Origin of the sequence: Teredinibacter waterburyi (assembly GCF_001922985.1) — a bacterium.
In the GTDB taxonomy this organism is placed as follows: domain Bacteria; phylum Pseudomonadota; class Gammaproteobacteria; order Pseudomonadales; family Cellvibrionaceae; genus Teredinibacter; species Teredinibacter waterburyi.
In genome coordinates this window covers 115344-173014 of record NZ_MRUH01000168.1, presented here as the reverse complement: position 1 = coordinate 173014, position 57671 = coordinate 115344, and the positions used below count along the sequence as shown (strand labels likewise).

The window sequence follows — 57671 nt, the reverse complement described above, 5'->3', positions numbered from 1 at the left end:
CATTCACGCACTAGACTAAATTCAAAGTTCTCAAGATAACGCAGCCCGCCGTGGATCAATTTTGAGCTTTTACTAGACGTACCTAGCGCGGCTTCTCCGTACTGTTCTAACAGCAGCGTTCTCCAACCAGCGGCCGCGCAGGCCTGGGCAACACCGGCGCCGTGAATACCGGCGCCGACAACGGCGACGTCGAAGTACGGCAGTGCATCCGGCGCAGACGATGCGACGGCACTGTGAGATTCATCGGGTGTGTTAACAGCACTCATAGATATTCCTAACGCTTAAACAAAAGCCAACGATTGGCCGTTTGGTATTAATTAATCTCGTTATCAATTTTGCGACGAAAGCTAGCATAGCGCGCTCCTAGTGCCCTTGTCGCAGCTTCAGTTAACGGCTCACCGAGGTCGCTAACATCATCGGTTGGTTGAACAGCTATTGATTGTTCCGATTTTGCAGAGCTAGCGTCATTCTCCGGCAGCGGCGCATCCAAGTCTGCCGCCGCGAGTAACGCTGCGCCAGCAAGGGTCAACTCTTCATCGTCGCTGAGCATAATTGGCAAGCCGCTTAGCGCCGACAGCAGCGGTGCAAACTTGGCGTTGCGACTGATACCACCGGAACAAACAACCTGTGCCAGAGGCGCTAAGCGGGCGGCCGTTCGTGCCGACTGCATAGCATCGAGGTTACAGACTAGTAAAAACACAATACTTTCAAATACGGCGGCCGCAAGACTATTGGCATCGACATTTGGTTCGGCTAGCGCCCGCGCTAAGCTATAGGTACGGCCGCTACTGAGGTGTAAAAAGCCTAACTCTGGGCCAGCTCGCCAAAAGGGCGAGCCCAAACCACCGATTGTATTGATAAACACCCAATCCAGCGTTTCATCCCCTGCCTGTTCGGCAACACACTGATAAAACTGTTTCTTGTTGGCTGTGTTCGACATGACTTCCTGCCAAGCGGGGAAAAACCAGTTTAACGCCGCGCCCGCGCCATTGACGGTTCCTTCAAGCAAATCCAAACGCGCGTTTGCACGACTGTATACCAAACCGCGCAACAGCGACGTTTGCGCCAAGGCTTGAGGTACCCTACTGCGACCTAGGTCCACCGGCGCTAACAGGAAGGCTCCCGTACCAGCATTTATCAATGCGGTATTGTTGAGCACAGAAGCTGCGTGCGGGATAGAACCGTGACCCTCTGTGTCTGCGTTTTCATGTGATGTCTGTTGCTGTTTCTTAAGACAGGCGTAGAAAGCAGAATTTTGATCGCCAGTCGCGGCAACAAGATCGACCTTGCCACTAAAATTCGCCGGCAACCAAGACCGGTCAAGCTGACCATAAGCGTGGATGACCGGCCGTAATTCTGGCAGTTTTTCCAGTAATCCTGCGGCAGTAAGCTTGCTGCTACCCCGTTCGTTTATAGCAGCGTCGACATCAATGGGGGAGGCATCGGCCTCTGTAAAATAGCCCGCTAGCGACGGCGACCATGCCAAGCTATCGATACCCAATAATTGTGTGCGCGCGGCATTAATATGGTCACAACAGTGTGGCTGACCTTCGAGTAGGTGAAATAACAGGTAGGAAATCAGCGGACCACAGCAAAGATCTGACGGCGGTAGGGCTCGACACGCGGGCTGCTCTAGCAACCATAGTAATTTACTCGCGCCATAGTGTGGTGATACCACCAAACCCGATTGCTGTTGGATGTCGGATTTATGTGCATCCAAGGCCCTTACTAGCGCCGCGCCGCGTGTGTCCTGCCAGCTAATTGCCGCGCCAATTGCCTTGCCAGTACTGCGCTGCCAGGCGATCACTGTCGATCTCTGGGTAGCGATCGCCGCTCGCACCGTCAAACTGCCATCGGCAGTGGCCGGCAGCTGCGCCAAACTCGCTGCCACCACTTGTCGCAGCGCGGCGAGCATGGCGTCGGGTTGCTGCTCGATCCAGACACTATCATCGTCTTGCCTATGCCGCTCGAGCGCTAACGGCTGTTGCGAAATATCGCCTACCCGCTCCATACCCCCATCTGCAAGCGGTTGAAACAACGCGGCGCGCAACGACAAGGTACCTACATCAATGCCCAATATGGGAGTCACAATAATTCTGTCCTTAAATAAGCCAATACACTATTTGGCGGTGCTGATATTGAGAGGGCGGCAGCGATTGCTTACCGCTATCAATGAAATACACCACTATTAAATACAACTATCAAACTAATCTAAAACCTTGATGAAAATTCAGGGTTACAAGTTTGACCTATTTAGCCACATGCGCATAATGAACCCCCCTCCATTAATGCTATTGGGCTTTTATGCTGCTTGTTATTTCCCCCGCCAAAAACCTCGATTACGACAGTGCCACACCTACCACTAAACACACTAAAGCCGCGCTTTTAGAGCGTGCCGAAGAACTAATGGTAGACCTAAAACAATTGGCCCCACAGGATGTGTCTAAGTTAATGAATATTAGCGACAAGCTTGGCAGCCTCAACTACGACCGGTTTCAGCAATGGCAACAGCCCTTTACCCCAGCCAATGCGCGTCAAGCGGTGCTGGCGTTTAAAGGGGATGTCTACCTAGGCCTGGACGCCTACACGTTTAACAATGACGACTTCGCTTTTGCCCAACAGCACCTGCGTATTCTCTCGGGTTTATACGGGCTACTCAAACCGCTCGATCTCATTCAGCCCTATCGCTTAGAAATGGGCACTAAATTTAGCAACGCCCGCGGCAAGGATCTATACCAATTCTGGGGCGAAACCATTACCCAAGAGTTAAATAAACAATTGAAAAAGTTGGGGAATCCCAGCTTGATCAACCTTGCCTCTGGCGAATACTTTAAGTCAGTAAAGGTAAAACAGCTAAACTCCACTGTAATTACCCCCATGTTCAAAGATTGGAAGAATGATCAATACAAGATCATTAGTTTCTTCGCGAAGAAGGCGCGCGGCCGAATGAGCGCCTATATTATTAAGAATAAACTCACCGCACCCGAACAGCTGAAAGACTACGACTGGGACGGTTACAGTTATAACGAGGCCATGTCGAGCGAAAGTGAGTGGGTATTCACTCGCAGGGAATAGCCCTAAATTCCTAGCTTGATTCGCCCAAACGGGATTTATAATGGCGCTCAAGATTTTAGTTGTCGACGATGCTGCGTTTATTCGCGACACCATCAAGCGCACCCTGCGCCAATTTTTACACCCCCTAGAGCTGCACGAGGCGGTCGATGGTCGGCGCGCCGTGGCACAGTTGCGCGGCAATAAATTCGACCTAATTCTATCCGATTGGGAAATGCCAGAGATGTCTGGCGAACAGCTACTGCGCTGGGTTCGCAGCGAAAGTAACACCCCCGAAATTCCGTTTATCATGATTAGCAGTCGCGGTGACCGCGACCATATTGTCAAAGCCATTGGCTCCGGTGTTAGCGACTACCTAAGCAAGCCCTTCACCCCCGAGGAATTGCAGCGCAAAGTCATAAAACACCTGAAAAAAATGGGTTATGTGCCCCCTGTTGGCTCGCCATCAGCGGCTCAGAATAGTGGCTTCAGCTCACTCGAGGTACTTACCGCCAGCGGACCTAGCAACACCGAAAACGGCTCGGCAAATAGCGGCACAGGGCGAAAACCCTCGGACAAATCTACGGCTACGGCCTTCAAAGGGCGCGCTCAATTGCGCTTCGCCAATCTACAAGCCGACTGTGTGGTGCGCGAGCTGAGCCTTCAATCATTAAGCGGCTTTATGGTGCGTGGCGAGGTTTTACCCACCTTGTTTGATCCAGCGGTGGTAGACTTATCGACCGAAGACGGGGAAGCGTTGGCTCGGGTTAACGGTTATGTGCACAGTTTGCAGGCCGTAGAAAACCATCCCGAAACGCTAAAAATGAAAATAACGATACGTTTTGTCGACAACGACCCCGAAAAATTTGAAACCATCTCCAAGGTAATTGCCGGTGGCTAACCCCGATTCAGGCTCGACCCCAAGTAAACCCTTCTCGCAGGCGTGCGAAAACAACAAAGCGCCGATACTCGCGGTTTTGCAGCGTGTGTTCGACCATTCCAGCCGTGTTTTAGAGCTCGGCAGTGGTACTGGCCAACACGCCTGTTACTTTGCGCCAGCACTGCCACATCTCGAGTGGCAACCGAGCGAACTCAGCGAGAACATAGCTGGGCTCTGTCAGTGGGTGGACGCATGCAACAGCCCGAACCTATTGCCGCCGCTGCTGCTGGACGTCAGTGGTATCGAATGGCCAAGCGCCAGTCACGATGCCGTATTCTCCGCCAACACTGCGCATATTCTTAGTTGGAGCGACGCCCAGCTGATGATCAAACGCGTCGCTGAAAAGCTGCCCACAGGCGGGATTTTTGCCCTCTACGGGCCCTTCAAATATGACGGTTTATATACCAGCCAAAGTAATCACGAATTCGATTGCTGGTTAAAACAACAACACCCAGAACGCGGCATTCGCGATTTTGAGCAGGTTGTTGCAGTTGCCAAAAGCCGAGGCTTAATGCTCTACGAAGACAACCCAATGCCGGCCAATAATCGCCTGCTAGTTTGGGTGAAACAACCCATGGGGCTCGCTGACGACCGCGACCAAGATAACCCGTAGATTTGTAGTAACACGGCGTTACAACAGCAACCCCTCGAACTTAGAGTTTGAGCACAGGTCAAAACCTGTGCAATTGTTAGCCGTTTAGAGGGAGTTCTTTTTATGATTAAAATCTACGATGCAACCAATGCACTAGAGGCGCATCTTATCCTCGATAAACTCGAGCACGCCGGTTTGTCGGGGCAGGTTAATGGCGAATACTTGCAGGGCGGTGTTGGCGAACTGCAAGCGATTGGCATTGTTCAGGTGATGATCGATGAGGATGATTATCAGCAGGGCCTAGACGTTATAAAAGAGTGGGAAAGCAGTGGCCACACCCATAGCGAAATCCAAAGCAGCAGCCAGTCCAGTTCGCGCTCCACACTCATCTCAATTATTTTGCTCTCGGTAGTCGCGATTACAGTAATTGCCGGCACGCTCGCCAGCTTAAATTCCTAACCCATCACCACCGTGGACTTTTGTTACTGCCAGCGCCTTTATATAAAACGAATTTGCGCGGGCTATTCCTCAATCAGGCCGCAATTTTAACGAGCAGTATTTAATAAACCTGTTATCTAAAGTATTAGTGGTGCAGAGAACAATTAAATTAAAGTGGCTATAGATGGTTCGTAATACTGAATGACAATCGCAGTAAAGAACTTACCGAGCAATGACGTAACCTGCACAACCTGTAAGGCGAACTGTTGTCGTCTGGAAGTAATGCTTATTACCGATACCGGTGTGCCCGAACAATACATTGAATTGGATATGTGGGGCGGAATGACTATGGCTCGCTTAGATGACGGCTGGTGCGCCGCATTGGATCGACACACGATGCTCTGTACGATTTATGATAAGCGCCCGCTGATCTGCCGTGAATTTGAAATGGGCGGTTATGAATGTCTTGAGGAGCGAACCTAGTCGCTATTGTTTGGCCATCTAGGTAAGCACTGCTAGCGCTCTGAATTCAATTAGGTTTATTAAATGCCCGCCAACAGCACCCAACTCCCCGAAACGCTGGAAACCCTGCCGCTGACTAAACTCAATGGCGTGGGCACGCGTATGGCGGCGACTTTAGAAAAAATTGGCCTGCACAACCTGCAAGATATTCTGTTTCACCTGCCGCTACGCTACCTCGACCGCACACGTATTACGCCAATTGGACAACTGCAATTGAACACCAGCGTGGTTATTCAGGGGCAGGTGTTACGCAGCCAAGTGATGATGGGTAAACGGCGTAGTTTAGTGGTGCAACTGGAAGACGACACTGGCAGTACCTGTTTGCGGTTTTACCATTTTAGCGGCCAGCAAAAAGACAAATTGCAACCCGGCACGCTGTTGCGCTGCTACGGCGACCCGCGTTTAGGTAGCAGCGGCCTAGAGTTTTATCACCCGGAATACGAACTGGTCGATAACCGCCAACCCAGTCCCATCGCCACCACGCTCACCCCCGTGTATGGCCTTACCGACGGCATATCCCAGCAGCGCATGCGCAAGCTGGTGACGCAAGCGGTCGAACTTTTACAGGCGCAAACGCCGGACGAGTATTTGCCCGCTGAAATCAACCGTGATTTTGGCTCAGCCTCCTTGGCTCAGGCGCTCACCTATGTGCATCAACCGCCCGCCGATGCCCCAGTGCAGCAACTCCTGAACGGCACCCACCCGCTCCAACAGCGCTTAGCATTCGAAGAGCTACTGGCGCACTTTTTAGTGCGCAGGCAGATACGTGCGGAGGCGCAGCAACACCTTGGCCCACAACTCCAATCGGGCGCAGCTCAGGTAAAGTCATTCGTTGCCAGCCTGCCGTTTACCCCCACCAAGGCGCAACAACGCGTGTTCAAAGAAATAGCCGCCGACCTACTCAAACCCGTGCCCATGTTGCGTATGGTGCAAGGTGATGTTGGTTCCGGTAAAACCTTGGTAGCAGCATTAGCCGCAATCAAGTGCGCCGCATCTGGCTATCAGGTAGCCATCGTCGCACCGACCGAAATTTTAGCGGAACAGCATTTTCGCAATTTTAGCGAGTGGTTGACGCCACTCGGGTTTGAGATTGCATGGCTAGTCGGCAAACTCGGTGCCGCTAAACGCCGCGACACCCTAGCGCATATCGCCAGTGGCACGGCGCAGGTGATTGTCGGCACTCACGCACTGTTCCAAGAAGATGTCGACTTCGCCAATTTAGGGCTCGCGGTAATCGACGAACAGCATCGTTTTGGCGTACATCAACGCTTGACCCTACGTCAAAAGAACAGCCGCAACGAAACCCCACACCAGCTGGTGATGACCGCCACGCCTATTCCCCGCACCCTCGCCATGACCGCTTTTGCAGAGCTGGATTACAGCGTAATCGACGAGTTGCCGCCAGGGCGCACGCCAATCAATACCGTATTGCTCAGCCAGAGCAAGCGCGCGCAAATAATCGAACGTATTCGCGCTGCGTGCGGCGAAGGGCGACAAGCCTATTGGGTGTGTACGCTGGTGGAGGACTCTGAAACCCTCGCCGCCGCCAACGCCGAGGAAACCGCACAACTGCTGCGAGAAAGCTTGCCGGAGCTGACCATTGGCTTGGTGCACGGCCGTCTTAAAGCCAGCGAAAAAGAAGCGGTAATGGCGGAATTTAAAGCTGCGCAATCTCAGCTGTTGGTAGCCACCACGGTGATCGAGGTCGGCGTCGATGTTCCCAATGCCAGCTTGATGATTATCGAAAACCCCGAGCGTTTAGGCTTAGCCCAACTACACCAACTGCGCGGCCGTGTGGGACGTGGCGCCATCGCCAGTCACTGTGTATTACTCTACGGCGCCAAACTCAGCCAGCAGGCGCGGACGCGGTTACAGGTGATGCGCGACACCAGCGACGGCTTTGTGATTGCCGAAGAAGACCTCGCCCTACGTGGCCCAGGCGAATTACTGGGCACGCGGCAGGCCGGTGAGATGAGCTATCGCGTCGCCGACAGCCAGCGCGATGAAGCCTTATTGCCGCGGGTAAACCAACTCGGTTTGATCCTGCTGGAACACCAACCCACCGTTGTCGCCAAACTAATCGCCCGCTGGATTGGCGCCCGCCGCAGCTACGCCCACGTTTAATCGAGACACCCCTGTTAATCACCCAGTCCTGTCGTCACCACTCAACCTCCGCTCAAATCCAACTATTTTCATCCTCAAGCCCCAACAAAACTAGAATTTGCTCTGGCGACGACTATATTCATTAGTACATGAATTGAAGATAGCACTCAGATTATGCCCTTTAGAAAACTTACAGGAGAAAAGGACGTGTCGCTACCCGCTAGCATCGTTGCAATGCTTAACACGCAGAATATCCATTTCGAGATCCCCACGACCGAAGCCACCACGACCAACATGACGCTGGTACCTAGCGGCAATCGCGTCTGTGCGGTGCGCTCGATGCTAGTCCAAGATAGCCAAGGCAAAGTTCAACTGCTGTTTCCGGCCGATGCGATGGTCGATTTGGACGCACTATTGCGCCAAACCGGTCGCAGCCTAGAAGGTTTGCCGATAGGCGATATCAATCAAATTATGGATACCGAAGGGCTAACGGCGATTCCGGCCATTCCAGGCTGGCAGGGCTTGCCAACCATAATCGACGACAGCCTAATGAAAAAAGATATTGTCTGGTTGGAATCGGGCGCGGGTCGCTACCTAGAGCTTAACCAAACCGACTTCGCCAATATTGTCGCCAAATCTGAACGCAAGCAGTTTGCGGTCAGCCTACCGAATCTCACCGACGACACCGCCAAGGACGAAGCCCAGATTCTTGACTCGGTAAAACGCTTCACCCAAAAGCGAATTCAACAACGCTTAGACGAAACGTTAGAATTGCCGCCACTGCCAGAAACGGCGCAGCGTATTATTCGCTTGCGTGCCGACCCTGAAGCGGACATTAGCGATTTGGCCAACATTGTCGAACTCGACCCCAGCCTCGCCGCACAGGTGGTCAGTTGGGCGGCCTCACCTTACTATTCGGCGCCGGGCAAAATTAAATCAGTACACGATGCCATCGTGCGCGTACTTGGCTTTGATATGGTACTGAACCTAGCCTTGGGCCTGTCGATGAGCCGCAGTATGACCAACGCTGTGCTCAGCAAAAAACAAATTGCCGACTACTGGCGCGGCGCAGCATATACCGCCGCCGTAGTAGAAGGCTTGGTCACCAGTATTCCTCGAGAACACCGCCCCAGTTTCGGCATGGCCTACCTGTCTGGCCTGCTCAACAATTTTGGCTATATGGTAATGGCGGAGGTCTTTCCCCCCTACTTCAACACCATCAATCGTATGAGTAATGCCAACCCACATGTGCCGACCTCGTTGGTCGAACATCATTTGCTCGGCGTCACAGGCAATCAAATTGGTGCCTGGTTACTAGACAACTGGAATATGCCCAGCGAGGTGGTTACCGCGCTGCGCCAACAGAACAACCCGCATTATCACGGTGAGCACTGCAAGTATTCAAAACTACTCTTTATCGCCCAAAACTTGCTCGCAAAGGCCGGGTTTGGCGACAACTTGGGAATTGACCTCCCAGAATCCATCTACGCAGACCTTCATTTAGATATGGAAACAGCGTCTATTGCGGTAGAGAATATTTTAGAGTCCGGTGAGGACTTAGACGCGTTGGCCGAAAAGATGCGCGGCTAGAAAATATACGAAAATGGCGCTTAAGCGCTGACAAATGCGTTGATTAGTTGCTAAAAACCCCGCAACAGACCATTCTGTTACGGGGTTTTTTATTGGGAAACAGACCGTAACAAGGCCGAGATACCCCAGTATTAGCAAGCTAATTGTGACGCTAGAACTATTATTTTTAAAGCTCAGGCTTATCGCCGTTTTGATCGCTGTTATTATTTGATGGGTGTTATTAATAGTCTCGACGCCATAGCAAGGTTGCCGACCCGCCCTGCGAGCCGCTGCCACCGGTGGTGGTTTCCAAGCTAATACTTGGCGTCAGCTCGATCAGTACCTTGCCGCGCCAAGGGTGGGCGGGGTCGGAACTACGTTCCAGCTCCAGATACACGTCTTCACTTAAATACTTGCCAATCCCCAAGCTCATACCGCGCTCGTCTGAATCTACTGAAACACTGTCGACGTTGAGTAACTTGCGTGTCTCAGCAAGTGGATCAAAACCACCACCGCCACGCAGTGTCTGCACCGCAAGCGCCAGCTGTACTGCTTGTATTGGCGTGATTTGCTGTACCGACTTACCAAATATCAAACGCGCCAGAATTTCATCTTCCGGCATTGCCGGTACGCTACTGAGCTTCAGATTAAACTTCTCGGCAGTACCAGAAATTTCTGCCGTGATTTTGGTATCGCCCTTCTGGTGTACGCCCGTCACCAAGAACACTGCCGATTGATTGCTAAAGCCAACCTCGCCCTGAGTTAAATCGAACTTTTTGCCAAAGACTTCAAAACGGCCGCGCAGGGTTTTAAAGACACCTTCGTACTCCAACGCCTGCAGTGTTCCACTCAGCTGAATACCACCTTGTAGCTCGGCATCCAAACCGCGGCCGCGAATAAACGCCTGCTGATCTGCCCGTATATTCAACTCGATACGCAGGTTTGGCACCCAACTAGACTCGGCTTCGGCGGCAAGCTCTTCTTCGCTTGCCGCGAACTGGTAGTCTATTTCTGCAATCGTCGGACCGGGATTTTCGGCAATAGAAATTTCTAATGGAGTAATACTCAAATCACCGCTGAGCAACAGGTCGCGAAGGCTACCCTTCAAGCGCAACTGGCCACCAATTTCACCACTCACTTCACGCCGCTCAATAAAGTTGAAACGACTTGCGTTAATACTGATGTCGACCGCATCTTCGCTCGCAGGTTGATCCCAGCGAATATCGCCACGGCCATCGAGTACCCCGCCGTTGTCGCTGGCAAGATGTAAACCGGTGATACGCCAATGGCTGCCAAAAATGCGGCTATCAAAACGAATATCAGAAAAGCCTCGGCCCAAGGTACTGTTGACATAAACGCCATCGCTGAGCTGCAAACTACCGTTTATATTGGGTTTGGGCCAGTCTCCAGCGAGTAATAATTGGGTTTGTAAACGCCCGCCAACACGCTGCTCCGGCGGTAACAAAAACTGAATAGCGTCTAGGTCGAAGTTGGCATTGAGCGATAGTTCCGGCAGCGCAATTTGGTCGCTGGCGGTGTCTTGCTCTAACAGGCTGTAAATAGAGCCGGTATTGGTCGCCAAGCGCAAGCTGCCGCGCTGCTGCCAAGGGTTCTGCTCTGTGCGGTCGAATACCTCGGCATCGATTTGCCAGCGACTAGACACTTCGCCTGTTGACGGCTGCGAATTTTCTGACAGTTTCGGCGCCACATCAGAAGTGGCGTTACCGTCGGCGGTTTCCGCACTGGTAATCCGCGCACGCCATTCAATCTCGCGCGGCGGCTTTTTCGCCACTAGCAATTGCGAGCGATAAGTCAGTTCACCGGACAGCTTCGCCGCCGCCATCCAAGACGCCGATACTTGCGCCGCAGATTCGGTGGCAAGGGTAAGATCGGCACTCATATTGCCATTGGCATCTGGCCAACCGTAGGGCGCTACAATCGCCATAGGAAAGCCCTCGGACTGCAAGTGCCAATTCATAGCTGGGATCTTCTTCGCCGCCGATTCACTTAACCTCGCCTGCCCCTGTAACTGCAAAAGGGGTTTATCAGCAGTTTGGGCGCGTACCAGCTGGAGTTTTTCGATGGTCGCAATCTGGTTTTGCCAGCTGCCCTCTAGGTTTACCTGCAACGCCTCATCACGCCAGCTGCCGCTCTGAGTTTGCAGTGGATAGTTGAGATCTCCACGGGCGTTAACCACTAACTGCGGCTTGCGTAACGCGCCCTTCAGTTGCACTTCGCCAGTAACCGCGCCTTCCAGCTTGTCTGGCAAGGCTAGATCCAAATCGCGCAACAACTTCAAATTAAAACGCTTTATTTGCAGTTGCAGCTGATTGCGCTCGCCCTGTGGATCTAACATGCCGGTTAGATCAAGGCTGGTGTCGCCACTGGCTAGGGCAAACTGCTTCACTTGTAAACGCGATACCGTGCCAGCTAGCTGGCTGCGTAGGGTCAGTTCAGTCTTAGCTGCGCTGCTGCTAGCGGCTTTTTCTTGTGTGGCAGTTTCGTTAGGATTGCCAGCGCCTGCTACTGACACCGGCTGCTTGGCTGATGACTGATACTGCGCCTTGGCTAAGAATTGCGATTGCAATTTCAACTGGCTGTAATCACCGGTAAAGGCGCCAACCACTGGGCCGCGTATCTGTATCGCAAATTCAGGTAGCGCCAACGACCAGCGCTCAGGTAGTTCGGTACCAGCCAAACCCGCTGCAAATACAATCCAGTCTTGATTGAGGTTGGCGACATTGAGCTTGGCGTCTAGTTCACCCGCTTTAAACGCGAGCTCGCCGACGCTGTCCAACGCCATCTGATAGCTACCGCTTAAGGCTATTCGAACCTCCTTACTACCAAGACCTTTCTTACTGAGACTTTTGTTGCGTGCCTTGTTATCGCTAGCCGAACTAGCCCCTACTGCAAGCGTTTCAGCCGCAGACGCCTGCGCGTCTTTCAGCAATACCACGGCTTCGGTCAAGCTTAATTTACGGTCGCCAAACTCGCCTTTAGCCTGCAGCGATATGGGCCAATTTTGCCCTTGGTATTGCATGTTCAGCTGTGCTGACTGATTAAAGCTGGCATGAACTTCTGGCCAGCGGCCTTTAACTTGCAGTTCGCCGCTGGCGAACCCGCTATTGAGCTGTGGCACCCAAAACTGAGCGATATCCAAAGGCAGCTGTTGTAGCTTGATATCAACATTTAAGCGACCTCGATCCCAAGTGGCAAATAGCTGCTGGGGTTGATCATCGATCTTAAAGCTTGAGCTCACCAAGGCGAAGTGATCGATCGCGGCGTTGTAATCCGCTTGCGCTTGCAGCACAAAGCTATGACGCCACAGGTTCACGCTAAGGTCGGCGATCTTGGTGCTGATGTGATTGCCGTCTTTACCAAACGACATTTTTACGCGTGCTTGTAACTGGTTCAGGTCCGCAAGCGGGCTTCCCGCTGGCGCTGCAAATAGCTCAGGCGGCAAGGCCAGCTGCAGATCTTTTAGGTACAGCTCATCGACTTGTATTGGCCAGTGCTCGCCGTTTGCCGGCTCGCTTTTAGCGTTTGTATCGGCGCTTGGGTGCGTTAAATCAAGGCTAAGGTACCCCGCCCGAATCGCCGGCAGGTGCAAACGCCGTTGCCATAGACTATCGAGATCGAGCAACACTTCGCCGTCTCGCGCCATCAATAGCGGGTTGCCCCGCTGCTCAACCTGCAAAGAGTGAAAGCGCCAATGCCCTAGTCGCGGCGAGCTTAAACCCTGGATGTCGATATGGAGGTCTGACAGGCGCTGATTGGCCTGTTCGAGCCCTTGTGTTACCAGCCAAACGCGACCATTGGGCTTGGCGAGCAGCGTTGCTAACACGGCGCTCAGCAGCAAGAGTAAGAGCGCTGCCGCTAGGGCCAGATATTTAATAATGCGCAAGGTGCGAGTCAGCCAGGACGACTTTTGTTCGCCCGCTGACTCACCCGCTTGGCTATTTGCTTGGCCGCTGGAGTCGCTACTGGGTTGGTTACTGCCACTCGCCATTAAAATGCCTGCCCGATACTGATATAAAGCTGAAAGTCATCGTCAATTTGATCGCGCTGCTGCAGCGGCACCGCAACGTCGAAGCGAATAGGTGCAAAGCTGGTAATAAAGCGTAAGCCAAGCCCGGCGCCCCAATAGAAGTCTTCGCCAAATTTAGGGAGTTCATCCGGGTAGGCGTAACCACCGTCGGTAAACACTACCAGCCCCCAAGACTCGCTTAATTGCAGCCGCAATTCTGCTGCAAGCTCACCGTATGATTTGCCACCCAAAGGGGTGATATCAGTGCCACCACTGGCGCTGGTGGTCGTTTGCAGTGCTCCGAGTGTTTGATAGGGATAACCGCGTACCGAACCGCCACCGCCCACGTAAAACAACTGATCTGCTGGTATGTCATCTACCCCAGCACCCGTAATAGCACCTGCTGCAGCACGCAGCGCAAGTGTAGGCTTAAACTTCATCCGACTGGCGGTTTGGTAGTGTGCGGCCGATACCGTCCACTGAAAAAAGCGGGTGTCGGTTTTAGTTAGGTCGAACATCGGCTGTACCGAGCCGCCCATGGTCCAGCCGCGTTTTGCATCAAGCGGATTAGCGCGATTGTCAAAGTTCAGCGTAACCGGCACACCCACCAAACGATAAATCTCTGACTGTCGACTAGCGACAGGCTCCGCGCCACCTACCGCGGCAGAGGTTGTGAGCGTCTCAACTTCAGTCGCGGTCAGGGTTACGCCATAGCTCGCCGTTAAGGGGGCAGCAATTTTTCGGCTAATAACTGCCGAAGCTTCCAACTGACTGGTATTAAATGCATCGGTTTTTTGACTGCGTATCTCAGAACTTAGGGTAAGGCTTTGACGAACAGCGAAGAACTCGGGTAGACCAAGGCTGCCGCTAATATATTGATTAACTTCGTCGACACCGGCTTTAAAAGCCAACTGCTCACCACCGCTAAACAGGTTGCGATTCTGCCAGCCGAGCGTAACGCCCGGACCGTAGTCGGTACTATAGCCGAGACCAACGCTCATGCTGCGTCGCGGATATTCCTCAAGGGTAAAAACCACATCCACGACCTTGTAGCCAGCGGCGCTGAGCTCACCAGCGCGGCGCTGTATTCGATAGTCGACACGGGTTAACAATTGCGTTTGAAGCAGTGCTAGCTTGGCGTCATCTAGCTTGGCTCGACGAAAACAATCGCCGGGCTTAATTAACACCTTACGCGCCAACATATCTGGCGATAGGTTTTTCGCACCGACAAACTCAACGTGGCCAACCAAAGCGGGCGTGGCTTCTTTTAAACGATAGGTAATGTCGGCGCTGGCCAGCTCGCGATTCAGGGTTACCTGGTAATCCAGTTGCGGGTCGACAAGACAACTATGCTCTGCCACCCACGTTTGCAGCCAGCGGAATTGATTCAATAGATCTTGCGCACGCAAGGCGGAACCAACTTTGAGGCTGGTGTCAGCAGGTGCTGCTGGCGCGGCCACCTGCTGAGGGAATTGAAAGTGCAATGCCGCGACCTTATAGCGCTGGCCCTGCTGAATACGATAGACAACCTGCTGGGTTTTAACATCGCCGCGATCGTCAAATTGATGATCAATACTGAAACTGTAGTAACCCTCGGCGCGCAAACTACGCGCAATAATATCCTTTTGGGTTTTGATACGGTTAAACACATCCGTATTCGCGCTGCTATCGGCCGCGGCAAAACCATCGAGATTGAGACTGATCACTTCGGATAAGCCCTTGTCACTGGGTGTTAAGGTCAAGCGATAGCTACTTTCTTGTACAAATGGCAGTACACCGGCGAAGGCCGGTATCGACATCATAATTAGCCACCCACACAACCATCCGCGCAACGAAATAGACAACATTCGTACTACTTTCACTAAACCCCCAACAAAAACGCGCCCACAACTCACGCTAACAAACGCGCCAATTGGCGCGCTGAAAGATGAACCGAATAACATAAACCAATAGCCTACTACCGTTCTGGCTATTTTTAGATGTGACATATAGTGAGTGACCTACTGTAAAACCGCTACCATAACTCAGCGCTTAAACGTTTTTTGCAATTATTTACAACTGAACACAATTTAAGACCATAGATCGCTTTAGACTGTTCACACGTAATCAATTCACATGCAATTACGTCATAGCCATTGCCGTGGTTTAGCACCCTTCAATGCATCAACTCAACCAACAATATTTAACCTCAAGGACGACCTAATGCAGTACGGCAATAATCACAAACCTTGGTCAATTACCCTATTGACCACCATAGCACTACTGACAACTAACCCCAGCGCTGGGCAGACGCCGAATACCGACCAGGCTAATGAGCCCGAAAAAGTAGAGCGCGAAATAGAAGAGACACAGGTGATCGGCCGGCGCATGGGCAACTTCACCGAAATTACCCAAGAAACCAAAACGCTGGTAGAAATTCCCGGCTCATTGGGCGACCCTCTAGCGGCGATATTCAGTTTGCCGGGCATACTACAAGATACCAATCGCGGCGGCCAACCTGCAGTGCGCGGCTCGTCTCCAGCCGACAATCAATTTCTCGTCGATTTTATGCCCGCAGGTTACGTCTTCCACGAGTTCAACACTTCCGTTTTTCACGAAGCTATCTTGCAAGACTTTCAACTCTATTCCGCCGGCTTTGGCGCTGGCTATAGCGACGTTACCGGAGCGGTATTTGATATTCGCTTACGACAACCTAAAAAAGAACCCCTAGCGGCGATTGTTGATCTTTCCATGTTGCGCTCTGGGCTTTTTTTGGAAGGCCAAGTCTCCGAGAACTCTGCCTTTTACGCTTCTGGTCGCGTCAGCCTAATACACCTTTTCATTCCGACACCGGACGAAGAAGATGGTTTGATTATTGATGAACTGCCGAGAGACAACGACTACCATCTTAAATATGCTTGGGACATTAACGACAACACCAGCCTTACCCTTGCCGCGAGCGGAGCCAGTGATAACGCCAAAGCTACCTTTACCGAACGCGCCGACTTCGTCGAAGTTAACCCAGACTTTGAAGGTAAAGCGGAAATTAACAATGGTTACCACGGCCAAAATGCCATTTTAGAACACCGCAGCAATTCTGGATTTGACTACAAGATCGGCTTGGGTCGCCTTACCAACGAATCACACTTATCTTGGGGCGACAACTATTACAATGATACGGACAAAACCAAAGATTCAATTAAAGCGCAAATAGGCATACCACTAGGTAGCGATCATAAACTCGTTTTAGGCTCAGCTCTGCACAGTACAGAAAACGTTTTTTCTTACGATCAAATTTTATTTGTCTGTACCGAATTTAATAGCAACTGCTTACTGACCCGACGTGAGCGCAGAACCGGTTCGCTGCCGCTAAAGCATCGCGAGTCTACGGCTTACATTACCGACCTTTGGCAAGCCACCGGCAAGCTTAATGTCGAACTTGGCTGGCAATGGCAACACGACAACTATACCGAGCAAACTTTTTTCAACCCGCGTTTTGCTTTGCAATACGCGCTTAACACCGCCTGGACGATAACCAGCAGTTACGGACGCTATAATCGATTCCCCGATATTGAGACTGCGGTAGAAGGTTTTGGAAACCCCGATATTCGCTCACCACGTGCCACTCACTATACGCTGGGTGTTGCGCAAGAACTCGATAACGGTTGGAGTTGGAATCTTGAAGCCTACAATAAAAAAATGAGTGATCTACCATTAGCATTAAACGAAACGGAGCCAGACGCTGACAAGCTTTATGTAAGTGAAGTAGAAGGGAAAGCCTGGGGTTTAGATTTACTGATCAATAAAGAACTTACCAGTAAATGGTATTCCTGGGTTGCACTTAGTCTCGCCAAAAGCCAACGCACCAATACTCGTACCGATACCACTATCGATTACTATCTTGATACGCCGATTATTTTTAACTGGGTTATTAACTATGCTCCGTCAACGCGCTTTAACGCCGGATTGCACTGGACTATTCGCAGTGGCAGCGCCGACACCCCAATTATAGGTCTGCAGGAAAACCCCTATTTCGAAGATAGTATTTTGCCCGTTTATGGCGAGCCTTTTTCAGATCGCTATCCAACCTTTAGCCAGTTAGATGTACGCTTTAAGTGGTCTAGAAAATTGTGGGGAATGGACGCGGAATATGTTCTCGATATTATCAATGTGTTAAATCAACAAAATATTACCGATCGTAGCTTGGATTACGATGAAATCAACTCGGTCGATGATGACGTTGTTTTAGTAGAGTCAGCTGGACGGGGAATAATTCCAGCCTTCGGTTTGCGCTTAAAATTTTAAACGCTTGATTTAGTCGCTTAATTTTACTCGCTAGTTTAATCCGGCAATAATGCTGCATGCCCAGCCGTGTCGCGCATACAGCATTATTAATTTACTAAGCGAATTAATACATTAATTGCGAGTTTATCGATTTCAAATCCGACACGAGCAATTAGGGATTAATCGTTTCTGTTGCGGGCAAATATCGCATTGCAGTTTCGTTACCAACCGATTTCTCGTTGCTTGAATCGACAACGGTTGGTTTATTCTCCGCTTCGCTAGCGCCATCGCCAACAGTAAAAGCAACGCCAAGTACACGACTGGAAATTGCTGCCGCTGTCGCAGAATCCGCCGCCAATTCTGTTTCAAACAGTTCGGCAACAAATATCAGTGCGGGGCGACCCTGGTTTTGGCCTAAAAGTGTCAACCCCAACTCTGGGGATTGCTCAGATAAATCAAACAACCACTGTTGTGTTGAACCCTTTTCAGACGCGACTACCGAAAGGTCGGCAACGGAGTTCAGGCGCAAACGTAAATAACCCTGAGTTTGCGGCACGGAAAAAACGAGGTTTACCTTGGTGGCCACGCCAGCTTGAAGATAACTCACACTTTGTTCGGTGATTTGTATTTTTGCACCTGGTTTATGCGGCGCTAACTGATACGAATAGCTGGCTATAGGTAACAAGGCCGCAAAACAAATAAGAAATTTTACTGTGAGCTTAATTCGGCTCACAAGATTAACCACTGCTCGCCCTACTGCTGTAATCGTAATATTCATCAATTTAACTCCACTAGCAAGCTCATACACACCGCACCGCCGGTTGCCTCGTCGTCATCTATATTGGCGGCTTCAAATACTTCAATGATATGTTCACCTTCAGTAAGGGGGATTACACCGACTTCACGATTAAGCTCAACTGAACTTAGGTAACGGATTATTGCGCCTTGTTTCGATATCAATAAGTCTGGATCGGAATCGGTTAGGCCACTGACTCGGCTTAAAGTAAGTTTGTATTCTGCCGCGGCAGGAATATCTATACGCAATAACCGCATCACATCCAGCCCATTGTATTCACCGAAGGTTTTATTGGTACAAACTTCACTAGCCACGTTAAGGCTTAAGGAACGATAGATTGGTAAGGCGTCACTATCGCCACCATCGTTAGATTCGCCCTCACCGTAAATGCCTTTACCATATATCTGTTGCGATTCCAGCAAGGCATCAATTTCGGCGTCGATTACCGGCCCGGTCAATTGCTTCAAACTTTCTGCAAACACATAAATGCTGGTGAATGCTGAGGAATCGTAATAAAAATCGCTGGTGATCGACTGATATAGATAATAGGTTCCTAAGCTCAGGCTATCTGTACCTTCGTTGGTGGAGTCGAACATGTCATAAACCACCTCGGTAATTGCCAGCTCGTTAAACCAACCTTTGTTGCGATTAATGTTACTTTCTAGATTTATCGAAAAGCCGCGCGTTTGGCCTGGGCCGTAAGAGTCTTGATAAACACTAGTGCCAGCAAATAGGCCAGCAAATGCATTTGCATAACCTTCACCAAATGCAACGCGCATATCGAGAGAGTCCTGTAGCGAGTGGCTGCCGCCAATATTGTCTGAGCGTGAAATGGCCGCCTCTAAGTAGTGCTGAAATTCATGCAGTATCACAGTGCGGTCGTACTCGTCGGTATCACCACCGTCACTGCCTAGAATGTAAATGCGCGCGTTCTCTGGATAGTAGGCAGAGGTGCCAATCTCACCGAGCGTTAAATCGCCATCCACTGGAATATTATTTTCGCTCCAGCCCACTTCAAGCAACGGCATAGTGACCGTGGTATCAACACCGCGAATCAATGCCAAAGCTTCTTCGATACTATCTAAAATTGCGAAGGGGGCTGCGCTTCTTGGCGCGGTATACGCTTGTTCACCTGCATCCCACCCAGAGCTCGCATGGAGATTGCGCACACTGGCGCTGCTACCGCTATTTACCAAACTGCCCGCGAGGCCGTATAGCGCATAGGCGGCCGTGTTATCGACAATACGTAATTGCCAAATTGGCCCGTCGTACTCGGCAATCTCGGCCTGTGCGACGACGCGTACTACGGTATTTTCCGGGCTTGATAATTGATAGTTACCATTCACGTCGGTCACTGATCGGTCAACAATTTCACCACCTTGGTCTTCAAGAACCACGGTTATATTACGCGCAGGTCGCGCTTCTGCAGCGTCATAGTCAAGCGCTCCACTGGTGCTATGAGGAACATAGTCGTAGGTAATAGTGCCGCTGATCACAACATCGTTTACACGCGGTATCGGCGTTGGCGGTGCGGTGGGAATAGGGGTGTTGGTCGGTACGGCAGTGGGTTCAGCCGGCGGCGTGGTGCCATCGCCTGAACTACAACCAAAGCCAGCGATAGCAAGCAGGACAAGTGCGAAGGTTCTCAAAAAAGTCTCCCTACAGTTTAGAGCGATATAGCGACAGTGCACAACAAACTGTACGAGGCGACGATATCTAGAATTCATTTTATTCGGTGCTGCGTTTTATTTCCGCAGCGCTATAAATAAGTTAAGCAGATATTATGCGTTATTGTGACTCTTCTAGGCCGACATAGTTTGCAATAACTAAAAATTCTCGGTTTCCATCACCGCCACTAATCGGTGAGGGAATATAACCACAAATATTAAAACCTAAAGTAATAAGGCAATCGATCATCTTAGCTTTTACTTGTGGATAGAGCGCCGCGTCACGCACCACCCCTCCCTTACCGATATTGTCTTTGCCCACCTCAAATTGCGGCTTTACAAGACTTATAAGGGTTGCACCGGTCTTTAATAGCGGCGGCAAATTCGGCAAGATCAAATGCTGGGAAATAAAAGAGACATCCATTACGACTAGGTCGAACTTTTCATCAGCTTGCACAGGTAGGGTATCCACACTTAAGTGGCGGGCGTTATAGCCTTCAACACAGACTACCCGCTTATCGGTAACCATCTTTTGCGCTAACTGGCCGTGACCAACCTCTACACCAATTATTTTTGCGGCTCCGTATTGCAGAAGGCAATCCGTAAATCCGCCGGTGGACTGGCCCACGTCTAAGCAAAGATAACCACTAGGGTTCAAATCGCTGTGCTTTATAGCCGCCTCAAGCTTTAAACCCGCCCTTGATACAAAGCGCTGCTCTTCAGTAATCTCAACCCGCAACTCAATATGTTCGGGCAAACGCTCGGATGGCTTTTTGATCACTAACCAATTGCCGCCAAATAACTGCTCTACCGCACCGGCAACGATTAGTTTTTGTGCTTCGGTACGGGAGCGTGCCAAATCCCTCGTTACCAGCAGTTGATCAACCCGAATATCATTTTTCATTTCATATGTTTCACAGCAGAGATTCTGGTCGAATGGCGGTTGTTCGCCACTACACGCTGGTTATTAGTACTTCTCAGCAAAAAGATATTGCCCGTTTTTTCTCTAATCTTTCAGCTTACATAAGCTTTTCCGCGCGACAATACTTATCAATAAAATCCTTTTGTAACGGCATTTCTTTCGCGGAGTTCTCTATTACGTTACGAACGCTATTCACTCGATACTCAACCTCTTCCGGCGAGAGAGTATCGACAATTGGGTGGTAACCGCGCGGTTTAATGCCTTGTCCGTGAAAAACTGCCAACCAACTTGTTTCATTAAATAGCTCTTCATCTTGACGAATTATTCGGCCGCTACTTTCGTACAACGCTATTTTTCGCTTTAAAAATTCCGGCAGCTCTAGGTTGCGACAATAATCCCAAAACGGCGTGTCGTTTCGCTCTGTTGCTGCATAGTGCAGGACAATAAAATCACGTACCCGCTCCATCTCAATATCCGACAATCGATTAAAAGTATCGATTTCGGTTTCACTAAAGTCTTTGGTAGGGAAGAAACTGAACAAACGCGCAATTGTCGATTGGATTAAATGGATAGAGGTAGACTCCAACGGCTCTATAAAACCACTTGCCAAGCCGATAGCAACTACATTTTTATTCCAGTATTTTTTTCGTTTCCCAGTGGTGAATTTAATTGTGCGAGGCTCCGCTAGCGGCTCGCCGTCAAGGTTACTAAGCAGGATATTCGTCGCTTCATCTTCACTCATAAAGCGGCTACTAAATACATGACCATTACCAATACGATGCTGTAACGGTATTCGCCATTGCCAACCGGCTGGCCGAGCAATTGATTTTGTATAGGGAATTGGATCACCAGCGTTTTCACAAGGCACCGCAATCGCACGGTCACATGGCAGTAGGTCGCTCCAGTCTTCATAGCCTGTTTTTAAGGTTTGTTCGATTAATAAGCCACGGAAGCCAGAGCAGTCTATAAATAGATCGCCCTCTATCACCGTACCATTTTCCAACACAACAGACTCTACAAATCCGCTATCGGTATTTTGTTTTACTTCAACAATTCTTCCTTCTGTTCGCTTTACCCCGCGTTGCTCGGAGAATTCACGGAGATATTTTGCGTATAAGCCCGCATCGAAATGAAAAGCGTAATGGATATCTGCAAGTGGTGAGTTTGGCATATTCACCGACCGCATAAAGCGGCCCTGCTTAGCGGCAACGGCTGCTAACGAATAGGCTTCGATGTCCGGAGCTTTGCCTTTAAGCAATTGCTTTATCCAAAAGTGCTGGAACTCAACACCTTCCATATTGATTCCAAATGAACCAAATGGATGAATATAGCTATGCCCTAATCGTGTCCAGTCTACAAATTCAATTCCTAACTTAAACGTCGCTTGGGTTTTTTTTACGAAATCATCTTCATCAAGATCTAAAACTTTGTTGAACAATTGCATTTGCGGGATAGTCGCTTCGCCCACTCCGATGGTGGCAATAGCGTCGGACTCAACCAATTCAATTTCGCAAAAATTATTCTTAAGTAGTTTCGCGCATGCTGCTGCCGTCATCCAGCCTGCAGTACCGCCGCCTACAATTGTGATCTTTCGTATTCTGTTATCTGACATTGTGTTATTGACCAAGTTTTATTTATTTCGCTAAAGAAAGAACATATTGAGTATATTCATTTAGGCTAGGGAGTTGCGTTAGCATTTGCTGCATTTTCTGATTACCCATAACAAGCTGCTGTTTGATCTTATCAAAATCCAAGCGATCCAGTAGCGGGTCGTGATTTTCGATTGTGACGCCCAAGCCAATTAGCAAGGTCGCCCATTGGGATTCGGTAAGCAGGCTATCTTCGTAAAAAGCAACGCGGCCGCGAACCCGAAATAGATGTAAACGGTGGCGAACTTCGTCTACGTCCGACAAAGTCATGGTAGGTTTGTCTTCGCCACTTGAAATTAATTTTCGTCTATTTTCATTATCAGCCCCTGAAAACTTAGATCCCGAGCTAATCGCCAACAAAGCGTTCAATCGTCTAGCAGTAATAGCCATTTTCCTGTTGTATTCCGCAGCACAAATCTCATAGTCATCACTATTTGGAAAAAGATTTAGAAATAGTGTTAGTTGGCGCTGAATTAAATTAAAACTGGATATGTATGGCGGTACGAAACCAAATGCAGCTACGCCCATAACAATGTAACAATCGCGCCACAATTGATCTGTTTTCCGTGGCGCTGCGATATACGGCTGTGTTGCTGTGGTTAAGCTCTGCTGAAATCCGTCGGCGTAGCGTGTCGTAATTTTTGTGTTACCAAATTGCAGCGACGAACTACACGCGTGTTTAGACTGAGTTATTTCGCCGTAAACTAAAGCGCTTTCACTTGGCTCAGCAATGACTTCAACACTCGTGTAACGATAATCTTCCGCCCAAGAGTCATAATCAAATCGGCTTTCCGTATCGGACTTTTTATTATTCTCTTTTACTAATGGTTGATAACTGGTATCTATTACTAAATCAAATTCGCGCGTAATGCCATTTAGCGTTAGCGTAGCAGGTCGATTTGAGTCGGTCGCGCTAAGATCCGCGCCGTTTTCAGCGGGCATTAAGTTAATATTATTGGTTGAGGTAGCGCCCACTTCCGAATATTCAACAATAATATTGTCGGGTTTAGTTATTTTTCTACTAAGCGCCGTAACAATTTTTTTTAGATTCTCAATATACGCTGTTGCTTGATAGTTAAGTCCGTAATCTAACAAAGACATTAAGCTTCCCTGCTGCTGTGGCTGGCAAAACTTATTTTCTGCCGCAAGTTTCGCACTGAAGCAGAAGTCGTGATATTCGATGTGCTTATCGCTTACTTCTTCGCTTGTTATTCGCTTCCAGATATGCTGAAACTGGACACCACGAGCAGTGAAGCCATAGTCACCAAAGCACAGCCATTTATTTTTTCCGCGCGTTGATGAATCCGTATTATTAATTGTTAAGGTATTTCCCAGTGAAAATTGCGCCGCCCCACTCGCCAGTAACGCTTTATCGTCAACGCCGAGAAACCGCTGGAAGTCATCGTCTTCGGGAAAGCCTACAAACGGCGGGTACTGTGCATTTTTTGGCGCCGTATCGACGATAGTTATCCTAACAAGGTCTCGGTCGAGACTACGGATAAGACTGCGTACAACAGCCACGGCAGCAACCCATGTTTCGGCCGAATCACCGACAATTAATAGTTCCCGTCGACTTAACTTATTTTGGCTCATATTCGCGACTGACCATAAAGATTTCGATAAGCTTGCGGTGATGCGTCATTATGATTCGGCGCGCAATTACGTAGCAGCTCTTCGTTATTACTGGCCATCTTATCTAACGCATCTATTATTTGCTGTTTTAATTCTGCAGCGCGCTCAGCTAACTTAGGAAGATCAAAGCCGGCCACTCTGGGATCAACTTTTTCTGGTACAAGATGCTGGCCTGTATAAATAGCTAACCAGCTCGGAATAAGGAACAGCGCCTGCTGCTGTTCGATAATGTAACCGCGGCGCTTATAAAGGTCTATTTTCTCTTTAAGCTCTTGAGGAATACCCATTTGCCGGCAGTAGTCCCAGAAGGGAGAATCATCCCGCTCGGTAGCGTGATAATTTAACACTATAAAATCTCGTACCGATTCGTACTCTAGAAGCATAGCGCGATTAAACTCATCACTTAAACACGACTCGATATTTTTACTCGGAAACAATTCCAAAAGTTTAGTTATACCCTGCTGAATCAACTGGATACTCGTTGACTCTAACGGTTCTAGGAAACCGGAGCTTAAACCTATAGCTACACAGTTTTTAATCCAGCTTATTTTTCGGTGGCCCGCTTTAAACCGTAAAAAGTTTGGCTCAGCCAACAGCTCTCCATCTAGGTTCCGCTTTAATGTTCCAAAAGCTTCATCATCACTAATATGCTTGGAGCTATACACATATCCATTTCCGGTTCTGTGCTGCAAGGGTATACGCCACTGCCAACCCGCGGGCTGAGCTATCGCTTTGGTATAGGATAATAACTCTCCAGTTCGACTTGTCGGCACTGCTACCGCACGGTCACAGCTCAACCATTCGCTCCAATCGCAAAACTCGCTTTTGAACGTATCTCCGATTAGCAATGCGCGAAATCCTGTGCAATCTATATATAAATCTGCAGAGATATCCTCACCCGACGCTAACTTTAGGCTTTCGATAGAGCCATCTTCAGTTTGGATAATATGTTCAACCCTACCTTCGATTCGTTTTATTCCCTGAGCTTCGGTTCGACGGCGTAAATAGCGCGCATAGGCCGTTGCGTCTAGGTGGAACGCATAGGAAAAGGTCGACAATAATGAGCTCGGATCTCGCTCGGGGTAGGTGAATTTATTCGCGTAAGCCATTTGTGCTGGTAGTGAATAATCATCCAAGCTACCCGCTAACCCTTTCTCTTTAAGCGCTAACCAAAAATGATAGAACTCAATTCCGTCGACAGGAAAACCATAGTCACCAAAGGGATGTAGATACGCATCACCTATCCGCGCCCAATTGCAAAACTCAATACCGAGCTTATAGGTCGCGTTGGTCTCTCGAATAAACTCCGCCTCATCTATCCCTAAGGTTTGATTGAACTGACGTATCAAAGGAAGAGTTCCCTCACCAACACCGACAGTGCCAATCTCGTCGGACTCGACCAACACAATTTCACAGCGTGCTTTTTTATCGCTCGCAGTACCGACAAACTTCATTAATGCCGCGGCGGTCATCCAGCCTGCGGTCCCCCCACCAACGATGGCGATTTTTTGTATAGCTTGTGTTGCCATGTATGCCAGTATCTCAGTTTTCTTGGTTACAGATTAACGTCGATTAGAACGAATAATACAGTTTCACATCTATAATTGGATCAAACTAAATCCAATTTAACTAGTTTCGCAGGTAAAAACCCGCAGATAAAAAAAATGCGCGCCGATAAGGGCGCGCATTTAATTAGAGCGAAACGCTTGACTTTAGAAGTTCAAACGTACGATCAAAGAGTAACGACGATCGTTGGTGAACCATGAACGACCCTGTGTGTAACCATCTTCAGAAATTTGCATTTCGGTTTTAACCGTAGTGTTCAACAAATTCTGACCCTGGAAGCCAACGCGTAATTCATCAGTCACGTTATAGAATACAGACGCATCTAGATAACCAGCAGCAGCACTCCAAATTGGGCGATATGGATTAATTACATCACGCGCAGTAATCAAATAGCCTGAGCGCCAGTTATACGCCAAACGCGCATCCCAGTCATTCTTCTGCCAGAAAACAACCGCGTTAGCGGTATGACGAGACTGCGACTCCAACGGCAGACCTGTGTAGGCAATACCTTCGCGATCGCTTAGGTCTGCGTCTGACAAATCAACAGTTGCGTCACCCGCCAAATCTGGGTTGGGTACACTTTTAGCATCAATATAGGTGTAGTTCAACTGAGTGCCTAAACCGTCGAACGGCTCAGGCAATGAGTCGTAAGTCTGCTGATATGCCAACTCAAAGCCGGACATGCTACCGTCACCAGAGTTAACCACACCGTTTACGTTGACGGTTTCTGTCACACCGGTGGAAGGGTTAGTGATCGCACGAGGGAATGCCCCAGACACAAAGAAGTTGCTCAAGTCCTTATAGAAAACAGAAGCGGTCAAAGAACCTACATCAGCAAAGTACCACTCTAACGATGCATCGTATTGAATCGACTCCATTGGCTTAAGGAATGGGTTACCAGCACTCGCACTCCAACCCGTTGCCCATGTCGCCAATATCTGATCTTCTCGAATGGTATCTAATTGATCTGTAATCGTATTATCGTCCAATCGCGCAACAACTTGCTCAGGACTAATAGATACATAGTTTCGCAGTTTACCGATATCTGGAAGCGCCACAGCTTTAGACACTGCAAAACGGCCCATCAACTCATCCGTAAACTCGACCTTCAAATTAAGGCTAGGTAGAACATCATCGTATTTGTTAGTAGCTGTAGTTGTAACGTAAGCATTATTCGCAAACCCAGGCTCGTTTATACCACGATACTCTTCTGGAACAGATGCTGCATTGCCTTCCAACTCGTCAAAGTAACGATTGCGATCACCAACCGAGCCGCTATCATTAACAACCAAGTCAGGGAATTGAATTGAACCGGTGGACTCCAATTCGATTTGGAAATAACGCAAACCAACGTTACCGCTAATTCGCGCACCGGCAACTTCTGTTTCGAAATCCATGCGAATATAAGCAGCGGTGTTGGTCTCGCTAATGTCACTTAATTCGGATGGAAGGAAGTAGCCTGTGGTATCCGCTTTTCCGTCACCATCAAGATCGCGATCTTGAACTGGCTCCCAACCATCACGCTCGACGGCAGGCTTAGTTACATCAGCTAACAAAGAGCCCCATTCCAAATAGCGATTAGCTAACTCACTGCTAGGGTGAAGCACACGGTTGGGATTTTCACCAGGAACAGTGAAAGAGCCGTTACCACGGTTAAAACTACTCCAATCCACAGCTTCGTAGTAACCACTTAGAGACTCAGAAATAGGCAAGTCCAACCAAGCGGCGTTATAGCCATCTACATAGGGATTATCATCGCCTGTGTATTTACTACCGTGATCGTCGCCCCAGATTTCTGCAATTTGCTTCCAGTTATACTTACTGTAAGCCACTTCTTGGTCACGTGTTGACTGACGTAAACCACCTTTAAGAGATGTCACAAAGCCATCTTCAAAAAAGCGCGTAACGTCGACCCGAGCAGCATCTTCAACACCCACTGCTCGCTCATAGTGATCCATGGCGGCCTTCCACCAATAAGCCTGTGGATTTACAAAGTAATCTGACGCAGCCAATTCTTGCGCTTCAGCACCTAAATTCCCGAGGGTATCGGGCGGGGTGTAATCCCACGGATTAACCAACGCCATCGATGGAGTGCTACCGCCAAGACTGAAATCTTGCATGGCGACAGTACCCAACATGATTTCCATATCATCATCTTTGGTAGTCGCGTCAACGTGCTGATAATCAAGGATAACTTCCCAATCGTCATTCGGCGTGTACTTTAAATTAAAAGATGAATCAGCAACGACTGTGCGTTGATTCTTAACTCGTGAAGTCGTCTGGAAGCGGTGACCAAAGGTTTCAACGAGTTCCCCACCATCTGGGCCACACCCGTCAGGACGGGCTGGCTGCCCTTCATCATCTAGCTCCATCTCATAAGCGTTCCACTGAGCAGCAGGAAGCGTACATCGATTCACAGACGGGTAGAGCGAAGGATCATCACCAAAAGTAATTTCTGCATTCGTACCACTTGGAATTCTATTAGCGTCATTTACGCCCGCACGCCAACCCTGACCATTAGCCAAAATACCGTTAGAGAAAACACCTGAGTTATCGAACTGGAAGGTCGTGCCCTGAGCAGGCATAGTATCCAAGGTAAGGAGACGATTTTGAACAACGTCTCCTTGATAAGAAATCTTGCTTTCATTCCAAGACAACTTGGAATCAGACTTCAAGTAGGTAGCGGCCGCCTGCAAGGTATCTTCTGGGTTTGCCCACTGCAACGCGTAGGAATAACCGTTACGCTCACGATCATCTTCTTTCATGCTTACGTTAGAGCCGTTTGGCACTACTACATAGGCTTCACCCAATGCATAGCTGTCATCGAAGATTGAGCGATCACGAGTTTGGAAAATTTCAGACTGAATACCATCAGAACGGCTGTTCGATTTACCCTGAGCAAAGCTTACCAATAAACCCAGCTCGCCTAGATCGTCAAATTCCCAACGGTTGCTATACAAACCAGAATAGGTTGGCGACCAAGTTTCGTTCAGGTCAAAGTAAGTATTATCCATGGAGAAGGAAACAGTCTCACCATCACGGTCAAAGGGCAAACGCGTATACAGACTTACCGTTCCACCAATACCGCCTTCAATCATGTCGGCAGACTGGTTTTTATAAAGCTTAACAGAGCTCATAAGCTCTGGCGCAACATCTTGGAAGCTTAGACCGCGACCAGAGTTTGCAGTAAAGGAGTCACGACCGTTAAATTCAGTACGCGTCGCGGTCATACCACGAACTACTGCGCCCGAACCTTCAGCACTGAAGTGATCAGGGTCATTTTTAGCAGCAAAACGCTCAATTGACACACCCGGTAGACGCTGCATCGCTTCGAGTACAGAACGATCCGGAAGTGCACCAATGTCCGATGCTGAAATTGCATCAACAAATGTATCGGCTTCGCGCTTAATATCTTGGGCATTTTGCAGGCTCTGACGAGTACCCTGAACAATCACCTCTTCAACTGCGATGCCATCATATTCTTCATCTTCAACATCTTGAGCCAGCGCGCGCTGTGCCGCTAGTGCACCGGTCAATACGACCAAGGATGACGCAAGGGTAAATCCCGCTTTTGCGCCAAATTTATTGATTCCGATAGCCATAACTTACTCTCTTATAAATTATTTTTTGTTAATACAAGCCGTTCTGTAGAACACCAGCTATTAACCCAGACAACACACACCAAAACACGGAACCTCCCCCCTCTAGAGTTCAGGCTCTTCCGAAATTTGCTGTCTGTCGCAAAAGTGACCGTAGGATACTGCATGAATACGCAATAATAGTCAAACAGCTGTTAAGCCTGATAAACGTGTTTTTACTGCAAATTAACTTTTACGCCAAAAGGTTGCTTGAGACGATACAGGGGCTATGGTTGATTTTTCGTCAACACATACCTTAGATGACCCCATAGACGTCAAAGCGATTATAGAAGGCCTCTGAGCTTTATTTTACGAAGCCGCTTAAAACCCTAACCTGCAAGGCAAGCCGGGGGAGCCGAACCAATCACTTCAGGCAAGCAACCTCTCCACAGCACCACGCATCTATTACCACCCCCTAACAAAAAAGGCGGAACATCGCTGTCCCGCCTCATCTTAGTCAATCATTCGGCTTAGCGTACGTAACGATTAACGACAATTTCGTAGAGTTCTTGCTTGCCACTTTGCTGCGCTGGTTCACCGCCGGCATTGCCGAGTGCTGCCAAAGCAGAAAGATCCATAGCGCCAGACTCAAACTCCGCTCCCTTGCCAGAATTAAAGGTGGCGTAGCGCTCGGAACGCATGGACTCAAGCGGCGACTTTTCTAGCAGATCAGCAGCGATCAGTAGCGCGCGCGCGAACACATCCATCCCACCGATATGACCATAGAATAAATCGGCCAAGTCGGTCGAGTTGCGGCGCGTCTTAGCATCAAAATTAACACCACCGCCCTGCAAACCGTTGTTGCGCAACAATACCAACATCATCTCAACTGTTTCGTTGATATTGTATGGGAATTGATCTGTATCCCACTGATTTTGGTAGTCGCCACGATTCGCATCGATACTGCCCAACATTCCAGCATTGGCGGCAACCTGAAGCTCATGATCCATGGTATGACCCGCCAAGGTCGCATGGTTAGTTTCGATATTAAGCTTGAAGTCTTTATCCAGACCGTGCTCTTTCAAGAAGCCGATAACGGTGGCGCTGTCAAAGTCATACTGGTGCTTCGACGGCTCCATAGGCTTAGGCTCAATAAAGAATGTACCCGTAAAGCCCTTCCCACGAGCGTAATCACGAGCCATAGTCAGGAAGCGTGCCATATGCTCTTGCTCGCGCTTCATATCGGTATTTAGCAGGCTCATGTAGCCTTCACGACCACCCCAAAACACATAGTTTTCACCATTTAACGCGATGGTAGCGTCTAGTGCATCCTTGAGCTGCGCTCCCGCATAAGCCACCACATTAAAATCTGGATTAGTGGAGGCGCCGTTCATATAGCGCGGGTTGGTAAATAGGTTAGCTGTACCCCAAAGTAGTTTCATGCCGGACGCAGCTTGTTTTTCTTTCGCGTAATCCACAATGGCACTTAAGCGCTTACTCGTCTCGAGGCGACTCGGACCTTCCTCAACCAAATCAATATCGTGAAAGCAATAATAAGGCGTACCGATTTTTGTGAAAAATTCAAACGCAGCATCCATCTTGAAACGTGCACGCGTAACCGCATCTGGGCCATCGCTCCATGGGCGAATTTGAGTGCCGGGACCAAAGGGGTCATGACCTAAGCCACAGAACGAATGCCAATAACAGGTGGCGAATTTAAAAAATTCTTTCATGGTACGACCGGCAACAACACGGTTTTCGTCGTAGTACTTAAACGCCAAGGGGTTATCGGATTCCGGCCCTTCGTAGGCTATTTTACCAATGCCTGGGAAATACTCTTTATCACCAATTAAAACGCTCATAGCTCTTCTACCTTTATTTCGTAAAACCAAATTTTGTAAGACTTAATGATATCGATGACCTACCCAATGCTAAGGCAGTCGCTCTATTAGCTGCACACGGCAGCTGACCTCTAAAACGGCCCCCGGATCGAGCTCAATCAATCCAGCGCCTGTATTAAATGCATTCACCCCACAGGTCATCGGCTCGATCGCAATAGACTTTCGATCGGGCGGAATGAAAACCTGAAGATAGTTGTAAGCTCGATCGCCACACACTTGCGACAACTGCAAACCGAACTGCCCCTGCGGGTTCCAGATAGTCGTAGTTACGTCGGTAATCGACCCAGCGTCACACAACACAAAGTTATCGTCAAACGACCAATCGGCGATTCTCCGCGAGTCTCGAAAATACTCAAACGGCTCAACTTCACCACTTGGGAGCATACGTTCATTCATTAGCAGTCGCTGTACCGGCGGCAACTGCAACTCCATATCGTCAGCGCTACAACCCAAGCTAAAATAAGGATGCCAACCCAAGCCCACCGGAACCACGTCGCCATGCAGGTTGGTCACCCGGTAGGTCATAGTCAAACTGGCGTCGGCTGCAAGCCGATAAGCCTGTTCAATGTCGGCAGCGAATGGATACCCAGAAAGGCTTCCATCGTATCGGTAACCCAGCACTATGTCGCTAGCCGTATCGCCCTCCGTTAAGGCGCGAACTTCCGGCGTCAATTTATACAAAAAACCATGTAGATTATTGTTGAGTTCTGCCTCGTTACACTCTAGCTGATACGACGCCCCGTGATGGTGATACGCGCCCGCATCGAGACGATTGGGGAAGGGATATAAAGGCACTCCCCGATACTGATTATTCTGCATCATCTGCGCTCGACCCGCCAAGCCGGCTACCACAGACACCACTTTCCCCGCTGCCGTAGTGAAATCCAAACGGTTAAGCAAACCGCCGAACTCTGGGACCACTTCAAGTGCGATCTGGCTATTAGTTATGCGAAGCGTTTGCTTGGAATAATCTGACACGGCAACCCTCTCTAATCTTGCGAAGAAGGCAAGGTTGCCTGCCAACTTGCGTAAGCGTCTTGATATTGCGCTTGAGATGCCGCATCTGGCTCAACCGTGCCACAGCGTGTCAATCCTGCAAAAGCTTCCGTGGCAGCACTATAGTAGCCACTCCCTAAGGCTGCTGCACGGGCTGCGCCCTCGGCACCGTCTGTGCTGTAAAACTCAACGGCGGCTCCCGTGGTGTTGGCAAATGCAGAGGTAAACACATCGCTAATAAACATATTTCCTTTCGCAACGCGAACCACATCGCAGCTACCTCCCAAGGATTTCAGCACATCAAACCCTTGATTAAGGGCAAACACGATACCCTCTTGCACCGCCCGCACGATGTGGCCGAGGCCGTGCCTATTCAATTCGATATTGCGCAAATGAGCACCCAAATTGCGGTTGCCAAAAATACGCTCAGCGCCATTCCCAAACGGGTGGAACGCCAAACCTTCGCTGCCAATAGAAACCTTAGAAGCCAGTTCGTTCAACAAGCCGTATGAGACGTCCTGACCCTGACTACCCAGCAGCTGACGCAGCCAGCTATAGGAGCGCCCGGCGCCATTTACGCAAACCAATACACCGTTGCGCTGTTGCGCCTCGGTGTCAGTCACATGTAAAAAAGTATTCACCCGCGACTGTCGATCCGCGGCCTGCTGATCTGTTACACCATAGATAACGCCCGAGGTACCCGCCGTAGCCGCCACTTCGCCCGGCTGTAAAACATTTAAGCTGAACGCGTTATTGGGCTGATCGCCACCCCGATAGGTAACCTGCACCCCCTTCGGCAAGCCGAGTTCGGCCGCAACGTCATCGGCAACAATACTCTGCGCACCTATGCTCGGAACGATATCAGGAATCAAGTCTGGTGAAATTCCCCAGTGCGCAAGCAATGTATCAGCACTAGTGCGCGCCTTAAAATCCCACAACGTGCCTTCGGACAAACCAGAAGCCGTCGTTTGAATCTGCCCTGATAATTTCATAGCGATATAGTCGCCTGGCAGCATAACCTTGTGGATCTTCGCGAAGATCTCGGGCTCATTCTCCTGCACCCAACGCAGCTTAGCCGCGGTAAAGTTTCCAGGCGAATTCAATAGATGGCCGAAGCAATAGTCGTCACCCAGTTCTTTTAGCGCTTGCTCCCCATAGGGTACGGCGCGGCTGTCACACCAAATAATGGATGGGCGCAAAACATTTTGCTCGCTATCTACCACCACCAAACCATGCATCTGATAGGAAATGCCAACAGCGCTTATTCGACTGGCATCCACCGCCGTATTCGCCAAAAGCTTCTTACAACCTTGGCGAATGCAATCCCACCAAGTCTCCGGATCTTGCTCTGCCCAACCAGCACTAGGACTAGCAATAGTGAGCTCAGTTTCTGGGTACTGAGTTGAGGCTACAGATTGCCCTGTGTCACCCGCTAACAGCGACAACTTCACAGAGGAACTACCGACATCGATTCCTAAAAATAGCATGATCAATATTCTTTGGTTGACTGATTAAATTACGTTGAGAGCACGCTTGGGAACTACACCTAAAGCAACGCACTCATCAACACCACTAGAGCATAGACAAGGAAGACATGGCTGATTAACGCCTACAAATCCGTGGAGCGGCAGTATAGCCTTATTGTCGTTTTGACCACAAGCTGATTTGGTGCTAGCATCATCAAAGTTTTACGCCTTGGCCAGTGCGCATATTCGTCTCCACGCACGATGCACACTTTAAGTCGTTACAAGGTAATTGCTAAGTAATAGATATAGGCCGGCAGCTTGTACAACAAAAAGTTATTTTATGTTGTACAAGCTTAGCGCTTTAACTTCAAAATAGTCGAGTATTGAGTAAAACTTGCCACTCCGTCTTCGCAAAAATTAGGATTGAAATCTGTGACTTCAGCTTTAATCAGCGCCGCCAAAAGTAACCGTGAACCGTTTCCGGTGCCCGAAGGGACACTGCAGGGCCTTTCTATCGACAACCTAATCTTCGGCCTGCACGGCAGCGAGCTAAAAGTGTTGCTGATCAAACACGGCGAAGGTATCCGCGAGGGCGAATGGGCACTTCCCGGCGGCTGGATAAAGCAGAATGAAGATTTACGCGAAGCCGCGAGTAGGCTGCTGCGCGATTTAACCGGCATCTCCCACCCCTATCTTGAACAACTGAAAGCATTCGGCAAAGTCGACAGATACCCAGCAGAACGCGTCGTCACCATCACCTACTACGCCTTGATTAGCGCTGACCAGTACCCGCTAGTGGCTGGTTTCAGCGCTTCGGATGCCTCTTGGGTTAGCGCCTTCGACACACCGGCTTTGGTTTTTGACCACAAAGAAATTCTGACTTACGGCATTCAGCTGCTGCAACACCAAGTGCGTCACAAGCCAATTGGCTTTAACCTGCTACCCGAGAAATTTACACTACTGCAACTTCAAGAACTGTATGAAGCCATTCTTAATATCAAATTAGATAAGCCGAATTTTCGCCGCAAGTTTATGAAGATGAACTTACTGACACCCTGCAACGAAAAGCAAAAGGGGGTTGCCCACCGCGCCGCAAATTTGTATCGCTTCGATAAAGACAATTACAGCAATCTAACCGAGCAGGGTTTTTCGTTCGAGGTTTAGACTGTCTGCGCTGAGCCTTAATCCACAACAACTATAACAATAACGTCAACTTTAGGTGCGTCTATGAATCAGCCCCAATCCCAACAGTCGGAAAATTTCGGCTTTATTCTGCTCATTAGTTGCGTAGCTACAATCGGAGGTTTTTTATTCGGTTTCGATAGCGGCGTTATTAACGGCACCGTCGACGGCTTGCGCACTGCATTTAACGCCGACTCCATGGGCACAGGCTTTAACGTTGCGTCGATGCTTTTAGGCTGTGCTGTTGGCGCTGCGGCTGCGGGCCGCTTAGCCGATATATACGGCCGTCGCACCATGCTTATTGCTGCAGCGGCGCTTTTTATTATTTCGGCATGGGGCTCAGGTGTAGCCACCAGTTCTATCGAATTTATTTTCTATCGCATCATTGGCGGCCTAGCCGTTGGTGCCGCCAGTGTCATGACCCCCGCCTACATCAGTGAAGTTGCCCCTGCCCGATACCGTGGCCGCTTGGCAACCATTCAGCAAGTGGCGATCATTTCTGGTTTGACCGGTGCATTTCTCAGCAACTATTTACTCGCAGATGTTTCCGGCTCGGCACTCAATCCGCTGTGGATGGGCTACGCCACTTGGCGCTGGATGTTCTGGATTGAATTAGTTCCGGCGACAATTTTTTTGTTAGCGCTATTTTCAATTCCAGAAAGCCCACGCTTTTTGGTTGTTAAAGGCCGTAAAGAAACAGCGCTAGCCGTTCTGTCAAAACTTTATGGTAACGTGATTGGCCCGCAAAAACTTAACGAGATTGATGCGTCACTTGCAGGCGATCACCATAAACCCAGCTTGTCTGACCTTTTAGACAGCCAAACAGGTAAGCTTCGCAAGCTCGTCTGGGTAGGGATTGGCCTGGCAACCTTCCAGCAGCTGGTCGGTATTAATGTAGTGTTTTACTACGGTTCGGTACTTTGGCAATCCGTGGGCTTTTCTGAAAACGATGCGCTATTTATTAACGTGGTCTCCGGTACCGTCAGTATTGCAGCTTGCGTAGTGGCGTTGTTACTCGTGGATAAAATCGGCCGCAAGCCCCTTTTATGGATCGGCTCTACCGGTATGGCGATCACGCTCGGCCTAGCCGCCACCGCCTTCTCAACTGCCAGCGTAGACAGCAGCGGAAGTCTCGCCCTATCAGATTCAATGGGCGTACTAGCGCTTTCAGCTGCAAATCTATATGTGATATTTTTTAATCTGTCTTGGGGCCCAATCATGTGGGTCATGTTAGGCGAAATGTTTCCCAACCAGATTCGCGGCTCAGGCCTTGCGGTGGCCGGTGCATTTCAATGGGGCTCTAATTTTGCGATTACTATGACCTTCCCCATTATGCTTTCATCTATCGGCCTCGCAGGCGCCTATGGGTTTTACACCTTGTGTGCGGCAATCTCGATTGTGTTTGTGCTCAAATATGTTCACGAGACTAAAGGCGTCGAATTGGAAGATATGCAAGGCTAGTGATGGTATAGCCCCCGTCGCTGATAAGATCTATCTTTATCAGCCACAAAAAAGCCGGATAAATATCCGGCTTTTTTTATTCTCGCTAGTTAACGTCAAGGTACATTTCAATCAGCAACCTTTGTTTGCTTATGGTTTTTTAATCTTGGTCTGCTCGGTAATACCGTCGAGAACCTGTATATAGATGCCATCAGATAGACCCGTTTTTATCTCGCGCTTTTCGAACACCTGCGGTGCGGTTTCGACCTCAACATAGATTTTATCTTTTTCAATAATTAAAACGCGTTCGTTAATAGCCAAGACGTCATCGGCCTGATCCAAGACAATATCGGCCGTTGCACTGTAACCAGCCCGCAGGAATAGGTCATCCCGCAGTTTCACAGCAGCCTTGATTTGAAATTTAATCGTACCTTGGTCATCAATGCCTTTCGGTGAAATATACTCCAACACAGCAACAAACGACTGATCATCCATTGCACCGATTTTGAGTAGCAACTCCATACCTTCGTGAATTTTTCCCACTTCAGCTTCATCGACAGTACCGTCAAAAATCATATCCTGCATATTGGCTATGTTCGCGATAGTGGTGCCCGCGTTAAAAGTATTCGTCTCGGTAACAAAGGTTCCTTCTTTAACGGGGATATCAAGAATTAACCCTTCGAGCGTCGCCTTCACATGATTGGACACTTTACCTGCTTTCTTTGAAGCACCCTCGCGAATAATCGCCAAATTACTCTCGGCCGCTTGCAGGGTTTCAGCCTGAAGCTCGAAGTCTAAACTATATTTATTAAACTCGAACTCTGGGATTAGGCGATCTTCAAATAACTTTTTTTGTCGTTCAAACTCTCGCTTTGCGTTCGCATGCTTTAGCTTCGCCGTTTCGACTTGCGACTCCGCAGCATTGAGCCGCTCCATATTCGGGATAATTTCGATCTTAGCGATCAGCTCGCCCTTCTTTACCTTTTCACCAGCATCGATATAGATTTTTTCCACTACGCCCGATACCTGTGACTTTATCTCAACCTCCCGACGTGGAATGATCTTTCCGGTTGCCACAGTCTTTTTAACAACGCTGCGAATCTCTGCAGTGGTAGTCGTATATTCGACCGGCTTCTGTTGCGATTTTTTATAGAGAAACACCCCCGTCCCCACAAATAACACAGCCATTAATAAGGCCGCTGAAATACTTATAAATTTTTTCATCAATAGAAACTTCCTAATACTCGTTATTATTCGTCTTGTAATGCTAATACTGGATCTACTGCCGCGGCTTTTCGTGCTGGCAAATAGGAGGCGAACGCGCCTGCGATTAGTAGTACCAACATCGCGCTTAACGCTGTACTGAAACTCACCTCTGGATTTAAGAATCCGCCGATCCCACTCTTCGCATCACCTGTAATTTTCGCCATTAACTCCACCACACCAACGCCCGCCACCAAACCGAGGTAGCCGGCAAAAAATGTGATTACCATCGACTCCTGAATAATTGCCGTAACAATCGAAAACGGCGTTGCACCTATCGCTTTGCGAATGCCAATTTCTTTGGTCCGTTCTTTTACTGAAATTAGCATTATATTGCCAACCCCAACCACGCCGGCGATGATCGTGCCTATAGCAACCACCCAGCTGAAGATCGAAATAGCTGCGAACATTTGTTGTACTTGATTGTAATCTTTCTGCACGTTGTAGCTACCAATCACACCCCGATCATCTGGGTGAACTCGGTGGCGCGCTCTTAGAAAAGAGCCTATTTTGTTTTCCAAAATTGAGGTATCAACGCCTTCTTTAGCCGTGATCAACATTCGATGTACGGTATCTCTTTGATTGAATGTTTTACGTAAAGTCGTGTGAGGTAAGAATATTTTACTGAGATCTTGCTGCGCCCAATTGCTCGTAGCGGATGGGCTAATTACACCGACCACTAAGAATTGAATACCTAGAATACTAAATGACTTGCCAATCGATTCTTGGCTAGTACCAAACAACGTTTCACTTACTTTGCTACCAATAACGGCCGTTTTCCTATGCTCACTTACATCTAGCTCATTCAAAAAACGTCCAGCGTGTAGTACATATCCCTTCGCGTAAAGCTCTACCGGCAAGATTCCTGTTACATCAAACGAATCACCTTTGTCTCTATATACCGCATACTGAGTCCCCATACCGTTACCCGGTCCAATCGCTTCAATTCCCGGCACACGCAATAGTAACGCGTCGATGTCTGTATCATTCAAGCGAACATAGCGTCCCTTACTCAGCCCTTCATAGGGAATACTGGTCGGACGGCCTCCCCAAACATAAACAGCGTTTCGCAATCCACCAAAGCCAGCTTCAGCGCTATTTAATAGACCTCTACCAGCGCCCATTAAACACACCAACATAAAGATTCCCCAAAATACGCCAAATGCCGTCAATGCTGTGCGTAGTTTATGGCGGCGTAAGCTTTCGAAAATTTCTCGCCAAACATCACTATCTATGAGGTGCATATGCATTCCTTACGGACATGATCATTCTCTCATCGCTTCAATAGGCTGGATCTTTGCCGCACGTAGTGCCGGCGCCAAGCCCGCAAATGTTCCTGCAACCACTAGTATAACTATCGCAGTAAAGGCTACATTTAAATCTACCTCTGGCCGCTGAAAAAACGATGAACTTGCTCCCGCACCTTGCAGTACAATATTTGCCAGTTCTATTAAGGCTACACCCATTACAAGACCCATATAGCCAGCTATTGAGGTGATCAGTACCGACTCGCTTAAGATCATCCAAGTAATAGCGTTTGGTGTCGCTCCCAGTGCTTTTCGTACACCTATTTCGCGAGTTCGATCCTTTACCGTAATAATCATAATATTACTAATGCCAACAATACCTGCCGCTAAAGTACCCAGGCCGACAAACCACACGAAGGCGCCAATAGCGCGAAATGTTTGCGATATTTGTTCCGTTTGTCGAGCGAAGTTAAAGGCGAAAATTGCGCGGCTATCTTTTGGGTGGATTAAATGACGTTGTTTTAACAACGCAACAATATCATCTTCAAATTTGTAGGAATCTCGAGCGGTGATCGGCGTAACGGTAATTTGGCCGACTGTTTGACCTCGTCCAAATGTTTTTTGGAATGTTGTCAATGGGACATAGACGCGCTCAGACATTCTGCCCTCGCGGCCTGAATCGTAGAAAACGCCTACGACTTTTAGCACAATCCCATGAAACTGGATACTCTTACCAACAGCATTCTCTTTGCCGAATAACGCCTCCTGAACGGCTGTACCTATTATCGCGACCTTGCGGTTTTCTTGATTATCCAGTTTATTTAGGGTGCGGCCTTCACGATACTCCAAATATTTTTTTATATTAAAATAGTCATTTGCAACACCCAACACACTAAAGTTAGCAGACTTATTTTGATAGGTAACGTTCACCGTGCGACGCCAACGTTCCCCTGCTTGATTTTCGGCAGAAATATATTCCACACCCTCTATCTCGCGTTTTATTGCTTCAATATCTTCCTCAACAAACTCAATTCGACGTCCCTGCGGTATACCTTTATACGGCATCGCGGTAGATCTCGCATTAATCCAGATACTGGTGCGATCGTCACTACCAAAATTACTGTTGGTGCCATTCTCCAAGCCTTTACCTGCACCTAGTAAAAGTATGAGCATTAAGATCCCCCAGAACACACCAAACGCAGTCAGAAAGGTTCTGAGTTTATTCTTGCCGATAGTGAAGAGAATTTCTTGAAGGTTGTCAAAGTCCATTATGTCGACTCGACTTCAACATAGCGCTCACCTAGCTCATCCGTGACAACTAGGCCATCTTTCAAGTGGATCATGCGCTGGGTTTGGCTAGCAATATCATCTTCGTGGGTAACAATGATGATTGTCTTACCTTCCCTGTGTACATCCTTAAATAGCTCCATGACATCTTTGGTGGTTTCGCTATCAAGTGCGCCGGTCGGTTCATCCGCTAAGATGACTTTCGGGTTGGTAATTAGCGCTCTCGCGATAGCGATTCGCTGTTTCTGGCCTCCAGACAATTCAGATGGTAAATGATGGGCTCTATCCGCCAAGCCAACACGATCAATAAGCTGTTCCGCGCGGTAGTTGCGTTGTTTACGCGAGACACTTTGATAGTAGAGCGGCAGCGCGACATTTTCGATTGCAGACTTAAAGCCCAGCAGGTTGAATGATTGAAACACGAATCCTAGATGCTCATTCCGTAATTGCGCTGCTTGCTTTTCGGTTTGCGCTTTAATGATATTTCCAGCGAGCCTATACTCACCACTGTCGTGCCGATCCAGTATCCCTAGAATATTTAGTAAGGTCGATTTCCCCGAGCCCGATGAACCCATAATTGACACAAGCTCGCCCTCCGCTACACAGAGATCGATACCTTTTAAGACATGCAAGCGCTGGGCTTGATCACCATAATATTTATGTAACCCGGTGAGTTGGATCATGCGTTTAGCTACACCTTCTTTTTTAGATTCTTGGCTAAGTGTACGCGACCGTTGGTGCGGATACCGTCATTAGTATTGATTAGCCAACGACTTTACCTAGGTTCGCTGTTACACTCCAGCGTTGTAGTAAAAACATAAAAATAACGATTTAGTTAACGCTAATACAGCTAATGAAATCCAATCTTTATAACCTAATAAGATTTATCGCCGTCATTGTTACTTTGCTAGCGGTGCTCGCCCAGTATTATGCCCCGAAAAAACAGTTCGATTTACATCCCTCGAGCATTACATCTCATTCTATTTATAGTGCTATCGATCCGAATACAGGCCGCCAATCGGCAACCTGGATATCGGAGTCACGAGAAGATTGGGCGTGCACTTACACAGCTAGCCTAGAGTTTGGTTGTGGTTACAGTCTTAGCTGGGGTTCCGACCCATCTCATGGTATGGACCTATCACGATATGATGGGTTCAAAATTAAGATTCATTATAGTGGCTCCGCTGAACGAATTCGTTTATTTATTCGTAATTTCAATTCAGCGTACGCCACGGCGGATAACGAATCCACAACGAAGTTTATGTCTACGCAATTGCGCACTAACGAACTTGATCACGAAATCTTTGTAAAGTTTAGTGAATTTAGTGTCGCCGAATGGTGGATTACTGAGAACCAAGTTCCGCGTCAGTTTGTAGCACCTGAATTTACCAATATTTTTGTTATTGGCGTCGATCACGTCGTTTACGGCACCCATCGCGTTCGGGTAGAGAAGATTCAGCTTGTTGGTGACTGGGTAAAAACCGAAAACTTCCTTCTTGGCATTATTGGACTTTGGATGGTTATTTTACTTTGGGAGGGTCTATCACGCTTTTATCGTCTGTATCAGCGCTCCCGCGAGGGTCAGCAACTTATCGTTGAGCTGGTCAATAGCTATCAAAAGCTAGAAACAGAAAAGAACGAATACGAAGTTCTCTCAACGACAGATGTTTTAACCGGTGTTTGTAATCGTGCAGGGATAATGCATCACATCCAAACAAAATATCGCCCGCGCACTGACCTAAAAGCGATAGGGCTTATGATTATCGACATCGATCACTTTAAGCGCGTTAATGACGTTCACGGTCATGATGTCGGCGATAAGGTTCTTATTTCCCTAGTCGAGATTATTGTCGCTAATATCAGGCAAGATGATGTATTCGGGCGTTGGGGCGGCGAAGAATTCGTGCTACTTTGCCCTATTAGCTCTATCAGTAATTTTCGTGGTCTCGCTGATAAACTGTGTGGGGCTATAGAGCAATGTCAGTTTGGACACGGAATTACGCACCCCATAACCGTTAGTATTGGTGCCGCGGTAATGGCCGATGCAGACTCTTTTGATATAACATTTAAACGTGCCGATGAAGCACTTTATCAAGCCAAAAACTCTGGCAGGAATAGAGTCGTTTACGCTAATTAAGCTACTAGCGCTGCGAATGCTTATCCAATACAGACGCCTCATTTTTCTGAATTTAGCTATAGACTTATGAAACCGCTAATCCCTCATAAAGACATAAGTGTTACCACATTATCTCTTGGTGATACTGGCGAGCCACTGCTAATCGTCGATAATTTTTTAGCTAACCCAGAAGCTCTCTTGGAGCATGCCTCAACCGTATCTTTTCAACCCGATTCAGGCCAGTACCCCGGCGTTCGCGCTCAAGCGCCTGCCAGTTTTAACGACGCTATTCACGCTCAACTTAGCGATTCAATTCGCGCGACGTTTGGCCTAGCGCGGCGAGAGTTCAAAGAAATAGATAGCTTTTATTCGGTGGTGACAACAGCTCCGCAAGATTTAAATTTACTTCAACAGCTGCCTCACTTTGATCGCACCCAACGTTCAGATTTGGCGTCGGTATATTATTTATGTGCTGAACATTTTGGTGGTACCGCCTTCTATCGGCACCGTTCTACGGAATACGAATATGTTGACAGCGCTCGACGTATGCCCTACTTATCCAGACTCGACAAAGAGCTTACAGAATCGCCACTACCGAAACCACCTCAGTACCTGAATGGAAGCACCCCCCTGTTCGAGCAAATTGGGATAACTAACGCAATCTTTAACCGTTTGATTATCTATCGCTGTACCAGCCTACATTCCGGCTGCATAGCCTCCCCGCCAAGCACCTCAACCAACTTAACGGAAGCTCGACTTACTATTGCGTCGTTTCTGCATTCCTAAAGTTCAACACCACAACGCAGTGATCGTAACCGGCTCAGTCCAATCACCACACCATTTGCCTCATTCCACATCCAATCCCGCTTTGGCAACGCGACTGCACATTGATTTATTTCGGATAAAAAAAAGCCCCAGCGTGTAGCTGGGGCTTTGATTGATTCACCCAATTGGGCGAACTAGTTAAGAGACTTAGTTCGCTTCAAAGCGTACGTTGTCAATTGCAAAGTTAAGTAAAACATCGGCATTCTCAAATGCCATACCAAACTCTTCATCGATCAAACTGTAGTCTGGCGAGCTCATGTCTGACAGCGGAATAGTTACCGTTGTCCAACCATTAGTAACATATGGCTGACCACTTGCGGCCCAGGGTGCCCACTCGTAGAAGGCATCAACGCCACTTGCATCGCGGAATCGAATCTTAAATACGCCATCTGTAAGTGGTTCAAACGTATTCAAGTCGAACTTCAATGAGTAGTCCGCGATGTTGCTACCAACTGTTGTTCCAGCATCACTTCCACCTAACTGGTTGCCATTTCGCCAAAAGAGATCATACCAAGCAGTATCACCAGTAGATGCATTGATACGACCATAGTTAGACTCATCGATAGAGATATCTGGGAGATTTTCTGGCTCAACATTACCCCACCACTTACCTTTTTCATCCCAGTCGAAGAATACCAAGCTGGTATCAGCAACAGGTTCAGGTCCTGGGCAAGCGAAATCACGGGTATCGAAGCGAACGTTATCAATCGCAAAGTTCAACAATTGATCCGAACCCTCAAACGCCATACCAAATTCTAGGTCGATTTGGCTGTAATCTGGAGAACTCATCTCAGTTAAAGGAATTTCGACAGTAATCCAACCGTTCGTCTGCCATGCAGCACCAAGCGTATTCCAAGGGCCCCACTCGTAGAATGCATCTACGCCGCTCTCATCACGGAATCGGATCTTAAATACACCAGCATCGATTGGTGACATCACGTTGATATCAAACTTCAAAGAGTATGTAGCTAGATCTGTGCCTACAACGTCGCCAGGCAAGCCTAAGCTATCGCCGTTTCTCCAGAACAAATCAAACCATCCAGTGCCGCCAACCTGCTGATTAATTCGGCCATACTCATTGCCATCGAGAGAAATACTCTTTTCATTTTCGGGAACAACACTTCCCCACCAAGAGCCTTTCGCTTCCCAATCAAAGAATACTAAGTCGTCACTCTTGGTTGGGTGCAAACGATCACCAAAGCCAGGAGTTTCGAAACGTACATTATCGATTGCAAAATCCAGCAAGATATCAGCACCTTCAAACGCCATACCGAACTCTTCATCGATCAGGCTGTAGTCTGGCGAACTCATATCAGCAAGTGGGATTTCAACTGTAACCCAGCCATTGGTAACGTATGGCTGACCAGAAGTCGCCCACGGTGCCCAATCATAGAAAGCGTCTACGCCACTTGCATCGCGGAAACGAATTTTAAACACACCAGCATCGATTGGTGACATGACGTTGATATCAAACTTCAGTGAGTAGTCAGCAATGTTAGCGCCAACAGTCGTACCCGCGGTACTACCACCTAGCTGATTACCATTTCTCCAGAACAAGTCGAACCAACCTGTATCACCAGTTTGCATGTTGATGCGGCCATAGTTAGATTCATCGATAGATATCAACGGATCATTTTCTGGCTCTACATTACCCCACCACTTACCTTTTTCATCCCAATCGAAGAATGTAAGGTCTGCGTTCTTAACAGGTTGCAGGTCGATATAACACATAGCCAATTGCTGACTAACGAACTCGACACCCGGTGCAATGGTAATGTTATCGAAGCCAATTGGGCCACCAGCATTAGTTACATCACGCCCATTGGCGAAGATGTTAAAGCCGAATCGAGTAACTGCGTTGATATCGAAGTTTTCAGAGGTACCCTCAGCAAATAGCTCTTCAAGCATTTGACTAGTGGTTGCACCTTCACCTTCTTCTAAATCCATCGCTAGGTCGTAGCTAAACGTCGCCCATTCATCAGTCTTGAACATACCACCAGACAAGGCTTCCATTGGGAACAAGCCTTTGTTGCCGTCGACATCAACCAAGAAAGCTTGGATAGCTAACTTGCCATCATCAAAATAGTCGCCTGGGATCATAGTATCGAACGAGAAGCTGCCTTGGTACATCATTGAAGGCATCATAGCTACAGGAAGGTCAGAAGCAATTGCAAAGCCATCTTCCGCTGACGCCCAACTAGGCGTTACTGTCAGCCAATTATAAACAGTACTAAATATCGCTGTACCCTCACCACTCAGTACGGTTGGCACGCCAAATTCGGCCTTGTTACCTGCGCTGAAATCAACCACATAGTCACCGGTTTCTTCAGAAACATCGGTGCTTGGGTCGTACGGATATAGCGCTACAGTATCAATAAACAAATACTGTTCTGGCGTTCCGTCTTCGTAGTATTCGTGAGTTAGAAATTCAGGCTTTTCAAGTGCATAGTTATATATGACACCAACACCGACGATACGACTCATGTCTGGGGCGTTATCAGTGATCGCGTCCATTGCCTCTTCACCGACACGGATTTTTAAGTCGTGCCAAATCCCTTTTTCAACAGGCAAGCCATCGGAGCCGTCATTCGTACTGGTTGCACGAGCATCGATATCCGTGCGAATGAAGGCGCTGGTATCAATGTCAAATGAGTTAATCCAAGTTCCACCATTACCTGTGTCGATTAGACCGCGGTTACCATCGGCATCCTCAACAACATACTGCGTCCCCAAATGGTGCGCAGATTCGCCCCAAGGATCAGTTCCCCAAGGGTTACCAAGGTGCTGTATAGGATAGTAGAGGGACATAAAAATAGTCCCGTTGCGCAAGTCAACTTCGTACGGCAATACACCGACGACCGTTACACTATCGCCTTTTTCTACATCGTCGCCCCAGAAAGCTTTAACACCTAAAGCTTGCTGTTGAACCTGAAGATACAATTCTGAATCAGGAGCTTCTGGATCGGATTTAGTCCATTCGATAGACCAATCGGCAACTTGGCTCTCATCACTAAAGTCCCAAGCAGCAGTAAAAACTTCGCCGGCTTCTGGCACGGTCGCTACGGAAGTGTTCTTAGGCCCCAAGTCCACCTCAGAAGAACCTCCACACCCGGCAAGAGCAGCGGCAACGCTGCTCAGGAGCAGATATTTCTTAAACATTTATCTAGCCTCTTTTATAGATTATTGTTTCTTAATATGAGTGCAATCTTCTCGATTGATCAATGCAATCGATGTTATCCGTCAATACCGTTTCTATTTGAACGATATTTGCGTTTCAAACACGTTAGCCCAAGGATTCTTAAGCCGAATCGACCACATTCAGATTCCAGCGCCCAAACTTAGAGCTTTATGCATGCAATTGTCAATGATTCTTTCACGGTTTGACCCCCATTAGCGCGACATTTCACCACTAAAACCGCGATACATTCTATCCGAGGGTTGCATCCTGTCCAAGACAAATATACGCGCTACGCCGTTAGTTAAAACCCCGACCAATAGACCTTGAAGAATAGCCAGCTAAACAACACCCCCTGCCAAAGAGGAATAAAACACGTCAACTCTGCTCAACTGACCGCAGATTTGTGCCATACGATATTAATCGTCGGTGTTGACGACGTGAAGGCCCAAATAGCTACCCACGAAGCCTCCAGCTTGAGCGGTGCTTAGAATCTTCGCGTCAAGATTCTCCACAAGCGTTACCCAAGAACCCACGCTGTTGAGCTTATCTGTTTTATAGGAAAAGCTAATCCGATCCAAGGCAATCTCTACTCGCAATTCAATCCCGTCAAGACCCGACGTAAGTTGGCGTTGCACCACCCTATCGGAGTTAACACCATTCTGTCGCCATACGCTTACACTTAAATCTGAACCTACGCGCTCTACGGCAAGATAGTAGTATGCTTGTTCGCTCTGAAAAGCTGCTAGTCCTGCACGTAGCTTCGGACTACTCGGGACAGCTAAGCTAGTAGTTGCCACGGCGTTCTGGTGTTGTAATCGGCGGCCCAGAAACGCGGGCTGCGCCAAGCTGGAAAGATCGTTTGATCCGCCAGTAATCGCAAGCTTTCCAGCGTCAAAGCTATACCAACCCTCACTGGGTGTGCGCAGCATATTCCACGGCATCGATAAGACCTCGCCGTCAAAGTCATCCCGCCAGATAAAATTACCCGTAGTCGGCTGAATACCGGCTCTACTATTTACATTAATAGTACGGGTATTCGTTATCGGCAAAGCGGGGGCTTCCGACCGCAGCGCTACCAGCTCACCTTTCGGCAAAATTATTGGCCAGCCATCGCGCCATTTTACCGGTAGTAAAAAGGTCTCCCGGCCAGTATTAAAATGGCGTTGTTGGTAATTTCGAGTGGCGAGGAACACCACCCACCAGTCGCCGGCGGGAGTCTGTACCAGATCGGCATGACCTGCGGTTGCGACTGGGTTGGCGCGATTGGGGTCTAGGTCGCGCTGCGTTAAAATTGGGTTACCCGAGTAGGGCGAGAACGGCTTATCTAGACTGCGGGTACGAAACACAACTTCAGAGTGCTTATCCGACGTGCCGCCTTCCGCACAAAGTAGGTAATACCACCCATCCACGCGATAGATATGTGGCGCCTCGATCCATACCGGCTCAGAAGCCAAATCGACCCCACCATTGACAATCACGCGGCCAGTGCCAGCCATTACTTTTTGCGTACCGAGATCATACTGCCACAACCAGATAGCGCGGTGCCCTTGATACAGCGGCTCACCAATCGGCGGCCCATTGTGAGCAATGTAAACTTTACCGTCGTCATCAAAGAAAAGATCTGGATCAATACCATTAATTTCAGGTAGGTAGATTGGATCTGACCACTCTCCAGCGGGGTCACGAGTTGTAACGATAAAGTTACCGCCACCGCTATCAACCGCCGTGCTAATTACGTAGAAAGTACCCTGGTGATATCGAATAGTAGGCGCGTAGATTCCCCTAGAAACGCCCACCTCATGCAGTTTTAGTTGGCTCGGACGGGTAAGCACGTGACCTAGCTGCTGCCAATTAACCAGATCGGTCGAACGAAACAGTGGGATACCTGGATAATAAGAGAATGACGAGGTCACCATGTAGTAGGCATCCTCAGCATAGACAATACTCGGATCTGGATAGAAGCCCGCTAAAATCGGATTTTGGAATTCACCCGGTGCAAGTGGCTCGGCAAACATCGGGTCATTGCCGCGGTATTCAAACCAATCGAAATAAACCGGCTGCACGTCCTTAGTCGCGGCCGCTGTATCCATAGCCGCGCTATCGCGGCCCTCTTCGCCAGTCGGCCTTAGACTACAAGCACATAGAATAGGGACTATGACTGCCAGCAAAGTCCAAGCAATTTGGCGCTTTGAACCCAATATTGCATAACCACGTTTAGCCATAACCTCTCCCTCCCCTTGCTACAGACCTTTTAAGGTTGCGCAGCAGTAAGTGCATCAGCAAAGCCTTGTAGGGCCAGCTTGGGCGAATAATCGGCATTAAATAACAAGGGCCAATCCGGATGTCCGCGGAAGTTTGGTATCCAACTGTCGGCGTCGGTAATACCCCACACGGTTACACCGCCGCGCTGAGCTGGAGGAACAACTTCCAAATACGCTGCCAGGACAGCCTGGTAACGATCCGCTTGCAGCTGCTCAGCAGTCGCGCTCAGCTCGGTCATATCCTCATCAGAGTTCATGGTGATATCGAGCTCGGTAATCTTTACCATCAAACCCAAATCGACAACGTCTTGAAAGGTATTCTTAATCGCATTTGCAGACGGCCAATCACTCAAAATATGCATCTGAAAACCGACACCGTCGATAGGAATGTCTCGAGCAACCAAGTCCGTAACCAAGCTAACCATCGCAGCGGTTTTAGAACCGTCGTTGCTCAAGTTGTAATCGTTGTAGTATAGAAGGGCGTCATCATCCGCTGCCCGCGCCGCAATAAAGGCTTTTTCGATATAGCTTTCGCCAATATTCTGCAACCAAACGCTGTCGCGCAGTGCGCCGTTACTGTCGGAGATGATTTCGTTCAGCACGTCCCAGCTAACCACAATATCGGCATCGGCATAGCGTGAAACAATCGTAGTGATGTGACTTTCCATCATGCTAGTCCACGCGGCCGCGTCGCCACTAAAGTTCGACATCCAGTTCGGAATTTGGCTATGCCAAACCAGCGTATGGCCGTGTACCGACAAGCCATTGCTAGTTGCATAGTTAACGAGCGCATCGGCATCATCGAAGAAGTAGGTGCTCTCTGCCGGGTGTAAATAAGCAGGCTTCATAATGTTTTCGGCGGTAATCTGGCCGAAATGGCTGGTAACAATGGCGCTGCGACTACTGCTGCTCAACACACTTTTCGAGTCATTTCCTGCGGGCACCGCCACGCCGATAGGAAAACTAGCGTGGCTCTGTAAGTTGGTAACCGTAATTTCGCCACTTGGCGTGGGTGTCACTTCGGGGGTTGGAGTAGCCGTCGGCACTGGCGTTACTTCCGGCGTGGGGGTAGGTGCGGGCGTTGGTGTTGCTCCGCCCGAGCCGCCTGACCCTCCGCAACCTATCAAGCTAACAACGGCTAACGCCAATGGAATTGAACTCAGCACTTTTTTTGACATGATTTTTTTCGACATAGGTAGACTCATATACATCTTCGGGTTACACCTAAATTGACCAGCCCAGAATCGCCTTCGGCGAACGGAACAGCGGTTAAATTTGCGCGATTAGTCGGCTATAATGACGCCAAAATATCTTATAGTCAAAAAAACCATAAGAGACGCCACTAGTTTTTGACAGGAAATGTTTAGCGCGCTGCCTAACCCTCAACCGCCTTATCCAAACCCACAATGGCTATAATCAGTGACTATTCATTAAATATGATGAAACGATACAAACTCATAAAGCGATGCAAAATCGGTCAGCGGCTTAAGCTATCGATGTGAAACCAACGCAGCTGAACTAACCTTACCTGCAGCCGCTGTAAGCTACACTCGGTTACTTGCTCGATTACTTGCCATACAGCTAAAGCACCTTATTTTAGGCCCATCAAGGAGTCAATCCATGTTTTCAACCATTATCACCCCTCGCAAACCCAGCAGGTCGCTGCTGGTACTGACGTGCGCTCTAACACTTGCCCTAAGTCAGTTCGCGCTCGGCGGTTTGGGTGATAAGGCCTATCTGCTTGAAAAGCCTCGCAAAGACGCATTTGAACTAGTAGGCCCCAGCGAGCAGGCTGTACTGTTCATGGACAGCAACGATCACAAAGGCGCGTTGCACGCACTTAGTGACCTACAGGCCGATATTGAGCGCGTAACCGGTAAGCGTGCGCAACTTACCCACAACGCGGCCGAACTTAGCGGCCACGCGGTAATCGCAGGCACCATTGGCGTTAGCCCTATTATTGACGACCTGATTGCCCGCGGCGCAATTGACCCAAGCGCCATCAAAGGCAAATGGGACGGCTACCACATGCAAGTCGTCAACAAACCACTGCCTGGGGTTGAGCGCGCACTGGTTATCGCTGGCGCCGACATGCGCGGGACAATCTATGGCATCTACGATGTCTCCGAAGAGATTGGGGTATCGCCTTGGTACTACTGGGCCGATGTGCCGGTGGCCAGCAAACCAGTACTTTACCTAAGCAAACAACTGCGAACCCAAGCTGCACCGAAAGTGAAGTATCGCGGCATATTCTTAAACGACGAAGCCCCGGCGCTCAGCAACTGGGTTTATCAGAACCACGGCAATTACAACCACGAATTCTATGTAAAAGTATTCGAGCTGTTGCTGCGCCTGAAAGCTAACTTTCTTTGGCCTGCAATGTGGAACAACGCCTTTGCCGACGACGACCCACAAAACATGATTCTGGCCGACGAGTACGGCATTGTTATGAGCACCTCGCACCACGAACCTATGATGCGTGCCGACAAGGAATGGAACCGCTACGGCAAAGGTCGCTGGGAGTATTCAACCAACCCCGATGAGCTGGCAAAATTTTGGGAGCAGGGCGCACGTCGCAATAAAGCGTATGAAAGCATCTTCACCATGGGCATGCGCGGCCAAGAAGATAAGCCCATGAGCGAAGGCGAAAATATCGAGCTATTGGAAGCGATCGTTCAAGATCAGCGCAATATTCTCACTAAAGTGTTCGATGACCGCCCCATTACCGACGTGCCACAAGTGTGGTGCCTCTATAAAGAAGTACAAAGCTATTACGAAAAAGGTATGCGTGTGCCAGACGACGTGATTCTGCTTTGGACCGATGACAACTGGGGCAACATTCGCCGCTTGCCGACGCCCGAAGAACGTCAGCGTAGTGGCGGCGCGGGGGTTTACTATCACTTCGATTATGTCGGTGGGCCGCGCTCTTATCGTTGGATCAACACCTACCCGATTAGCAAAATTTGGGAGCAAATGAACCTCGCCTATGAATATCAGGCCGATCAAATCTGGATTACCAATGCCGGCGACCTCAAACCGATGGAATATCCCATCGAGTTTTTCTTACGCATGGCCTGGGATCCAGAAAGCTGGCCAAAAGAGCGCCTGCAAGAATTCGGTATACTTTGGGCGACACGTGAATTCGGCGCTGAATATGCGGCCGAAATCGAAACATTAATGACCGGCTACACGCGGCACAACGGTCGCCGCAAGCCCGAACTAATGGAGCCGAACACCTATAGCCTGCTTTACTACAACGAAGCTGCGCGTATTGAAGCCGAACTCGATCAACTGGTAGCGAGCGCAGAGCAACTCTACGCAAAAATTCCCGCTGAAAAAAAGTCCGCATTTTTTCAGTTAGTCCTGCATCCGGTTAAAGCCAGCACAATAGTGACCAAGTTAAATATAGCGCTAGGGCGCAACCGCTTGTATGCCGAACAGGGTCGCGCCGATACCAATATTTACGCCGCAAAAGCTGAAGCTCTGTTTGCCGCTGACACCGAATTGAAAAATCAGTACCACCTGATTAATGGCGGTAAGTGGAACCACTTTATGAATCAACCACATATCGGTTACACCAACTGGAATAACCCTGAAGGCGACCAGCTTCCCGCCACTCACCATTACAGCCCAGGCAACTATGCCGAAATGGGTATCGCCGTTGAAGGCATCGAGTCTGGCTGGCCCGCCGCCGTCTCTGGTCACTGGCCGCACACAGGAAAGTTTGAACTCAATTTTGATTTCTTTGGTAAATCAAAACGTTCACTAGAGATCTATAACCGCGGAACGAAAGCGTTCGACTATCGTATTACAACCAGCGAGCCATGGATTAAACTTAGCGACAGCACCGGTACAGTAACAGTAAGCGAAAAGATCGATGTCAGTATCGATTGGGATAAGGTACCCGACGGAGAGCACAGTACAACACTCAACATTAAGGGCACGGGTTGGCAGGGCGCTCATATCCGCGTCAACATCACTAAGCCCAGCGCTAAATTGCGAAAAACTGCACGCGGGTTTGTTGAAGCGGATGGCTATATCAGCATAGAAGCCGCGAGCTTCAGCGCCAATAAAAAAGCCAGCGGTTTAAGCTGGCAAGAAATTCCTCAACACGGTCGCACGCAAAGCGCTATGTCGGTATTTCCAATCGGCGACAAAAGCTTTAGCAAACCAAGCGAAGCACCTTACCTAGAATATGACGTCACCTTCGTAAACACCGGCACCTTTGAACTCAGCACCCACGTCGCACCTAGCTGGCCGTTTACCCCAGGCCACGGCCTGCGCTATGCGGTAGCGATTGGCGATGAAACGCCGCAGATTATCGATATTGTCGAGGGCATGAATGGAACGGACAGCAACTGGGAGGAATCGGTACGCAACGGCGTTCGCGTTAGCAAAAGTCAACATCAGGTTACAACCACTGGGCGCAATAAGATTCGTCTTTACATGATCGACCCAGGCGTGACCCTGCAAAAAATTATTGTCGATACCGGCGGCTTACTTCCCAGTTACCTCGGCCCGGAAGAAAGTCAAAAACTATAATCGACCCGCCAAGTTATTAACCCAGCACTAGGCTGTTTTGGGTAAATTGGCTTTGCGGAACTGTGACGGCGTAATACCCGTCATAGTGCGGAAGGTGGTGTTGAACACCGACTTCGAATTGAATCCGCAGGCGTACATAATGTCGGTAATTTTTTCAGCATTATGTGCGCACAAGCGGTCCTTTGCTTCTTCAATGCGGTAGCCGTTTACAAATTCATAAAAGTTTTTATGGAAATCGGCATTTAATACATGGGATAAGTGATGGGCGGGAATATCTAGCTGCTGCGCAAACGAGTTGAGCGTTAAATCGGAATCCAAATAGGGTTTTTGGCGCTCCATATAATTGCGTACCATCGCCACATATTCCAACTTCACTGAATCTGGAAGCAGTGCCTGTTTCGCCGGAATGGCTGGAATAGCCATAAGCTTAGCGTTAGCGGGAAGCTGCAAGATATCCGGCTGCTGTAAAGTCACAAAAACCACCGCATTGGTTGCCACAAACAACCCCATTACCGCAAATAGTTTTAAATCCAACGGGTTCACATAGGCAATCTCTGGAAACTGTAACCACAATAGGTTATTCGCATAACGCATCAGCGTAGCGCAGGTAAAACCACCCACTAACAGCAACATCCAACCGAGATTACGATTTTTGATAGTGGAAAAATTAGCGCCCAACTCACGGTGATAGCGATACAGCAACAGGTACAACCAAACCAGATACAGGCCCATATACAGCGTACTTAAACTGGTAAGAACACGGACTTCCGCAAAGGAAAAAACGTAGTTCGCAGCCACCTGCTGTTGTTCTAAGGTTTGCGGACCAAACCCGAGGCGATAAATCATATAGCCGAAATGACAGATGAAGGCGATAAAATGCAACCCATGCCTAGACACTAACCGGAACGACTGCTGTATACGCGACTGCAAATAAAGCAGCAAGAGCGGCCCCAAAAGATAGTCAAACGACATAGCCGCGTGAACAATGTGCGTGTAGTTGTAATGCACATTCAGCTGCAATTTGATCAGCACACCATCCATATAGGCACAGGCGCTGGAAAACATTAGTGCCGCCAACAACAGATTACTGAGCCGATTGCCACGCTGGCTCGTAAATAAGAACAAAGCGAAGAACAACAACAAAAACACCGTGATGACGTCTAAAATTAAATATACTTGGTAAGATGTTTCATACGGCATTCGAGCATTCCTTGAAAATGAAGTCTGGTGCACCATCGTTCGACCGCACTCGTCGCGCGACACTAATTTTGCGGTGGGTAACAAGTGTATGGATGACGGCTATATCGATTAGCCATTGGCTATGCTAACCAACAATCATCAAAAACAGGTTCGGTTTAGCCAAATCGAACCTCAATAAGACTAAATTAGCCCCTATTACCTACTATTAATAGGGGTTTGATAGTTGTAACTTTTAGGGCGCTTGTATAGTCTTGCTGACTATATCCCACGCTCGCAGACCTGCTGGATACCCGCTCCAAGATGAATCAAAATGCCCCACTTTTCCCCAACCCGCCCAGCATTGGCGTAACCCGACGCCTCGCCGCAATTGGCGAATGCATGATCGAAATTGGCGGTAACGGCAAGGGCGGCTTACAGCAGGGCATGGCGGGCGATACCTACAACACCATCGTTTACTTGGCGCGACTGCTCGGTTCCTCTCGTTGGCGCGTGCACTATGTTACCGCCATGGGCGAAGACCCATTTAGTGAACGCATGCTTCACCAGTGGCAGCTTGAAGGCATTCGCTGCGAACTGGTAGCCCGTATACCCGACAAAAACCCCGGCCTCTACTATATTCACCTTAACGAGTCTGGCGAACGCAGTTTCACCTATTGGCGGAACGACTCCGCTGCACGTCAGTGCTTTGAGCACCCAGGTGCCGACGCTACGCTGAAAGAGCTCGAATCCTTCGACTTAATCTATATCAGCGGGATTAGCCTAGCCATTCTGCCGGAAACTAGTCGCATTAAGCTTCTAGCCACCCTCGACAAGATGCGCGCCAAGGGCGGCAAGGTTGTCTTCGATAACAACTATCGTCCCAATCTCTGGTCCAGCGTCGACGAGGCAAAACGCGTTTACAACCAATTTCTCGCCAAGTGCGATATTGCCTTACTCACGCTTGAAGATGAGCAACTCCTGTTTAATTCGCCCTCAGCCGAGCACGTATTGGTGCGCTGCGCATCCCTCGGGATCGACGAGATCGTCATCAAGCGCGGCGCCGAGCCCTGCTTAGTACGCTTCGACCACGGCGTGTTATCGATACCTGCCGAGCCGGTCACTAAAGTGGTTGATACTACTGCCGCTGGCGACTCCTTTAGCGGCGCTTATCTGGCCGCGCGCCTGCACGGAAAAAGCCCGCGCTTGGCTGCAAAATGGGGGCATAAACTGGCAAGCACCGTTATCCAGCACCGTGGCGGCATCCTCGCACGGAAATATATGCCCGACATGCTGACCCTAGGAGAAGCAACCAACTAAACAGAAGCTCTCAGTCCAGCTGCAACCCTTGAGCGTAATCTTCCGCAATTCAAGCAGCCGCTTATTGCAACCCATAGTTAACCTTAAGACTAAAAATTAGGTCGCCAGCGCGCCGCTAGCGCCCCTCGGAGTTTACTCACGTGAAAATCACAGAAGCGAAAGTTATTGTTTGCAGCCCCGGCCGCAATTTTGTCACCCTTAAAATCGTCACCGATGAAGGTGTTTACGGCATCGGCGACGCCACCCTCAATGGACGCGAGAAATCGGTGGTGTCTTTCTTGGAAGATTATCTATGTCCGTCGCTAATTGGTCGCGATCCACAGCGAATTGAAGACATCTGGCAATTTTTTTACCGTGGTGCTTACTGGCGTCGTGGGCCCGTGGGGATGACTGCCATTGCCGCTATCGACACGGCGCTATGGGATATAAAAGCCAAACTTGCCAACATGCCGCTCTACCAGCTACTTGGTGGTCGCAGCCGCGATGGGGTTATGGTTTACACCCACGCCAATGGCCACGATATTGAATCGACTCTGGAGCAGGTAGGCAAGTACGTTGAGAAAGGCTATAAAGCCGTACGGGTACAATGTGGCATTCCCGGCATCGCCAGCACCTATGGCGTGCCCAAGGGCAATAAGGCCTACGAGCCAGCCGATTCAGACCTGCCTTCGGAAACTAGCTGGTCGACTGAAAAATACCTCAACCACATCCCCCAGCTGTTCCAAGAAGTTCGCAAACAGTTTGGCGACGATTTGCATATATTGCACGACGTTCACCACCGTTTAACACCAATAGAAGCCGCTAGACTTGGCAAAGAAGTCGAGCCCTATCACCTGTTCTGGCTTGAAGACTGCGTGCCAGCAGAAAACCAAGAAGCGTTTAAGCTGATCCGCCAACACACCACCACACCGCTGGCTGTCGGCGAAGTGTTCAACAGTATTCACGACTGCCGCGAACTGATTCAAAACCAGTTGATAGACTATATTCGTACCACCGTAGTTCACGCCGGCGGCATTACCCACCTGCGTCGCATTGCCGATTTCGCCGCCCTGTATAATGTGCGCACCGGCAGTCACGGCGCTACCGACCTGTCACCGGTTTGCATGGGCGCAGCGCTGCATTTTGACTACTGGGTGCCGAACTTTGGCATTCAGGAACATATGGCACACAGTGAGCAAATGCTCGAAGTATTCCCCCACGCCTACCGTTTCAATGACGGCTACTTCACCCCCGGTGAACTGCCCGGTCACGGCGTTGATATCAACGAAGAGCTCGCCGCTAAATACCCCTACAAGCGCGCCTGCCTGCCGGTTGCTCGCCTAGAAGACGGCACGCTGTGGAATTGGTAAACACTTTTTGAATTTGACTGTTAGGTGCCAGACGCAAACCGGCGCCGACTAAAAGGATCCAACATGAAATCGTTTATGGGCGAAGACTTTTTACTCTCTACAGATAGCGCTCTCGAGCTGTATCACCAACACGCGGCATCCCAGCCGATCATCGACTATCACTGCCATCTACCGCCCGCCGAAATCGCCGCAGACCGCCAGTTCGATAACCTCGCACAAATCTGGCTTGAAGGTGATCACTACAAGTGGCGAGCGCTCCGCACTGCCGGAGTTAGTGAGCACTTAATAACGGGCAAGGCTACAGATTTAGAGAAGTATCAAGCATGGGCCAACACCGTTCCGCAATGTCTAGGCAACCCCCTGTATACCTGGACCCACCTCGAACTTCAGCGCCCCTTTGGTATTTATGGGCGACTATTCGGCCCGAAAACAGCTAACCAAATCTGGCGCGAGTGCAACGCCATGCTGGCGACTCCCGAGTTCAGCGCACGCGGTATTATGCAGCAGATGAATGTGAAGATGGTGGGCACCACCGATGACCCAATCGACGACCTAAGCCACCACAAAGCCTTGCAAGACAGCGATTTCGACGTGCAAGTTTTGCCCAGCTTTAGACCCGACCGCAGCTACAAAATTGAGCTGCCCAACTTTATTAACTACCTCGAGCGCTTAGGTGCTGCCGCCGATATCACTATCACCCGATTCGATGATTTAACTCGCGCCCTCAAGCAGCGGCTCGATCACTTTGGCGCTCACGGCTGCTCAATCGCCGACCACGGTATAGAAGTGGTGCGCTACGCTCCCGTA

General features: G+C 49.1%; 38 protein-coding genes (2 of these 38 cut by a window edge). 16 read left to right on the top strand and 22 right to left on the bottom strand.

Features of this window, described 5'->3' with window-relative positions; all coding sequences use genetic code 11:
* Together IDZ20_RS14860 and IDZ20_RS14855 are read right to left on the bottom strand one after the other, a co-directional pair.
* Positions 1–266, bottom strand: partial view of an FAD-dependent oxidoreductase gene (locus IDZ20_RS14860; RefSeq protein WP_188152235.1) — the 5' portion only. It extends 1006 nt beyond the left edge of the window; only the first 266 of its 1272 coding nucleotides appear in the window; it begins with the start codon at positions 264–266; its stop codon lies off the left edge, out of view.
* A 47-nt stretch (positions 267–313) separates the two neighbouring features.
* Complete coding sequence (locus IDZ20_RS14855; protein WP_188152234.1) at positions 314–2089, bottom strand: FGGY family carbohydrate kinase; 1776 nt, start codon at positions 2087–2089, stop codon at positions 314–316.
* A gap of 215 nt (positions 2090–2304) precedes the next feature.
* Between IDZ20_RS14855 and yaaA the strand changes: the two genes are divergently transcribed.
* The 7 genes from yaaA to IDZ20_RS14820 all read left to right on the top strand — a co-directional run bounded on the left by yaaA (position 2305) and on the right by IDZ20_RS14820 (position 9236).
* Entirely contained in the window at positions 2305–3075 is a 771-nt protein-coding gene (yaaA, locus tag IDZ20_RS14850; RefSeq protein ID WP_188152233.1) for a peroxide stress protein YaaA, read from the top strand.
* Positions 3076–3115: 40 nt separating this feature from the next.
* Positions 3116–3952: a response regulator gene (locus tag IDZ20_RS14845; RefSeq protein ID WP_188152232.1), complete on the top strand. Its 837-nt coding sequence runs from the start codon at positions 3116–3118 to the stop codon at positions 3950–3952.
* A complete protein-coding gene (locus IDZ20_RS14840; RefSeq protein ID WP_188152231.1) occupies positions 3945–4604 on the top strand; it encodes a DUF938 domain-containing protein in 660 nt (219 codons plus the stop codon). The genes IDZ20_RS14845 and IDZ20_RS14840 overlap by 8 nt, the downstream gene beginning before the upstream one ends.
* A 102-nt stretch (positions 4605–4706) precedes the next feature.
* Positions 4707–5042 carry a putative signal transducing protein gene (locus IDZ20_RS14835; RefSeq protein WP_188152230.1) on the top strand — a complete coding sequence of 112 codons (336 nt, stop codon included), beginning with the start codon at positions 4707–4709 and terminating at the stop codon, positions 5040–5042.
* A 180-nt stretch (positions 5043–5222) separates the two neighbouring features.
* A complete protein-coding gene (locus tag IDZ20_RS14830) occupies positions 5223–5504 on the top strand; it encodes a YkgJ family cysteine cluster protein (protein WP_188152229.1) in 282 nt (93 codons plus the stop codon).
* Positions 5505–5567: 63 nt separating this feature from the next.
* Positions 5568–7667, top strand: a complete 2100-nt coding sequence (gene recG, locus IDZ20_RS14825; protein WP_188152228.1) for an ATP-dependent DNA helicase RecG — start codon at positions 5568–5570, stop codon at positions 7665–7667.
* A gap of 153 nt (positions 7668–7820) precedes the next feature.
* On the top strand, positions 7821–9236 hold the full coding sequence (locus IDZ20_RS14820; protein ID WP_245792350.1) for an aminoacyl-tRNA deacylase and HDOD domain-containing protein: 1416 nt from the start codon (positions 7821–7823) through the stop codon (positions 9234–9236).
* A 220-nt stretch (positions 9237–9456) separates the two neighbouring features.
* Here the strand turns inward: IDZ20_RS14820 and IDZ20_RS14815 are convergent, their stop codons facing one another.
* Together IDZ20_RS14815 and IDZ20_RS14810 are read right to left on the bottom strand one after the other, a co-directional pair.
* Positions 9457–13224, bottom strand: coding sequence for a translocation/assembly module TamB domain-containing protein (locus IDZ20_RS14815; protein ID WP_188152227.1), 3768 nt, complete (start codon positions 13222–13224; stop codon positions 9457–9459).
* Positions 13224–15089 carry an autotransporter assembly complex protein TamA gene (locus IDZ20_RS14810; RefSeq protein ID WP_188152226.1) on the bottom strand — a complete coding sequence of 622 codons (1866 nt, stop codon included), beginning with the start codon at positions 15087–15089 and terminating at the stop codon, positions 13224–13226. The genes IDZ20_RS14815 and IDZ20_RS14810 overlap by 1 nt, the downstream gene beginning before the upstream one ends.
* A gap of 268 nt (positions 15090–15357) precedes the next feature.
* Here IDZ20_RS14810 and IDZ20_RS14805 point away from each other — a divergent pair, with 268 nt between their 5' ends.
* Complete coding sequence (locus tag IDZ20_RS14805) at positions 15358–17526, top strand: TonB-dependent receptor plug domain-containing protein (RefSeq protein WP_245792349.1); 2169 nt, start codon at positions 15358–15360, stop codon at positions 17524–17526.
* A gap of 151 nt (positions 17527–17677) precedes the next feature.
* Here the strand turns inward: IDZ20_RS14805 and IDZ20_RS14800 are convergent, their stop codons facing one another.
* From IDZ20_RS14800 to IDZ20_RS14755, 10 genes are all read right to left on the bottom strand, one after another.
* Positions 17678–18283, bottom strand: a complete 606-nt coding sequence (locus IDZ20_RS14800; RefSeq protein WP_188152225.1) for a hypothetical protein — start codon at positions 18281–18283, stop codon at positions 17678–17680.
* Positions 18283–19950 carry a hypothetical protein gene (locus IDZ20_RS14795; protein WP_188152224.1) on the bottom strand — a complete coding sequence of 556 codons (1668 nt, stop codon included), beginning with the start codon at positions 19948–19950 and terminating at the stop codon, positions 18283–18285. Before IDZ20_RS14795 ends, IDZ20_RS14800 begins: the two co-directional genes overlap by 1 nt.
* Before the next feature lie 139 nt (positions 19951–20089).
* Positions 20090–20872, bottom strand: a complete 783-nt coding sequence (locus IDZ20_RS14790; RefSeq protein WP_188152223.1) for a TlyA family RNA methyltransferase — start codon at positions 20870–20872, stop codon at positions 20090–20092.
* Between the two features lie 115 nt (positions 20873–20987).
* Complete coding sequence (locus tag IDZ20_RS14785; protein WP_188152222.1) at positions 20988–22502, bottom strand: tryptophan halogenase family protein; 1515 nt, start codon at positions 22500–22502, stop codon at positions 20988–20990.
* A gap of 22 nt (positions 22503–22524) precedes the next feature.
* Positions 22525–24132: a tryptophan 7-halogenase gene (locus IDZ20_RS14780; RefSeq protein ID WP_188152221.1), complete on the bottom strand. Its 1608-nt coding sequence runs from the start codon at positions 24130–24132 to the stop codon at positions 22525–22527.
* Positions 24129–25700, bottom strand: coding sequence for a tryptophan halogenase family protein (locus IDZ20_RS14775; RefSeq protein WP_188152220.1), 1572 nt, complete (start codon positions 25698–25700; stop codon positions 24129–24131). The genes IDZ20_RS14780 and IDZ20_RS14775 overlap by 4 nt, the downstream gene beginning before the upstream one ends.
* Positions 25701–25883: 183 nt before the next feature.
* On the bottom strand, positions 25884–29339 hold the full coding sequence (locus IDZ20_RS14770) for a TonB-dependent receptor (RefSeq protein ID WP_188152219.1): 3456 nt from the start codon (positions 29337–29339) through the stop codon (positions 25884–25886).
* A gap of 506 nt (positions 29340–29845) precedes the next feature.
* Positions 29846–31177 (bottom strand): xylose isomerase, encoded by a 1332-nt coding sequence (gene xylA / locus IDZ20_RS14765; RefSeq protein ID WP_188152218.1) that lies wholly within the window; start codon positions 31175–31177, stop codon positions 29846–29848.
* A 69-nt stretch (positions 31178–31246) separates the two neighbouring features.
* Entirely contained in the window at positions 31247–32194 is a 948-nt protein-coding gene (locus tag IDZ20_RS14760; protein WP_188152217.1) for an aldose 1-epimerase, read from the bottom strand.
* Between the two features lie 11 nt (positions 32195–32205).
* On the bottom strand, positions 32206–33699 hold the full coding sequence (locus tag IDZ20_RS14755) for a xylulokinase (protein WP_188152216.1): 1494 nt from the start codon (positions 33697–33699) through the stop codon (positions 32206–32208).
* 411 nt (positions 33700–34110) lie between these two features.
* Between IDZ20_RS14755 and IDZ20_RS14750 the strand changes: the two genes are divergently transcribed.
* Entirely contained in the window at positions 34111–34842 is a 732-nt protein-coding gene (locus IDZ20_RS14750) for an NUDIX hydrolase (protein ID WP_188152215.1), read from the top strand.
* A gap of 63 nt (positions 34843–34905) precedes the next feature.
* Positions 34906–36321: a sugar porter family MFS transporter gene (locus tag IDZ20_RS14745; protein WP_188152214.1), complete on the top strand. Its 1416-nt coding sequence runs from the start codon at positions 34906–34908 to the stop codon at positions 36319–36321.
* A 129-nt stretch (positions 36322–36450) separates the two neighbouring features.
* On the opposite strand, the gene IDZ20_RS14740 is transcribed toward IDZ20_RS14745, so the two are convergent.
* From IDZ20_RS14740 to IDZ20_RS14725, 4 genes are read right to left on the bottom strand one after another with little or no spacing between them, the layout of a single operon-like run.
* Positions 36451–37524 (bottom strand): efflux RND transporter periplasmic adaptor subunit, encoded by a 1074-nt coding sequence (locus IDZ20_RS14740; protein WP_188152213.1) that lies wholly within the window; start codon positions 37522–37524, stop codon positions 36451–36453.
* Between the two features lie 26 nt (positions 37525–37550).
* A complete protein-coding gene (locus tag IDZ20_RS14735; RefSeq protein ID WP_188152212.1) occupies positions 37551–38807 on the bottom strand; it encodes an ABC transporter permease in 1257 nt (418 codons plus the stop codon).
* 21 nt (positions 38808–38828) lie between these two features.
* Positions 38829–40079 (bottom strand): ABC transporter permease, encoded by a 1251-nt coding sequence (locus IDZ20_RS14730; protein ID WP_188152211.1) that lies wholly within the window; start codon positions 40077–40079, stop codon positions 38829–38831.
* Entirely contained in the window at positions 40079–40780 is a 702-nt protein-coding gene (locus IDZ20_RS14725) for an ABC transporter ATP-binding protein (RefSeq protein WP_188152210.1), read from the bottom strand. The genes IDZ20_RS14730 and IDZ20_RS14725 overlap by 1 nt, the downstream gene beginning before the upstream one ends.
* A 170-nt stretch (positions 40781–40950) precedes the next feature.
* Between IDZ20_RS14725 and IDZ20_RS14720 the strand changes: the two genes are divergently transcribed.
* Positions 40951–42234, top strand: coding sequence for a GGDEF domain-containing protein (locus tag IDZ20_RS14720; protein WP_188152209.1), 1284 nt, complete (start codon positions 40951–40953; stop codon positions 42232–42234).
* Positions 42235–42300: 66 nt separating this feature from the next.
* A complete protein-coding gene (locus IDZ20_RS14715; RefSeq protein WP_188152208.1) occupies positions 42301–42999 on the top strand; it encodes a DUF6445 family protein in 699 nt (232 codons plus the stop codon).
* A 186-nt stretch (positions 43000–43185) separates the two neighbouring features.
* Here the strand turns inward: IDZ20_RS14715 and IDZ20_RS14710 are convergent, their stop codons facing one another.
* From IDZ20_RS14710 to IDZ20_RS14700, 3 genes are all read right to left on the bottom strand, one after another.
* Positions 43186–46197, bottom strand: a complete 3012-nt coding sequence (locus IDZ20_RS14710) for a glycan-binding surface protein (RefSeq protein ID WP_188152207.1) — start codon at positions 46195–46197, stop codon at positions 43186–43188.
* Between the two features lie 435 nt (positions 46198–46632).
* Complete coding sequence (locus IDZ20_RS14705) at positions 46633–48438, bottom strand: glycoside hydrolase family 43 protein (RefSeq protein WP_188152206.1); 1806 nt, start codon at positions 48436–48438, stop codon at positions 46633–46635.
* Between the two features lie 29 nt (positions 48439–48467).
* Positions 48468–49670: an endo-1,4-beta-xylanase gene (locus IDZ20_RS14700; protein WP_245792348.1), complete on the bottom strand. Its 1203-nt coding sequence runs from the start codon at positions 49668–49670 to the stop codon at positions 48468–48470.
* A gap of 427 nt (positions 49671–50097) precedes the next feature.
* Here IDZ20_RS14700 and IDZ20_RS14695 point away from each other — a divergent pair, with 427 nt between their 5' ends.
* Entirely contained in the window at positions 50098–53019 is a 2922-nt protein-coding gene (locus tag IDZ20_RS14695; protein ID WP_188152205.1) for a glycosyl hydrolase 115 family protein, read from the top strand.
* Between the two features lie 27 nt (positions 53020–53046).
* Here IDZ20_RS14695 and IDZ20_RS14690 read toward each other — a convergent pair whose 3' ends face one another.
* The gene (locus IDZ20_RS14690) at positions 53047–54219 is read right to left on the bottom strand and encodes a helix-turn-helix domain-containing protein (RefSeq protein ID WP_188152204.1); all 1173 of its coding nucleotides are present in this window, start codon (positions 54217–54219) and stop codon (positions 53047–53049) included.
* A gap of 300 nt (positions 54220–54519) precedes the next feature.
* Here IDZ20_RS14690 and kdgK point away from each other — a divergent pair, with 300 nt between their 5' ends.
* The 3 genes from kdgK to uxaC all read left to right on the top strand — a co-directional run.
* On the top strand, positions 54520–55515 hold the full coding sequence (gene kdgK, locus IDZ20_RS14685) for a 2-dehydro-3-deoxygluconokinase (protein WP_188152203.1): 996 nt from the start codon (positions 54520–54522) through the stop codon (positions 55513–55515).
* 140 nt (positions 55516–55655) lie between these two features.
* Positions 55656–56864, top strand: a complete 1209-nt coding sequence (manD, locus tag IDZ20_RS14680; RefSeq protein ID WP_188152202.1) for a D-mannonate dehydratase ManD — start codon at positions 55656–55658, stop codon at positions 56862–56864.
* A gap of 63 nt (positions 56865–56927) precedes the next feature.
* Positions 56928–57671, top strand: partial view of a glucuronate isomerase gene (uxaC, locus tag IDZ20_RS14675; RefSeq protein ID WP_188152201.1) — the 5' portion only. Its footprint extends 687 nt past the window's final position; the window shows 744 of its 1431 coding nt (coding positions 1–744); it begins with the start codon at positions 56928–56930; the stop codon falls past the right edge of the window.

Bases quoted from the DNA above. Each gene is read 5' to 3' on its own strand.
- IDZ20_RS14820 (WP_245792350.1), top strand. From the start codon at position 7,821: ATGCCCTTTAGAAAACTTACAGGAGAAAAGGACGTGTCGCTACCCGCT.
- IDZ20_RS14730 (WP_188152211.1), bottom strand. From the start codon at position 40,079: ATGGACTTTGACAACCTTCAAGAAATTCTCTTCACTATCGGCAAGAAT.
- IDZ20_RS14775 (WP_188152220.1), bottom strand. From the start codon at position 25,700: ATGGCAACACAAGCTATACAAAAAATCGCCATCGTTGGTGGGGGGACC.
- IDZ20_RS14695 (WP_188152205.1), top strand. From the start codon at position 50,098: ATGTTTTCAACCATTATCACCCCTCGCAAACCCAGCAGGTCGCTGCTG.
- IDZ20_RS14745 (WP_188152214.1), top strand. From the start codon at position 34,906: ATGAATCAGCCCCAATCCCAACAGTCGGAAAATTTCGGCTTTATTCTG.
- IDZ20_RS14735 (WP_188152212.1), bottom strand. From the start codon at position 38,807: ATGCACCTCATAGATAGTGATGTTTGGCGAGAAATTTTCGAAAGCTTA.
- xylA (WP_188152218.1), bottom strand. From the start codon at position 31,177: ATGAGCGTTTTAATTGGTGATAAAGAGTATTTCCCAGGCATTGGTAAA.
- IDZ20_RS14800 (WP_188152225.1), bottom strand. From the start codon at position 18,283: ATGAATATTACGATTACAGCAGTAGGGCGAGCAGTGGTTAATCTTGTG.
- recG (WP_188152228.1), top strand. From the start codon at position 5,568: ATGCCCGCCAACAGCACCCAACTCCCCGAAACGCTGGAAACCCTGCCG.
- IDZ20_RS14780 (WP_188152221.1), bottom strand. From the start codon at position 24,132: ATGAGCCAAAATAAGTTAAGTCGACGGGAACTATTAATTGTCGGTGAT.
- IDZ20_RS14720 (WP_188152209.1), top strand. From the start codon at position 40,951: ATGAAATCCAATCTTTATAACCTAATAAGATTTATCGCCGTCATTGTT.
- IDZ20_RS14690 (WP_188152204.1), bottom strand. From the start codon at position 54,219: ATGCCGTATGAAACATCTTACCAAGTATATTTAATTTTAGACGTCATC.
- IDZ20_RS14845 (WP_188152232.1), top strand. From the start codon at position 3,116: ATGGCGCTCAAGATTTTAGTTGTCGACGATGCTGCGTTTATTCGCGAC.
- IDZ20_RS14785 (WP_188152222.1), bottom strand. From the start codon at position 22,502: ATGTCAGATAACAGAATACGAAAGATCACAATTGTAGGCGGCGGTACT.
- IDZ20_RS14805 (WP_245792349.1), top strand. From the start codon at position 15,358: ATGCAATTACGTCATAGCCATTGCCGTGGTTTAGCACCCTTCAATGCA.
- IDZ20_RS14770 (WP_188152219.1), bottom strand. From the start codon at position 29,339: ATGGCTATCGGAATCAATAAATTTGGCGCAAAAGCGGGATTTACCCTT.
- IDZ20_RS14740 (WP_188152213.1), bottom strand. From the start codon at position 37,524: ATGAAAAAATTTATAAGTATTTCAGCGGCCTTATTAATGGCTGTGTTA.
- IDZ20_RS14705 (WP_188152206.1), bottom strand. From the start codon at position 48,438: ATGGCTAAACGTGGTTATGCAATATTGGGTTCAAAGCGCCAAATTGCT.
- IDZ20_RS14830 (WP_188152229.1), top strand. From the start codon at position 5,223: ATGACAATCGCAGTAAAGAACTTACCGAGCAATGACGTAACCTGCACA.
- IDZ20_RS14710 (WP_188152207.1), bottom strand. From the start codon at position 46,197: ATGTTTAAGAAATATCTGCTCCTGAGCAGCGTTGCCGCTGCTCTTGCC.
- yaaA (WP_188152233.1), top strand. From the start codon at position 2,305: ATGCTGCTTGTTATTTCCCCCGCCAAAAACCTCGATTACGACAGTGCC.
- kdgK (WP_188152203.1), top strand. From the start codon at position 54,520: ATGAATCAAAATGCCCCACTTTTCCCCAACCCGCCCAGCATTGGCGTA.
- IDZ20_RS14700 (WP_245792348.1), bottom strand. From the start codon at position 49,670: ATGTCGAAAAAAATCATGTCAAAAAAAGTGCTGAGTTCAATTCCATTG.
- IDZ20_RS14810 (WP_188152226.1), bottom strand. From the start codon at position 15,089: ATGTTGTCTATTTCGTTGCGCGGATGGTTGTGTGGGTGGCTAATTATG.
- IDZ20_RS14815 (WP_188152227.1), bottom strand. From the start codon at position 13,224: ATGGCGAGTGGCAGTAACCAACCCAGTAGCGACTCCAGCGGCCAAGCA.
- IDZ20_RS14725 (WP_188152210.1), bottom strand. From the start codon at position 40,780: ATGATCCAACTCACCGGGTTACATAAATATTATGGTGATCAAGCCCAG.
- IDZ20_RS14715 (WP_188152208.1), top strand. From the start codon at position 42,301: ATGAAACCGCTAATCCCTCATAAAGACATAAGTGTTACCACATTATCT.
- IDZ20_RS14755 (WP_188152216.1), bottom strand. From the start codon at position 33,699: ATGCTATTTTTAGGAATCGATGTCGGTAGTTCCTCTGTGAAGTTGTCG.
- IDZ20_RS14835 (WP_188152230.1), top strand. From the start codon at position 4,707: ATGATTAAAATCTACGATGCAACCAATGCACTAGAGGCGCATCTTATC.
- IDZ20_RS14790 (WP_188152223.1), bottom strand. From the start codon at position 20,872: ATGAAAAATGATATTCGGGTTGATCAACTGCTGGTAACGAGGGATTTG.